This window comes from Streptomyces radicis (genome assembly GCF_003626575.1).
Classification (GTDB): Bacteria; Actinomycetota; Actinomycetes; order Streptomycetales; family Streptomycetaceae; genus Streptomyces; species Streptomyces radicis.
On the sequence record NZ_RBDY01000003.1, the window covers coordinates 169,144 to 225,775 of the forward strand.

The following is a 56,632-nucleotide window of genomic DNA, read 5'->3' on the forward strand; positions in this document are numbered from 1 at the left end:
TCAGCAGCAACGCGTCGCCATCGGCTCGGTCCTCACCCCGCACCCGCGCGTCCTGGTGCTCGACGAGCCGACGTCCGCGCTCGACCCGGCCGCCGCCGAGGAGGTCCTGGCCGTGCTCCAGCGGCTGGTGCACGACCTGGGCACCACCGTGCTGATGGCCGAGCACCGCCTGGAGCGGGTCGTGCACCACGCCGATCGCATCCTGCTGCTGCCCGGCGGGGGCGCGCCGCCGGTCCTGGGCGCGCCGGCCGCGGTCATGGCGCGCTCCCCCGTGCACCCGCCCGTGGTGGGGCTCGGGCGACTGGCGGGCTGGGACCCGTTGCCGCTCTCCGTGCGGGACGCCAGGCGCAGGGCCGCGCCCCTGCGCGACCGGCTCGGCGCCCGCCCGCCGGCGGATGCGCCCGGGGTGGACGCCCCCGTGCGCGCCCCCCTGCTGACCGTGCGCGGGCTCACGGTCCACCGGGGCAGGGTCGAGGTGCTGCGGAACGTCTCGCTCGCCGTGGCGCCGGGCGAGACGGTGGCGCTGATGGGCCGCAACGGCGCGGGCAAGTCGACGTTGCTGCGCACCCTGGTCGGCATGCACGCGCCGGCGCGCGGCTCGGTCGAACTCGCGCCCCCCGCGGGGGAGGTGGGCGGCGCGCCCGCCGCTCCGCACCGGACCGAGCCCAAGGAGCTGCTGCGCCGGGTGGGGCTCGTGCCGCAGGACCCGCGTGACCTGCTGTTCGCGGAGACGGTCGCACAGGAGTGCGCGGCGGCGGACGGCGATGCGGGGGCGGCGCGAGGGACATGCCGCGCGCTGGTCGCGCGCCTGCTGCCGGGGATCAGCCCCGAGGCGCACCCGAGGGACCTGTCGGAGGGCCAGCGGCTCGCCCTCGCGCTGGCGGTGATCCTGGCCGCGGCGCCGCCCGTGCTGCTGCTCGACGAGCCGACCCGCGGCCTCGACTACGCGGCCAAGGCGCGGCTCGCCGAGGTGCTCGCCGGGCTTGCGGCGGCGGGCCACTGCGCGGTGCTCGCCACGCACGACGTCGAGTTGGCGGCCGAGGTGGCGGACCGGACGGTCGTGCTCGCGGACGGCGAGGTGGTGGCCGACGGCCCGACGGGCGAGGTGGTCACGGCGTCCCCTTCGTTCGCGCCACAGGTGGCCAAGGTGCTCGCGCCGGGGCGGTGGCTGACGGTGCGGCAGGTGGCGGGGGCGCTGCGGCCCGCGACGGGCGGCGCGAGGTGAGCGCGCCGGAGCGGCGGGCGCGGCCGATCCGCCTCGGGAAGCGCTCGGCCGCGGCCCTGGCGCTGGTCTCCGCGGTCGGGGTGGTGGCGTTCGGCTGGCCGCTGCTCGCGAGCTCGACCTCGGGCCTCGCGCACTCGTCCGACGCGCCCTGGCTGTTCGCGCTGCTGCTGCCGCTGCTGCTCGCGGTGGTGGTGGCGACCATCGCCGACTCGGGCCTCGACGCCAAGGCGGTGGCGATGCTCGGCGTGCTCGCGGCCGCGGGCGCGGCGCTGCGGCCGCTGGGGGCGGGAACGGCGGGGTTGCAGCCGATGTTCTTCCTGATGGTCCTCGCGGGGCGGGTGCTCGGCCCCGGGTTCGGGTTCGTGCTCGGCGGGGTGACGATGTTCGCGTCGGCGCTGCTGACCGGGGGCGTGGGGCCCTGGATGCCGTTCCAGATGCTGGCGCTCGGCTGGGTCACGATGGGCGCGGGCCTGCTGCCGGGGGCGCACGCGCTGCGCGGGCGCGGGGAGTTGGCGCTGCTCGCGGGGTACGGGGTGGTGTCGTCCCTCGGCTACGGCCTGGTGATGAACCTCCAGGGCTGGCCGTACATCGCGGGGATGAGCAGCGGCATCTCGTTCGTGCCGGGGGATCCGCCCGGCGAGAACCTGACCCGTTACCTCGCCTATGTGCTGACGACCTCGCTGGGCTGGGACATCCCCAGGGCGCTGCTGACGGCGGGGCTCATCCTGGGGTGCGGGGGGAGCGTGCTGCGCGCCCTGCGCCGGGCCACGCGCCGGGCCGCGTTCGCCGCGCCGGCGCGCTTCGAGTGAACGGGCGCGTGCGTCAGGGCTCGGTGGTGCGTTCTTCCAGCGCGCGCCGGGTGTTGGCGCCGTAGACGCCCACGGGGTCGCCCGCCACGCCCACGGCGGACTGGAAGCGCCGCACGGCCTCGACGGTGCGGTCGTCGTAGACGCCGGTCACCTCGCCGGTGTAGGCCCAGCCGAGCTGGAGCAGCCGCTCCTGGAGCTCGGCCACCTCGGGGCCGCTGTCGCCCGCGGACAGCACCGGCGTCTCCTCCTCGGGCGGCGGGTCCGAGGGGTCGGGATCGGGATCGGACGGCTCGGGCGTCTCCGGGGGGTCCGGCGGGTCGCTCGGCTCGGCGGGCGGGTCCGAGGGGGAGGGCGGCGGGGGCGTGGGCTGCCACTCGGACGGGTCGGGCTCCGGCTCCTCCGCCGCGGGCGGGGGCGGCGGGGGGTCGGGCGTGGGCGAGGGCGTCGGGGCGGTCGGCCCCCTGGGGCGCTCGGGCTCGTCCGTCGCGCCCCCCGCGTCGCGGCCCTCGCGCGGCTCGTCGCCGTGACGCTCCATGTCGCCGTCCCGGTCGGGGCTCGTGCTGCCGCCGTCGGGGAGCGCGAGGCTCGGCCCGTTCTCGTTGCGTTCGAGCGCCTCGTCGGTGCGGGGGCCGCCGCCGAGCAGCGAGGCGGCCAGGGCGGTGCAGCCCATGACGGCGGCGACGGCGCCGCTCGCCGCGGCGGCGATCCGGGTGCGCGAACGGGGCTTGCGATGCGCTCCCGGGGCGCGGAACGTCCCGTACACGCCGGCGTCCGACGGCTCGACCAGCATCGGCTGGAACTGCGGCGCGGAGCCCGGCACGGGCCAGGAGGGCGGGACGCCGGGACGTGCGGCCCTGGGGGGCGGCGGCTCGAGCGGGAAGAGCGCCACATCGGCGGGGTCGGGGCCGTGCTGCGGGGGATTGACGGGGCGGGACAGCGAGTGCGTGAGGCAGTCGCAGTCCGGATCGCCGTTCGGCAACGCCGCGCGCCCGCAGACCAGACAGTCGGGCTGGCCGGTCATCGCGCCTCCCTCCCCGTCGACTGGTCGTGATTATGCACCACCCGAACGGGTGACGGAGGGCACTCACCCAACAAGCCGGTCAGGGCGCATAACGCCAAAATTGCGTCAGGAAAGCACTAAATAACAACGAGGAGGGTGCGGATGACGGCAGAGTCCGCAACGGCCGCGCCTTCCAGGGGCGCCCTGTGGCTGTCGTTGAGCGCGTTGCTCCTCGGGATGTTCCTCGCGGCACTTGACCAGACGATCGTCGCCACCGCGCTGCCCACCATCGTCAGCGACCTGGGCGGCCTCGACCATCTCTCGTGGGTGGTCACGGCCTATCTGCTGGCCTCGACGGCGGGCACTCCGCTGTGGGGCAAGCTCGGCGATCAGTACGGCCGAAAAAAGCTCTTCCAGACGGCCATTGTGATCTTTCTGATCGGTTCCGCGCTCTGCGGAGTCGCCCAGAACATGCCCGAACTGATCGGTTTCCGCTTCCTCCAGGGCCTGGGCGGCGGCGGGCTGATCGTGCTGTCGATGGCGATCGTCGGCGACCTGGTGCCCCCGCGCGAACGCGGCCGCTACCAGGGCCTCTTCGGCGCGGTCTTCGGCGCCACCAGCGTGCTCGGCCCGCTGCTCGGCGGCCTGTTCGTGGACCACCTCAGCTGGCGCTGGGTCTTCTACGTCAACCTGCCGGTCGGCGCGGTCGCCCTGGCCGTGATCGCCGCCGTCCTGCACCTTCCAGGGCGCCCCCGCCGCCACCGGATCGACTACGCGGGAACGCTCCTGGTGGCCGCCGTCGCCGGGGCCCTCGTGGTGATCGCCTCGCTCGGCGGCACGACGTGGGCCTGGGACTCCTGGCAGGTCATCGGCCTGGCCGTGCTCGCGGCCTGCGGCCTCGTGGCCTTCGTGCGGGTCGAGCGGCGGGCCGCCGAGCCGGTGCTGCCGCTCGCCCTCTTCCGGATCCGCACGTTCACGCTGTGCTGCGCGATCGCCTTCGTCGTCGGCTTCGCGATGTTCGGCGGGATGACCTATCTGCCGACGTTCCTCCAGGTCGTGCACGGCATCTCGCCCACCCTCTCCGGCGTCCACCTGCTGCCGATGGTGTTCGGGCTGCTGCTGGCCTCCACCGGCTCGGGCCAGCTGATCAGCCGCACCGGGCGGTGGAAGGTCTTTCCCGTCCTTGGCACGGCCGTGACCGCGATCGGTCTGTTCCTGCTGCACAACCTGGACGAGAACAGTGGCGATCTGGACATGGGCCTGTCGTTCGCGGTCTTCGGCCTGGGCATCGGCATGGTCCTCCAGGTGCTGGTCCTGGCCGTGCAGAACGCCGTGGACTACGGGGACCTCGGCGTGGCCACCTCGGGCGTGACGTTCTTCCGCTCGATCGGCGCGGCCTTCGGCGTGGCCGTGCTCGGCACGGTCTTCACCACGCGCCTCGAGCACCGGCTGACGACCGAACTGCGCGGGGTGCCGCTGCCGCGCGGGGTGAGCGTCGACTCGCTGCTGAGCGACCCTCGCGGCATCGGCGCCCTTCCCGACCGGATCAGACATCGCGTGATCACCTCCTACTCGGACGGGATCACCGATGTCTTCCTCTATGCCATCCCGGTGGTGGTTCTCGCCCACGCACTGGCCTGGCCGCTGCGCGAGGACCCCCTGCGCGGCAGCGTCCAGGCGCCCGACGTCAGCGAGACCGTGCCGCCCAACCCCGTCCAGCGCTCGTCGCGCGACGAGTGCGCCCGCGCGCTGTCCGTCCTCGCCACCAGGTCGGGGCGGCGCGACCTCTACGCCGGGATCGCGAGGGCCGCCGACCAGGACCTCTCCCCCGCCGCCTGCTGGCTGCTGCTGCGCATCGAGCGCGACGACGCCACCGGCGAGCGCACCGAGGCACCACGCGACGTCGTCGACGCCGCCACCGGGGAGCTGCGCGAGCGCTCCCTCGCCACGTGCGTGAGCGGCGTCCTGACCGCCACGGACGAGGGCCACCGGGTCGCCGACCGCCTCGCCGAGGCGCGCGAAGAGGCCCTGGCGCGGCTGCTCGGCGACTGGTGGGGCCCCGACCGCCCCCGCGACCTCACCCGCCTCGTGCACGTCCTCGGCGCGGAGCTCGGCGGCTCCGAGGCCGACCGCCCCCACGCGTGAACGCGCGCCGAACGCCGCGCGACCGTTGGACGAAGGGGGTGGCGGAGCAAGGGCCTCGTTTTGTATCGTGAGCGAACAAAGTGGTTCCGCCCGTTTCCCCGACCGGCCGGGCGGGACCACTGGCTCGCCCACGGACCTCACCCCGCCCGCCGCGCACCCCCAGGGAGCACCGCCCCATGCCGAACCTCACCCTGAAGGCCCGCGCCCTGCTCCTCGACATGGACGGCACCTTGGTGAACTCCGACGCCGTGGTCGAACGCGTCTGGCGCGCCTGGGCGGAGAGCCACGGCATCGACCCCGCCCGGGTCTTCGCGATCATGCACGGGCGGCAGGGGCACGCCACGATGGCCGCGCTGCTGCCCGACCGCCCTGGCCATGTCAACCACGAGGAGAACGCCGGGCTGCTGGCCCAGGAGACCGCCGACGTGGCGGGCGTGGTGGCCATCCCCGGCGCCCCCGCGTTCCTCGAAGCCGCCCGGCGCGTGCCGCACGCCCTGGTCACCTCGGCCGATCTCGCGCTCGCCACCGCGCGCATGGGCGCCGCGGGACTGGCGATGCCCGACGTCCTCATCACCGCCGAGTCGGTCAGCGCGAGCAAGCCCGATCCCGAGGGATTCCTCAAGGGCGCCGCCGAGTTGGGCGCCGATCCGGCCGACTGCGTGGTCTTCGAGGACTCGGCCGCCGGGATCGCCGCCGCCCGCGCCGCCGGGATGCGGGTCGTGGGCATCGGGGCGCGCGCCGCCGGGCTCGAGCCCACCGCGCACGCCGCAACGCTGGAACAGGTGACCCTCACGCCGGAGCCCGACGGCACCGCGCGCCTGACCATCACCCCCTGAGGACCAGGGGCCACCACGTGAGGACCGGGGCGGGCGCCCCCGCGCTCAGCCCCGGATCGCGCGGACGAGGCTGATCGCGGCGAGCACCAGCATCACGACCGCCGCCACCCTGCTGATCAGCCGCAGCGGCACCCGTTGGACCAACGCCCTGCCGCCCAGCACCGCCACGCCCGCGACCGTCCACAGCGCGAGCACCGCGCCGACCCCGACGGCCAGCGGATCGTGGTACCTGGCGGCCAGGTTGGCGGTGAGGATCTGCGACAGATCGCCGAACTCCGCCACCAGGACCAGCGTGAACCCCCCGCCCGCGCCCCGGCGGAACGACCGGCTCCCCGGCTCGCGCTCCGGCGCGGACTCCCCCTCCGCGCGCCCCTCCGCACCCCGCGACTGCCGCAGCAACAGCAGCGCCCCCACGACGAACAGCACCGCCACCACCGCCTCGAGCGGCCGCCGCGGCAGCAGCCGCAGCAGGCTGCCCGCCGCGACCGCCACGCAGACGTGCACCAGGAACGCGGCCGCGACGCCGGCGAAGACGTAGGCCGCCCGGTACCTGGTCGCCAGGACCAGGCTCGCGAGCGCCGTCTTGTCGGGCAGCTCGGACAGGGCGATGACGCCGAACGAGACGGCGGCGACGGTCAGGCTGGACACCGGCGGGGTCAGGCCGTCGCCGATGCCCCCTGGAACGGCACCGAGAAGCAGGCCACCCGCCCGCCCGCGTCACCCGGCGCGTGCCCGTCGTGCCCGTGCGACGTGCCCCGTTCGTGCAGCACCACCGAGGCCGCCTCGCCCGCCCTGAACACCCACTCCTGCTCGGCCCGCGCCCGGCCCGTGCCCGATGAGTCGGCGGTCAGGTCGAGCCACACCTCGTTCTCCGGCGTCACCACGTCGGGGACGTTCCGGTAGTGCCCGAGGGCCGCGGCCGGGTCGGCGCCGCACGGCGCGAGGTGCACATGCGTGCCGTAGGTGCGCCCGGGGACCAGCCCGTCGACCGTCACCTGGACCGACATCGCGCCGCCGATGACCCGCTGGTGCACCATGATCTCCGCGCCCTCGGGCACCAGCTGCGGGTCGTACGTCAGCGCCGGCGCCTGCCGCTCGGCCGCCGGGTCCACCGGCACGAACCGCCCCGTCTCGAACACCCCCGTGATCATCGGGGCGTTCGCCTCCGCGGTCCCGACCGTCGCCCCCGCGAGAGAGATCGCGGCGGCCATCGCCGCCGCACCCGTCACCAGCGTCCTCATCCCAGCTCCTTGCCTTGTCCCCGAGGTTCGTCCTCGAGGTTCCTGCTGTGCTGAATCACCCTGCCGGGGGCCGACGGTGAGACCGCCACCACACGCACCCATGTGCACCCGGCCGGGGCGCCAGGCGTACGCTGTACGGAGGAACCGTCGGGACGCAACAGCACGTCGTAGAACACGTCACCTTCGGACAAGGCCGGACAGAGGCCGGACGCGTGGCGCGGCCACGCGGTGCGAGTGACCGTGACGGGCGACAGCGCAGGGGAATCGGGGAGACCGTGCAGGAGACCTTGGGGATACTGCTGTACGCCCCGTGGATCTACGTCATCGTGGCGGCGTCCATCCTGCTCGACGTCTTCGTCCCCCTGCTGCCCAGCGGCGCCCTCGTGGTGACCGCCGCGACCGTGGCCGCGGGCACCGCCGCCGACGTGGCGGGGCTGCCGACGCCCGACGCCGACCCGCCGCTCCCCCAGCTGTTCCTGCTCGTCGTGTGCGCCACCACGGCCTCGGTCGTCGGCGACCTCCTCGCCTACCGGCTCGCCCTGCGCGGCGGCCGGAGGTTCGGCAGCGCCATCTCGCGCTCGCGCCGCCTCACCGCCGCCCACCAGCGGCTCGAGGTCGCCCTCACGCGCGGCGGCGGCCCGTTGGTCGTGCTGGCCCGCTTCGCCCCCGCGGGGCGCGCGGTCGTCAGCCTGGGCGCTGGCGTGTCACGGCGCAGGGCGCGGGAGTTCCTGCCGTGGTCGGCGCTCGCCGCGGTCGTCTGGACCGGGTACAGCGTCGGGCTCGGCTATCTCGGCGGCCAGCTCCTGGGCGCCAGCTGGATCGCCACGGGGCTTTCCCTGCTCGCCCTGCTCGCGGCGGGTTTCATCGCCGTCCGCCTGCTGCGCCCCGCGCAGGACGGCGGCCCCGCGCCCCAGGCGCCCGCCGCGAACTGACCCGGCGAACCGGCCCGACGAACCAGCCCCGAAGAACTGGCCTGAAGCGAACGGCGCGTTCTCACACCCCCGCGCCCCCCGGCGCCACCACGCGCCCGACGCCCCCGAACCAGCAGACGTCCTCGCGCGGGGGGCGTTCGTCCGCGGGGGCGGTGGGGCGCCACTCGGAGACCATGTCGATGCCGGGCTCGACCAGCTCGAGCCCCTCGAAGAACCGCTCGAAGCACGCCCGGTCACGGATCGTCAGCGGAACGCCGTGCGCGCGGTACGCGGCCTGGAGCGAGCGCGCCGTCTCGGGCAGCAGGTCGGACGCCGCGTGCGACAGGACGACGTGGCTGCCGGGGGCGGCGACGTCGCGGAAGGTCCGCACGACGCCCTCGGGGTCGTGCTCGTCGTCGATGAAGTGCAGCACCGCGACCGCGAGGACGCCGATCGGCCGGGTCAGGTCGAGCAACGCCGCCGTCCTCGGGTGCTCGATGATGTCCCGCGGCCTGCGGATGTCGCAGCGGATCACGGCCGTCCGCTCGTCCTGCGCGAGCATGGCGCCGCCGAAGGCCAGCACGATGGGGTCGTTGTCCACGTAGAGGACGCGCGAGCGGGGCTCGATGCCCTGGGCGATCTGATGGACGTTCAACGCCGTGGGCATCCCCGAGCCCAGGTCGATGAACTGGCGGATCCCCGCCTCCCGCACCAGATACCGGACCGCGCGCCCCAGGAAGGCTCGGTTCTCCTCGGCCGCGGTGCGCAGCTTGGGGAAGATCGCGAGGGCCTTCTCGGCCGCCTCGCCGTCGGCCGCGTAGTGATCGCGGCCGCCGAGTAAGTAGTCGTACATTCGGGCCGCGTGCGGTCGATCCGTCCGCGGGCCCACTCGTGTGTCGCCGTCCAAGGCGCTTCACCCCCGCAGCTACGCGACAGTCGAAGGACAGTGCGACCGCTCCCCCGAGGCGGCCACGCCCTGCCGGGGCGGAAGCGCGGGCCGCGAGGGACGGAGAGGTGGGTGCAGACGGGGTCGAACCGCCGACATCCGCCTTGTAAGGGCGGCGCTCTACCGCTGAGCTATGCACCCCCGGAGCCGCCGCACAGCCTACACGTCGGGGCCCCGCCGCCCCAGGCCGCACGGTCCCCCCGCGCAGCGCTGTGGCCGGTGGGACAATGGTCAGCGACTCACATGGCCCATCCACGGCGGGGAGAAGGACACGTGACAGCGAGCGGCGGGACCCGCTGGTGGGGTCGGGGGCGCGTGGAGGACCTGCGGGCCAGGGCACAGGAGGCGAAGGACGCCGCGGCGGCGGCGTTCTACGAGCTCGACACCGCCCAGCGCGACCTGCGGATCACCGTCGAGACGATCACCGCGGCCGACGAGGGCGCCGAGGCGACGCGGGCCGCCGCCGACTTCGCGGCGTTCGGCGAGCGCATCGACCGGGTCAGCCAGGACTACATCACCGCGATGGACGCCCACGACCTGGACAGCCAGGCCCTGGACTCCGGCGGCGCCTCGCGCGCCCAGCAGGGGCTGCTCGCGGCGCGCGACGAGCTGGAGCGCGTGCGCGGGGACCTCGAGCGCTTCGGCCAGCGCCTGGCTCCCCTGCTGGAGCGGGCCGAGTCCCAGCTGGCCCAGGTGGCGCCCGCCGTCGAACGCGCCCGGCACGCGCTCCGGAGCGCGACGGAGGCGCTCGATCGGGCGCGCGGCGCGGGCCTGCGCGCCGACGACCTGGCGGCGTCGCTCGCGGGGCTCGGGCCCGAGCTGCGCAAGCTCAACGAGGGCGCGGGCCAGCACGGCATCAAGGCGACGATCCGCAGGGCCGAGGACGTGCGGCGGCAGGCCGAGGCGATCGCGGCGGACGCGGACCGGCTGCCGCGGCGGGCGGCGGAGATCGACCGGCGGCTGCGCAGCCTGCGCACGCGCGCGGAGGCGATCACCACGCGGGCCGGGCAGGTGGAGCCGGTGCTGAGCGAGCTGCGCCGCCGGTTCAGCGTGGCGTGCTGGCAGGACCTCCAGCGGGTGCCCGAGCAGGCGGCCGATTCGGTGCGGCGGGCCGAGGCGACGCTCGCGGAGGCGCGGCGGGCGCGCGAGGAGCAGCGCTTCGCCGCCGCCACGGCCCGGCTGACCTCGGTGCACGAGCTGCTCGGGCGCACCGACGAGGCCGTCTCCGAGGCCGGGGAGCGGCTGCGGCGGCTCAACGCCGTGTCGTTCGACCCGCGCAAGGAGATCGACCGGACGCGCTTCGTCATCAGGGACGCGCAGCGGCTGGCGATGGCGGGCCGGTCCATCCCCGAGGCGCGGCACGCGCGCCCGCTCGACGCGGCCGTCGCGCGCCTGGAGCGTGCGGTGGCCGACCTGGAGAGCGGCGGGCGGAACCCCGACTACTGGCTGTTCCTCAACGAGACCGAGGCGGTGCGGACCATGGTCGCCGCGGTGGTGGAGGAGATCCGCGCCGGGCGCTGACGGCGCGCGCCCCGCTCGCGCCCCGCTCGCGCCCGGCGCGCACCACGGGCGTTATGCACCGCTTCGCGCGGGTACGCGGGGGGCATGGCTGCGATTCATGGCACGGATCCGGAGGGCGAGCCCCGCCTTCCCCACACCGGCCCCCGGTCGCTGCTGCGGCGCGTGCGGCTGGACGACCACCTGCCGGTGGACAAGCGGCTGGCCCGGTTCTACCGGATCACCGCGGGCCTGATGGGGGCGGCGCTCTTCGTCTTCGGGGTCCTCGGGCTGACCGTGGGCGGCGCGGGCGACGCCACGGTGGCGGGTTTGTCCACCAACGCCCCGCTCGACTGGCTGTCGATCGGCGTCGGCGCGCTGCTGTTCGCGGGGATGTTCCTCGACGGGAACACCGCGTCCACGCTCAACCTCACGCTCGGCGTGCTCTTCGTGCTCAGCGGCTTCGTCAACCTGGTGGTGCTCGAGCGGACGGCCAACATCCTCAACTTCCAGCTCCAGAACGTCATCTTCAGCTTCGTCGTCGGCGTGCTGCTCATGACGTTCGGCATGTACGGGCGGGTGAGCGGGCGGCTGCCGCACGACAATCCCTACTGGCGCGCCAGGAATCCCCAGGGGGTCGCCCGCGAGCGGGCGGGCCTCACCGCGCGGCCCGAGGACGAGGCGCGGACCCAGCCGCCCCAGCGGGATCCCCGGCGGAGCCCCGAGCGGCACCCTGAGCGCCGCCAGGAGCGCCAACCCGAGCACCGTTCCGACCAGCGCCCCGAGCACCGTCCTGAGCACCGTCCTGAGCGGCGCCGTCGACGGCTTCGAGGAACGCGCCGAGGATCCGCTCCCCGGCCCTGACGCCCCGGTCGCTCAACGCGGTGACATGCGGCGCGCCCCACCCGGCCGCCGCCAACTCGCCATGCCCGGGCCGCCAGCCACGGTCGGCGGCCAGCAGCAGGTCGGTGTCGAGGAGCGAGTCCCCGGCCGACAGCACGGTCCCCGCGCCGACGCGGCGCGCGATCTCGGCGACGGCGGCGCTCTTGGTGAGCGGGCGCGGCACGGCGTAGAGCTTGCGCCCCTGGAGCGAGACGGTCCAGCCCAGGGGCGCGGCCCAGTCGGCCAGCTCCTCGGGCCAGGACTCCGGCATCAGGGCGCGTTCGACCACGAGGTAGGCGAACAGGCCCTCGGCGTCCCGCTCCTTGAGCAGCCAGGCCGCGTCGGCGGAACGCGCCAGGTGCGCCTTCACCTCGGCGAGCGGCGCGCAGTCGGCGGCCAGGCGCCGGCGCACGCCCGCGTGCCACTCCTCGTCCGTGGCCCCTTCCACCAGCAGGTGGCCGCCGTTGGCGCAGATCGCGTAGCGCGGCGCGGGTCCGGGGAGCCGGATCCTGAGGTACTGCTCGCGCGTGCGCGTGGTGGTCGGGACGAACAACGCGCCGGGGTGCGCGGCCAGTCGGGCGATGAGCCCGGCGGCGGTCTCGGTGACATAGGACTGCGGGCGCGCCTGGTACGCCTCCACGGTCAGCAGCCTGGGGGCGCGCGCGTCCGGCACGTCGTCGAGGGCGAGCGCGGCGGCGGAGTAGATGAGGGTGCGGTCCAGGTCGGAGGCGACGAGCGTGCGGGGCGTCCCCCCGGACGAAACCTGGTTGGGGGTCCCCCCGGACGGAGCCTGGCTGGGGGCCCCCCCGGACGAAGCCTGGCTGGGCGTCCCCCCGGACGGAGCCTGGTTGGGGGTCCCCCCGGACGAAGTCTGGGGGAGGGTCCCCCCGGACGGAGTCTGGGGGAGGGGCGGCAGGGTCACTGGGCGGCCTTTCCGTCGGCGCCCGTGGCGCCCCGGGTGTAGCGGGGGTGGATGAGCCCGACGCAACTGTAGGGCAGGTCGTCGGTCTCCTCGACGGGCACTCCGCGCTGCTCGGCGAGCAGCCTGATGTGGTCGAGGTCGGCGCCCGCGCCCCGGCGCGCGAGCACGCGCCAGGGCACGCGGCGCAGCAGCACGCGCGTGGTCTCGCCGACGCCGGGCTTGACGAGGTTGACGTTGTCGATGCCGTACTCCGCGCTGATGCGCTCGACGGCGCGCCAGCCCGCCCACGTGGGGGCGCGTTCGGCCGGGTCGGCGGCCAGCAGCGCGGCGGTGTCGGCGGCGACCCCGGCGGCGATGGCGGGGTCGGCGAAGTGGGCGCCGACGGCGTCGAGGAAGGCCGCCGAGACGTCGGCGCCCGCGAGGTCGCGGTAGTGCTTGGCGCCGTGGAAGTCGTCGGGCCCGACGAGGTCCGCGCGCAGCACGGTGCGCGATATCAGCCCGGAGACGGTGGAGTTGAGGCACGCGGAGGGGATGAGGAAGTCCTCGCGGGTGCCATAGGTGGTGACACAGCCGCCGGGGTCGGCCAGCACGGCGAGCGACGGGTCGAAGCGCGGGAACGGCGCGAGCGCGTCGGCCAGCTCGCGGGTGATCGCGCCCTTGCCCGTCCAGCCGTCAAGGAACACCACGTCCTCGGGCTCGTGGTGGGCCGCGAGCCAGCGCATCGCCGTGGTGTCGATGCCCTGGCCCCGCACGATCGAGACGGCGTAGTGCGGCAGGTCGACGCCGTGGGCGTGCCGGGCCCAGCGGCGCATCAGGATGCCGATGGGCGTCCCGGCGCGGGCCAGCGAGACCAGCACGGGCACGTGGCCTGGCCCGGCGCGTTCGGCGAGCACCGCCTCGGTGACCGTGCCGACCGCGCGGGCCACCCTGGCGGACGAGGCGGCCAGCGCGTTGTGGAAGAGGCGCTGGTACTCCTCGCTCGGCTGGTACTCCACGGGCAGCGACTCGGCGTAGTGCGCGCCGCCCGACTGGATGGCCTCCTCGCGCTCCTCCGCGGGCGCCTCCAGGGTGACGTCCGAGAGGTCCTGGAGCAGCCAGCCCACCTCGTCGGGGGCGTAGGAGGAGAACGCGGGGCCGCGCAGCGGGTGCGGCAGCCGCGGGACCACCGCGAGCAGCACATGCGCGGCGTGCGCGCCCAGGGTGGCCAACAGCCCGTCGGGGGCGTGGAGTCGGGGGGTGTCACCGGCGGCGTCGGTGACCAGGACGACGGCGTCCCAGTCCCGGCCCGCGACGTTGTAGACATAGCGCGGGCCCGGTCCGTCGGCCGGGTCGTCGTGCGCGGGGAACGTCAGGCGCGTGCGGATCGCGTAGCCGGGGTCGTCCACGGGGAGCACGGGGGAGCGCGTGGTGGTGGAGAACAGCACCTCGGCGCCGCCAGGGGCCAGCGCCGCCTCGAGGGCGACGGCGAGCCGCAGCGGGACGTGGATCAACTCCTCGGTGCCGAGCACCAGGACGCGCCGGGCGCCCGCCGGGAGCGCGGCGGCGATGGCACCCGCGGGCGCGGCGACGGAGGCCTCGAGCCGGGCGTGGTGCGCCGGCGTGAAGCCATGGCGCCCGCCGTCGGGCAGCCCGTCGGGCCAGCCGAGGTCGACGCGGGTGACGGGCGCGGGGGCGTGGGCGGGCGCGGGGGGCGGCGGCGCGTCGTCGGCAACGCGCGCCGCGTGCGCGGCGACGAGCGCCGCGCCGCGCTCCAGGACATCGGGCGGCAGGGTGACCAGGCCCTCGGCCAGGGCCGTGACCTCGACCGCGGCGCCGAGCTCCGCCGCGAACTTGGCCAGCGCGGCCCGGTCCGTCTCCGCCCTGGTGTCCACGAGCACCGCGACGACGTAGCGGTCGCGCGGGCTGTGCCGGTGCAGCGCGGCGATGGTGTTGCGCACGGTCCTGCCGGTGGACAGCTCGTCGTCCACCAGCACCAACGGGCCGCTGCCCGCGAGCAGTCGGGCGTCGGTCGGCAGCAGCAGGTGGGACGTGTGGTGGCTGTGCTCCTCCTCGAAGCCACCGGCGGGCGCCACCCCGGGGACGGGGCGGCGCGTGGAGTGCAGATACGTCACATGGCCGAGGCCCTCGGCGACGCAGTGCCCCAGGCCCGTGGCCGTCTCGGCGTAGCCGAGCACCACGGCGTGCTCGGCCGCGTCGCCGAGCAGCGCCCGCACGCGGCGGCCGAGCTCGACGCCGGTGCCGTGGACGGTGGCGGGGCGCTGCGGGACGTGCTTGCCCAGGACCCCGGACACCAACAGGTGGGCGCGGCGGGGGTTGTGGCGCAGCGCGAGGCCGAGCATCGCGCGCGCCCCCTCGCCGTGCAGCCGGACGCCGAGGCGGCGCGTGACCCACTCCCCCGGCCAGGGGGCGGCCTGCCCGCTCACGCGACACCCGCGGCGAGGAAGTCGACGAAGTCCACGCCGTCCCGCGCGACGCCGAAGACCTCGGCGCGCAGCAGGGTCCGCTGCGCCCAGGCGCGGTGCGGCTTCACCTCGTTCATCTTGTTGGTGTAGGCGGAGCGCAGCACGCCGCCGCCCTCGCGGCCAGGGCCGAGGATGTCGGCGGCGTCGCTGAACTCCTCCTGGCTGACCACCGAAAGGGCGTGCACGGGCGCCACGTGCGAGGGGTGGATGCAGGTCTTGCCGAGCAGTCCGTTGGCGTGGTCGAGCACGATCTCGTGCAGCAGCCCGTCCATGTCGTGCTCGATCAGGCGCGCGCGCAGCTCCTCGTGGCGGCCGCTGAACGGGCTGTTGCGCAGCCGCGGCTTGAACATCCGCTCCTGGCCCCTGAAGTACTCCCAGACGGGCCCGGTGACCGTGTAGCCGGATCCGTCGGAGCGGCCGAAGACGTTGACGACGTCGGCGATCACGGAGGCGACCAGGTGGACGTCGTAGGCGGTCATGTCGCGGCTGCGGCGCAGCCCGTAGGCGGCGCAGAAGTCGGTGACGCCGAGCCGGACGGCGGGGACGCGCTCGCGGTACTTGTCGACGAGCCTGGCCGTCGCGGTCAGCCCGGTGGCGCGGGTCTCCAGGTGCAGCAGCTCGGGGGACTCGAGCACGGGCATGGCGAGCAGGCGGCTGCCCGAGACGACCTCGGCGGCGGTGAGCGCCTCGAGGAACGCCGGTCCCGTGGCGGCCGTGAACTTGGGCAGCACATAGCCGGTGAGCAGCGCGGCGGTCGCGCCGAGGCGGGCGGTGAGATCGGCGATCTGGGCCGCCGTGCGGACGCGCACGAACAGCAGCGGCAGGTCACCGGGGGCCGCGGCCCCGGCCAGCTCGGCGAACTGGCGCACGAGGTTCTCCTCGGCGCCGGGGACCTCCTCGTCACTGATGGAGTCCTCCAGGCACAGGACCATCGACACGACGCCCGAGGCCGCCTGCTTGCGTATGTCGGCGGCGAGGTGGGGGCGGGTGGCCGGGCTGTAGAGGGTGGCGCCGAGCGCGATGCCGATCGTGTCGACGGGGGAAGCGGGCCCGAATTCCGCGGGCTCCTGGTGGAACAACGCGCGTCGGCGCGCAGGCGTGAGGTGCCCGTAATGCCGCATGGATCTCCCCGGGGTGCAAACGACGGCTCCGGTCGCCCCGCTGGCTGGACCGGATCCCTCGGCAATCGTAAACGCGGCATTGTTTCCTCAGTATGGCCACAGGCAGGATTACTTATATGACGCACGGGTTGGAGGAGGGGGCGGCAATTCACCTGCCCGTCGCCGGGTTACGCGCCGTGTTGCACTGGCTGCCGACAGGAACCGATCCACGGCGCGGAGTTCCGGATCTCGATCTTTCCGTGGTGCTTCTGGGGGCGGGCGGCCGGGTGCGTTCCGAAGGGGATTTTGTTTTCTACAACCAGCCGCGCCATCCCACGGGCCTGGTCAGGCGCCTGTCGAAACGCCGCGACCGGCACGGGCTGCGCGACACGGTGGAGGCGGACCTCGGGCGGCTCGACGCGTCGGTGACGCGCGTGGTGCTCGCCGCGTCCACGGACGGCGCAGGGGGGTTCGCGGCGGAGCGCAGCATGCCGAGGCTGCTGCTCCACGACGCGGCGGGGGGCGCCCCGTTGGCCGCCCTGCCGCTGCGGCCCGCGCCCGGCGAGACGGCGGTGGTGTGCGGGGAGCTGCGGCGCTCGGACGGCGGGGGCTGGGAGTTCCACGCGTCGGGCCCCGGCTACGCGGGGGGCCTGGTGGCGCTCGCGGCCGCGTACGGCATCGCGGCGGCCAACGCGCCGGAGCCCGCGCCGCGGCCGCGCGTCCACACCCCGACGCCGCCCACGGGCACGGCGTACGGCTACCCCGAGCCCGACCCGGCGTTCACCCTGCCCCCCCAGGGCCCGCAGTTCCTCCCATCCGACTGAGGCCCGTCCTGCGGATCGGGTCGGCGGCGCCTGAGCGGCGCCTGAGCGGCGCGTGATCCGCCCGGACAGGCGGGCCCCTAGGCCCGCATCGGCTTGGTGCCGCGGCCCCAGGACATGCCCCAGCCGTAGAGGCGGTCGATCTCCGACTGGAAGCCGTAGACGTACTTCACCTCGCGCCGCGCGACCAGCTGCCCCTTCTTGTGCTCGATCAACGCGACCGCGCACGAACGGGCGCCAGGCACCGGGTCGTCCAGCCCCACCTCGACGTTCTTGCCGTCGGCCGACACCAGCGTCACCACCACGTCGGCCCGGTCGAACGCCGGGACGCCGCTGTAGATGTAGACGAAGACCAGCAGCCGCTTGAACTCGTCGGCGTGGTCCAGGTTCACGTACAGGCTCTCGCCCGACGCCGTGCCGCCGAACCGGTCGTCGCCGCTCAGGTGGATGTACGGAGGGTCGTTGAAGTCACCGAGCAGGCCGCCGAGGGACTGGACGACGCCCCGCGAGCCGTCGTTCAGCTCGTACAGGCAGGCCAGATCCAGGTCGATCGTGGCCACGCCCTGCGAATGGCCCTGGATCTCGGCGGGCTTGAAGAGGTCGAGCGGCCGCCGCAGCACCTGGGCGATGCCGCTCGACCGGTTGGCGAAGTCGTTGTTGGGGCGCATCCGCCAGGACAGATCCACGCGCAGCGTCCCGGTGTCCGCGCCCTCGGCGGTCAACGGGGCGGTCGGGGACCGTTTCGTCAGCTCGGTGGCGTAGCTCGAGATGCCGCCCGCCATGTCGAACCTCTGCTTCCGCATGCCGCCTTGCCGCCAGTAGGACCACAGGGACGTCATGGACGCCGCCCACCCCTCGACTCGTCTCCGTCACACCGGTAGCGGGGCGGTCGGTGACCACCCCGCTACCGGAAGGCTTCCTCGGATGTCAGCCGCTCACACCCGGCTGCTCTCCTTCTCCGCCCCCGACTCCTCCGCCGCCGCGTCGAGCCGGTTGGCGCGCACCGACGACCAGAACGACAGGCCGATCAGGCACACGCCGAGCAGGCCCGTGATCACCTCGTTGAGGTGCCAGCGGATGCTGATCAGCAGCAGCAGGGCCAGCGCGCCGATCGCGTAGTGGGCGCCGTGCTCCAGGTACCGGTAGTCGTCGAGGGTGCCCTGGCGGACCAGGTAGATGGTCAGCGACCGCACATACATCGCGCCGATGCCGAGGCCGAGCGCCATCAGGAAGATCTCGTTGGTGATGGCGAACGCGCCGATCACGCCGTCGAACGAGAACGACGCGTCGAGCACCTCGAGGTAGAGGAACAGGAAGAACGCCGCGCGCCCCGCGACCCCGACCGCGGAGACCTCCTTGCCCTCGGCCGCGGCCTTCTTCTTGGCCTCGGCCTCTTCCTCCTCAAGGCGTTCCTCGTCCTCCTCCAGGCGGTTCTCGAAGAAGTCCGAGAGCCCGCCGACCAGGAGATAGACGAGCACGCCCGCGACACCCGAGAGCAGCACCGTGTCCGACTTGTCCGCGTGCAGCCCGCCGTGCTGGTAGGCGCTGGTGGCGATCTGGGTGGCGGCCACCAGCAGCGCGGCCAGCGCGACGCCGACGGAGAACCCGTTGATCCGGCCCAGGTGGGACAGCGGCTTCTCGATCCACCGCAGCCACATGACCTCCCGCTTCTCGAAGATGAAGTTGAGGAAGATCATCAGCAGGAACATGCCACCGAAGGCCGCGATCGACGGGTGGGCGTCGGTGACCAGCTCCTCGTAGTGGTCGGGGTCGTCGAGGGCAAGCTCGACGGCCTCGATCGGGCCGAGCCCCGCCGTGACGGAGACGATCACCACCGGGAAGATCAGCCGCATGCCGAAGACGGCGATGAGAATGCCGATCGTCAGGAAGATCTTCTGCCAGAAGGCGTTCATCCTCTTCAGGACACCGGCGTTGACCACCGCGTTGTCGAAGGAGAGGGAGATCTCCAGGATGGAGAGGATCAGCACGATCGCGAAGGCTTCCCAGCCCCAGAAGAGGGCGGCGGCGACCAGACCCACGATCGTCACGCCGAACGACCAGCCGAAAGTTTTCAGAATCACAAGAAGTCCAGTCTCCGCGCCGGGTGGCGGATGTGCGGGCTGACAAGTCAGATGGCTCGGAATTTCCCCTTGCCACGGTGCCGGTGCGGCGCGGTGCCGTCGGCGTGGTTGATGATGGAGGAACGGCCGACGCGGGTCACAGCGTCCGCAACGCCGTGACGTAATCGTTCAGGTCGCGCGCGTCGGGCAGACCGTTGACCACTGTCCAGCGGACCACGCCTTCCTTGTCGATGATGAACGTTCCGCGCAGAGCGCAACCCCTCTCCTCGTCGAACACCCCGTAGGCCCGCGCGATCTCGCCGTGCGGCCAGAAGTCGGAGAGCAGGGGGTAGTCGAGCCCCTCGCGCTCGCCGAACACGCGGAGCGTGAACGGGCTGTCACAGGAGACGGCGAGCAGCTGGACGTCGTCGTTGACGAACGTCGGCAGCGCGTCCCGCAGGGCGCACAACTCGCCCGTGCACACTCCGGTGAAGGCGTAGGGGTAGAAGAGCAGGACGACGCTCCGGCCACCGCGGTAGTCACCGAGCGTGACGGACTGACCGTGCTGATCCCTGAGCTGGAAGTCTGGGGCCTTGGTGCCGGGCTCGATCGCCATGGACGGGTGATCCGATTTCCTGTCGTAGGTGAAGTGACGCGGCCCAGCCTACGACGAGGCCCCTGGCGGCTGATGTGCCCCCAGGGACCTGTGCGCATCCACACGCGGCGGCGATGCGGCGGTCGTTACTTCTTGCCCGCCGCCTTGGGCGTCACCAGGCGGCTGCCTGACCAGTCCTTGCCCGCGCTGACGCTGCTCGTCTGGGCCAGGCCCGCGGTCTGCGCCGCCTCACCGATCTCGCTCGGCTCGACATAGCCGTCGCGCCCGGTCTTCGGGGTCAGCAGCCAGACCGGCGCCCCCGGATCGATCATCGTGGTGGCATCCACCAGCGCGTCGGTGAGGTCGCCGTCGTCCTCGCGGAACCACAGCACCACCGCGTCGGCCACGTCGTCGTAGCCCTCGTCGACGAGATCCTGGCCCGTGATGGCCTCGATGCCCTCGCGGAGTTCCTGCTCGGCGTCGTCGTCGTAGCCGAGCTCCTGGACCACCTGTCCGGGCTGGAAACCCAGCCGAGCGGCGGGATTGGTCCGCTCCTCCGCGTGGTCCGCGGTCGCGCTCACGGATTGCTCCTGTCCTGTGTCGGAAAGCATTCGGTAGGTACGAAGAGACCCGCGCGTGCGCGGGGCTTGGCCGTAGTCCACACGGGCGGGGCGGATCGCGCAAGTACCCGACGGCCGAGCCCGCCCAAACGTTGACGTCTTGGCCCACGGCGAAACGCGTCGACGACCCCCCGCGCGAGCGAACGGGCGTTCGTCGGGCGTCCACCGTGGGCGTAGGCTGGCAGGTCGGCCAGGACGTGAGGAGCCCCCCGCCGGAGCCGCCGGGGAGGGGGCGGCGATGATTACCGCACAGTAGAGATGACGTTTCGCCGTCAGCGGTAGACGATGGAGGCGGCGCGACACAAGCAGAGCAGACAACTCACAGTGAAGGAACAGCGTGGCTTCCGGATCAGATCGCAACCCGATCATCATTGGCGGCCTTCCCAGCCAGGTCCCGGATTTCGATCCTGAGGAGACCCAGGAGTGGCTTGACTCGCTCGACGCCGCCGTCGACGAGCGAGGCCGGGAACGGGCCCGCTATCTCATGCTCCGCCTGATCGAGCGCGCCCGAGAGAAGCGGGTGGCCGTGCCCGAGATGCGCAGCACGGACTACGTCAACACCATCGCGACCAAGGACGAGCCGTTCTTCCCCGGCGACGAGGAGGTCGAGCGAAGGATCCTCAACGCGACCCGCTGGAACGCGGCGGTCATGGTCTCCCGCGCCCAGCGCCCCGGCATCGGGGTCGGCGGGCACATCGCGACCTTCGGCTCGTCGGCGTCGCTCTACGACGTCGGGTTCAACCACTTCTTCCGCGGCAAGGACGGCGGCGACGGCGGCGACCAGGTGTACTTCCAGGGGCACGCCTCCCCGGGGATCTACGCCCGCGCCTTCCTGCTCGACCGGTTCTCCGAGGAGCACCTCGACGCGTTCCGCCAGGAGCGCTCGAAGGAGCCGCACGGCCTCTCCAGCTATCCGCACCCGCGGATGATGCCGAGCTTCTGGGAGTTCCCGACCGTCTCGATGGGCCTCGGCCCCATCAGCGCCATCTACCAGGCCAGGATGAACCGCTACATGCAGGCGCGGGGCATCGCGGACACCTCGAAGTCGCACGTGTGGGCGTTCCTCGGCGACGGCGAGATGGACGAGCCCGAGTCGCTCGGCCAGCTGTCCCTGGCCGCGCGCGAGGGCCTGGACAACCTCACGTTCGTCGTCAACTGCAACCTCCAGCGGCTCGACGGCCCGGTGCGCGGCAACGGCAAGATCATCCAGGAGCTGGAGTCGGTCTTCCGCGGCGCCGGGTGGAACGTGATCAAGCTGATCTGGGACCGCACCTGGGACCCGCTGCTCGCGCAGGACCGCGACGGCGTGCTGGTCAACAAGCTCAACACCACGCCGGACGGCCAGTTCCAGACGTACGCCACCGAGACTGGCGCGTACATCCGCGACCACTTCTTCGGCGGCGACCAGCGGCTGCGCGCCATGGTCGAGCCGATGTCGGACGAGCAGATCCTGCACCTGGGCCGCGGCGGCCACGACCACCGCAAGGTGTACGCGGCGTACAAGGCGGCCGTCGAGCACCAGGGCCAGCCGACGGTGATCCTGGCGCAGACGATCAAGGGCTGGATGCTGGGCCCGAGCTTCGAGGGCCGCAACGCGACCCACCAGATGAAGAAGCTCACCGTGGCCGACCTCAAGGGCTTCCGCGACCGGCTGCACCTGCCGATCCCGGACAGCGAGCTGGAGTCGGGCCTGCCGCCGTACTACCACCCGGGGCGGGACTCCGAGGAGATCCAGTACATGCACGACCGCAGGCGCGAGCTCGACGGCTACGTGCCCACGCGCGTCAACCGTTCCAAGCCGCTGGTGCTGCCGGGCGACAAGGCGTACGCGGCGGTGCGCAAGGGCTCGGGGCAGCAGCAGGTCGCCACGACGATGGCGTTCGTGCGGCTGCTCAAGGACCTCATGCGGGACAAGGAGATCGGCAAGCGGTTCGTGCCGATCGCGCCCGACGAGTACCGCACGTTCGGCATGGACTCGCTGTTCCCCTCGGCGAAGATCTACAACCCCCTGGGGCAGACCTACGAGTCGGTGGACCGCGAGCTGCTGCTCTCCTACAAGGAGTCGCCCTCGGGCCAGATGCTGCACGACGGCATCACCGAGGCGGGCTGTACGGCCTCGCTGATCGCGGCGGGCTCGGCGTACGCGACGCACGGCGAGCCGCTCATCCCGGTGTACGTCTTCTACTCGATGTTCGGTTTCCAGCGGACCGGCGACCAGTTCTGGCAGATGGGCGACCAGCTCGCCCGCGGTTTCGTCCTGGGCGCGACCGCGGGGCGCACGACCCTGACCGGTGAGGGCACGCAGCACGCCGACGGGCACTCCCAGCTGCTGGCCTCGACCAACCCCGCCTGTGTCGCGTACGACCCGGCGTTCGGCTTCGAGATCGCGCACATCGTCAGGGACGGCCTGCGCCGGATGTACGGCGAGAACGCCGAGGACGTCTTCTACTACCTCACCGTCTACAACGAGCCGATCACGCAGCCCGCCGAGCCGGACGGCGTGGACGTCGACGGCATCCTCAAGGGCCTCCACCGGTACCGGGAGGGGACGGCGGGCAGCGTTCCCGCGCAGATCCTCGCCTCGGGTGTGGCCGTGCCATGGGCGCTCGAGGCCCAGCGGATCCTGGCGGAGGAGTGGAACGTCAGGGCCGACGTCTGGTCCGCCACGTCGTGGAACGAGCTGCGGCGCGAGGCCGTGGACGTCGAGCGGCACAACCTCCTGCACCCGGAGGAGGAGCAGCGCGTCCCGTATGTGACGCGTGCGCTCACCGGCGCCCAGGGACCGTTCGTGGCCGTTTCCGACTGGATGCGTTCGGTGCCCGACCAGATCGCTCGCTGGGTGCCCGGCACGTACCAGTCGCTCGGCGGCGACGGGTTCGGCTTCGCCGACACCCGCGGCGCGGCGCGGCGCTTCTTCCACATCGACGCGCCCTCGATCGTGCTGGCCGTGCTGACCGAGCTGGCCAGGGACGGCAAGATCGACCGCTCGGTGCTCAAGCAGGCGATCGACCGCTACCAGCTGCTCGACGTGGCGGCGGCCGACCCGGGCCCCGCGGGCGGCGACGCGTAACACGCCCCGCCGGGGGCACGATCCCGCGGCCCGCGCCTCCCCTTCGACCGGGGGGCGCGGGCCGTTCGCCGTGCGCGGAGGGGCGCGCGTGCGGCGCGCGTCCTGGACCCGCTTGTCGGCTCGCGCGCGCGACCTCCTAAGATGCGGCAACAGTGTCGAAAGTCCGTATCGCCCCGTCCACCGCCCATCGCGTCCCGTTGCCGCTCGCGGTGGTGCTCGTCGTGCTGGCGACCGCGGGCTGGATCGCGCGGGGCGCGGAGGCCGCCCCCGACGCGTACGAGATCCAACTCGACGCCTGGGCGCGGGGGTCGATCGCGGGCGAGCCGCTGCCCGACGCGGACGACGCGCCGCCCACGCGGGTCGCGGCGTTCTTCGACGGGCTCACCGAGCGGCAGCGCCACCGCCTCGCCCACCGCTACCCCCTGGTCGTCGGCAACCTGCCGGGCGCCCCGCCGCCCCTGCGCTACGAGGCCAACCGCACGTCGCTCGCGAGGGCGCGGGACAGCGAGCGCCGCCGCTCGTTCGACGAGCGCCTCTCCCCCGCCGGGCAGCGCACGGCCGGGCGGCGCGCGAACCGTTTCGCCTCGATGCTGGACGAGGGGCGGCAGTTCCTGTCGTTCGACCCGACGGGGCGGGGGCGGGCGGCCGAGGTCCTCGGCGATCTCGAGACCGCGGAGCGGATCTCGGTGGTGGTGCCGGGCGCGGACACCCAGCTGCTGACGTTCGAGAGGACCCGGCAGAAGTACCACGCGCCCTCGGGCATGGCCGAGGCGCTGCACGCGCGCGAGCGCGAACTCGCGCCCGGCGTGCGGACGGCCGTGATCGCCTGGGCCGACTACGACACCCCCTCCGCGCACTCCATGTCCGCCGCCACGACCGAGTTGGCGGCCGACGGCGCCGAACGGCTCGTGACCACCGTGGACGCGCTCCCCGGGCGCGCGCCCGTGGCGCTTTTCTGCCACTCCTACGGCTCGGTGGTGTGCGGCCTGGCCGCCGAGGAACTGCCGCGGCGCGTCAGCGACATCGCCGTGGCGGGCAGCCCCGGCATGCGCGCGGGGAGCGCGTCGGGGCTCGGCACCGACGCGCGCGTGTGGGCGATGCGCTCGCCCGACGACTGGATCGGACGCGTCCCCCACCTGGCCATCGGCCCGCTGGGGCACGGCAGCGACCCGGCGAGCCCGTCGTTCGGCGCCCGGCTGCTGGCGACCGGCAACGCCCGTGGCCACAGCGGGTACTTCGAGCCAGGGACCATGAGCCTGGGGAACCTGGCGAGGATCGGCGCGGGCGCGGTCGGCGCCGTCACCTGCGCCCCCGAGGCCCCCTCGTGCCGGGCGGAACGGGACGGCGCGGAGATCAGATGACAGGAACACACCCATCCGGGGGAAGCCTCTTCGTCAGTCCCGGCGCTTACGATGACCCGCATGGGTGATGTGCTGGCCGGAATCCACTCCAGGTGGGAGTTCGACACCGACTCCGTGCTCATCCGCTTCGAACGGGGGATACGCACGCCGAAGCTTTTCCAGATCCTGGGGGAGCGCCGTATTCCCTACGAGGCGCTGAGCTCGATCGACCTCGTCCCGGGGACGCGCAAGGGCACCGTCGTGCTGCACGCCGTGCCGCGCCCCGGCGCCGACCCCCTGCTCGACGCCGCCGCGGGCCAGCTGCGCCAGGCGGCCGACCCGTACCGGCTCGTCCTCCCCGCCGAGCGCGAGACGCTCGCCGACTACTACGCCACCGAGCTGCGCATGGCGCTCGGGCCGCAGGCCGACCGGGACGCGGACGAGTACCTGGTGGCGGCCCCGACGGCGCCGCTCCAGTTCAAGGCGTTCGACGGGAAGGTGTCGTTCGACGGCAAGGTGGTGACGTTCCGCTGGTTCTGGACGGGCGCCTCGTCCGCCAAGTGGAAGGCGGGCGACCAGTCCTTCCCCGTGAGCGAGCTCGCGGACGTGGAGTGGCGCTCGCCCGAGATATCGGGCGGCCATCTGCGCCTGCGGCGCCGGGGCCCCGACGGCAACCCCGAGGAGCACGAGGGCCCGGCGGACCAGGACCCGGCGTCGGTGGTGTTCGGGCTCGGGTACGGCCTGGTGCACGAGTCGCTGCCGCTCGCGGCCGCGGTGCTCGAGGCGGTGCGCGCGGCGGAGCCCGCGACCGGCTCCCGCATCGGCCACCGGGCGAACCCCGCGGACATCGCCAACCGCATCCGCCACCTCGGCGAGCTGCACGACGCGGGGCTGCTGACGGACGAGGAGTTCACGGCGAAGAAGTCGGAGCTGCTCGCGGAGTTGTGAGCGCGGGCAACACGCGTAGCGTGATGGCCTGCGGCCCGCTCAGCAGCGAAACCCGCACGTGGGCCCGCGGGCTTGCCCGCGCGGCGAGTGGGGCGGCCCCCTGCGCCCCACACAGCAACGAAACCCGCACGTGGATACGGCGCCACGCGCCTGCGGCCCGCGGCCCGCTCAGCAGCGCAACCCGCACGTGGACCCTGACTGCTCTGCCCACGCGGCGGATGGTGGGGCCGAACGACCCGGCCCCCCCGCCCACGCGGCATGGCCCACGGCCTACCCGGCAGCACCAGCCGCCCGCCCGGCGGCGGGGGACGCCGGGCCCGCGGCCCGCTCGGCAGCAGCTTCGCGCTGGCGGGTGTCCTCGCGGCGCAGTCGCACCCCTGAGGCGGGATCCAGCGAACGTCCGCTGTGCCCCGTGCACTCCATGGCCTGCGCTGCCCGGACGCCGAAGCGCGGAGCGCGGCCCCGATGAGCTGATGGAGCGGGCCGTCTGCGCACACTGTGTGTTGAACAGAACGTGCCCCGTTTCAGAAGAGACCCCGACCCCGCGTAAGCGGGGCATAAGCCCCAGCGGGGCCCGCTGAACGAGGCGCAACCCCGGCCCCGCACCGGCCCGCCACCTCAGCTCAACGTGCGCGCGGTGAACGACGAGAGCGGCGGCCAGGGCAGGCCCGAAGGGTGCGCGCCACCGCAACCGACCACCGGCACAACGGCCGCCAACGAGGGACGCGGCCGCGCCCGTTCGGCGAACGGCCCCAGCCCACAACGAGACCGACCGGTGACCGAGACGGCCGCACACCCGACACCCCTCCCCCGTAGGTGCCAGCTTTGACCCGCACCCACCGCGCAAGCAGTGGTCGGCCGACGGCGAACGGGAGGACGTCCAGCCCGTAGCCGCCCCACAAAAGCACCGCACCCCGTCGCGGACCACCCCCTTCGCCCGGCCGGGGACTACTCCCGTGTCGCCGCCGTGAACGACATGTCCGGGTAGCGGTCGCCCGCGACCCTGGGGGCGATCTCGTCCAGGGTCGCCAGGTCCTTCGCGGTCAGGGTGATCCGCGTCGCGGCGGCGTTCTCCTCGAGGCGCGTGCGGCGGCGGGTGCCGGGGATCGGGATGACCGTCATGTCCCGGGTGAGCGCCTGCTGGTGGACCCAGGCCAGGGCGATCTGGCCGAGCGTGGCCCCGTGGGCCTCGGCCAGCGCGCGGATGGGGGCGAGGAGCGCGGCGTTGGCCTCCGCGTTGGCGCCGTTGAAACGTGGCTGGTGGCGGCGGAAGTCGTCGGCCGCCAGCTCGCCGCCCGCGTCCTTGAACGCGCCGGTCAGGAAGCCGCGCCCCAGCGGGGAGTACGGCACCATGGCCACGCCGAGGTCGCGCGCCGCTGGCACCGCGGAGCGCTCCACGTCGCGCGAGAACAGCGACCACTCCGACTGGAGCGCCGCGATCGGGTGCACCGCGTGCGCCGCCCGCAGCTCGGCGCCCGTGACCTCGCTCAGCCCGAGGTGGCGCACCTTGCCCTCGGCGACCAGCTCGGCCATCGCGCCGACCGTCTCCTCGATCGGCACGGCCGGGTCGCGCCGGTGCATGTAGTACAGGTCGATCGTCTCGACGCCGAGGCGCCGCAGGCTCGCCTCCACGCACGCGCGCAGATACGGGCGGTCGTTGCGGATCGCCCGCTTCGTGGGGTCCCCCGGGTCGAGCGAGATGGCGAACTTGGTGGCGATCACCACCTCCTCTCGGTGCGCGGCCAAGAACGGCGCGAGGAAGCGCTCGTTCTCCCCGCTGCCGTACATGTCCGCCGTGTCGAACAGCGTGACGCCGAGCTCCAGGGCGCGTTCCAGCGTCGCGCGCGCCTCGTCCCCGTCCGTCGGGCCGTAGGCGTGGCTCATGCCCATGCAGCCAAGACCCTGTACCCCGACCACCGGGCCACCGGCGCCGAGCGCCGCCGTGACGATACGTTCCACCACCGTGTCCATCCCCTCAGCTGTAGATGTCGATCTTGAAGTCCAGGACGCCCAGCGTCGATTGCAGCTCGGCGATCCGGCGCAGCACGTTCTCCCTGGTCGCCACGAGCAGCGCGCGGCGCTCGGGGTAGGTGTGGTCGCCCTGCCGCACGAGGTCGGCGTAGGTGACCATGTCGGCGACGGCCATGCCGGTCAGGCGCAGCTTGTTGACGAACGCGAGCCAGTCCAGGTCGGCGTTGCCGTAGCGCCGCTGCCCGGTGTGCGAGCGGTTGACCTGCGACATGAGCCCGATGCGCTCGTACCAGCGTAGGGTGTGGACGCTCAGCCCGGTGTGCGCGGCCACCTCGCTGATGGTGTAGCGGTCGTGCCCGTCAGGCCGCGGGTGCGGGCGTTCGACGGACACGCACAGGTCGACGGACTCCTCCAGAACCGCTGGGGTCTGCTGTGTCACGGTCATACCCGCACGCTAAAACGTTGGAGTGCGCTCCAGGCAACCCCGGGCCCGGGGAATCTCGCCGCGGGGGCGCGAAGGCCACGCGCTACGCTCGGGGCATGCGCGCCCTGGAGCTGATCGACAGCTGGCCCGTGCCCACCGCCGCGGCGACCGTGGTGACGGCGGACGGCCGCCGTTTCTCCCGCGGACCGGCCGACCGCGTCTTCGAACTAGCCTCGGTGACCAAGCCGCTGGCCGCCTACGCCGTGCTGATCGCCGTCGAGGAGGGGGCGACGGAGCTCGACGAGCCCGCGGGGCCGCCCGGTTCGACGGTACGGCACCTGCTGGCCCACGCGTCGGGTCTCGCGTTCGACGAGCCGCGGGTGATGGCAGGGCCCGGCGACCGGCGGCTGTACTCGAACGCGGGCTTCGACGCCCTGGCCGACCACATCGCCAAGGCCACGGGGATGCCGTTCGCGGAGTATCTGCGGCTCGCGGTGCTGGTGCCGCTCGGCATGGAGCGCACCGAGCTGAACGGCTCGGCCGCGAGGGACGGCGCGTCGACGGCCGACGACCTGGCCGCGTTCGCCGCCGAGCTGCTCGCCCCTCGCCTGCTGGCCCGCGAGACGCTCGACGCGGCGACGTCGGTGGTCTTCCCCGGACTCGACGGCGTGCTCCCCGGCTTCGGCCACCAGCGGCCCAACGACTGGGGCCTCGGCTTCTCGATCCGCGACCACAAGTCGCCGCACTGGACGGGCGCGACGTCATCGCCGCGCACGTTCGGGCACTTCGGGCAGACCGGAACGTTCCTCTGGGTGGACCCCGACGCCGCCGCGGCCTGTGTGGCGCTGACCGACCGGGCCTTCGGGAGCTGGGCCGCGGAGGCGTGGCCGCCGTTCACGGACGCGGTGCTCGCGGAGCTGAGCGGCCGAGGAGCGCGGTGAGCGGCACCTCCTCGCGGTAGGGCCCGGGGCCTGGCAGGGCGCGCCGCACGCGGTCCTCGAACGCGGCGCGCTCCGCTGGGGCGGGCAGCGTCCCCGGGGACATCGCCGAGCAGACCTCGCCGATCAGCCACGCGGCGTCCAGCTCCGCCCGCCGGACCACGGCGACCTCGCGGACGCCGGTGTACCCGGCGCGGACCAGCGCCGCCGCGTAACGCGCCCTGTCCTCGGCCGATGTGCCGCACGTCGCGGTCAGCGGGCCGCCGTGGCGCTCCTCGATGACCCCGCGCAACGCCCGTGACCAGGCGGTGTCCTGGAGCCACAGGGGCGTTCCCCCGTCCAGGACCGCGACCCCGCGGCACAGCGGGCGCAGGGTGGCGAAGAGCGCGTCCGCGTCCATCCAGTGCAGCGCGCGCCCCACGACCGCCGCGCCGAACGCCCCCGGGCCGGTCACCCCGGCCAGCGCCGGGATGTCGCGGTCCGCGCCGAGCACCCATGTGACGTTTCCCATACCGGCGCGCTCCCCGCCGCCCTGGCCCGGCGCAGCATGTCGGGCTCGGGGTCGAGGCCCACCACCGCCCGCACGCGCGGCGCCAGGGCCAGCGCCAACTGCCCTGTGCCGCAGCCGATGTCGAGCACCCCGTCGTCACGGCCGAGCGCGAACTCCTCGGCCACCGCGTCGAGCAGCTCTTCCGGGTGGCCCCGCCGATACGCCTCGTAGTACGCGGCCACCTCGCCGCCGAATCCGTCGCTCATGGGGGAAGCCTGCACCGGCGTGGGGGTGTTCGGGATGCCGTTCTGCCCGGGGCAGAGCCGGGAACCGGCCGCGCGGCCAGGTCATGGCGGGGCCGCCGCGCCGAGGCGCCTCAGACCGCGGCCAGCTCCCACACCAGCAGCTCGGCGGGGCCGCCGCCCGCCGTGACCGCCAGCTCGCCCGCGTCCGTCAGCCGCGCGGAGTCGCCAGGACGCAGCGCCGCGTGGCCGCCGCCCAGCGACACCGTTCCGCGCACCACGTGCACATACGCGAGCGGCGCCGCGGGCACCGCCGTGCGCCCGCCCTCGGCGAGCCGCCGCACATGCAGCACCGCGTCGGCGCGCGGCAGGGCGTAGGGGGTGCCGTCCGCGATCCCGCGCACCACCTCGTACTCGGGCGCGCCACCCGGCGTGGCGGGAACCAGCCACATCTGCACGAAACACAGCGGCGCCGCACCGGCGTTGCGCTCGGCGTGGACCGTGCCCGCGCCCGCGCTCAGCCGCTGCACGTCGCCGGGCCCGAGGACCGTGGCGGCGCCCGAGGCATCCTCGTGGGTCAGCTCGCCCTCGACGACCCAGCTGACGATCTCCAGGTCACGGTGCCGATGCGCGGGGAACCCGGCGCCCGGCGCGAGCCGTTCCTCGTTGCAGGCGGTCAACGGGCCGAAGCGGACGTTGTCCGGATCGTAGAAGCGACCGAAGGAGAACGCGTGCCTGGTGTCGATCCCGGCGCCCTGATCGCCGCCCCGGTAGCGGTCTTCCGCACGCACGACGCGAAGCATGCGCCCACGGTAGCCGCCGCGCCCCGGGGTGAGGGGCCCCTACGGGGACCCCGCCGGGTATGGCCCGGGGCGAAATGAGGCAGGCTGGTCCTCGTGCCCGATGAACCCACACCCGATGCGAACGAGAAGCTGGCGCACGCCGCCACCGTGCGCCGCCTCGAGCAGTCCTCGGGGAAGCTCGCCGCCGCCGCCATCATGCGGATGGACGAGCAGTTGCCGTGGTACCGCGCCATGCCCCCGGAGAACCGCTCCTGGATCGGCCTGGTGGCGCAGGCCGGTATCGCGGCGTTCACCGAGTGGTTCCGGCATCCGGACACCCCGCAGGCCATCAGCACCGACGTCTTCGGCACCGCGCCGCGCGAGCTGACGCGGGCCATCACGCTGCGGCAGACCGTGGAGATGGTGCGCACCACGATCGAGGTCGTCGAGTCCGCGGTCGACGAGCTGGCCGTGCCGGGCGGCGAGGTCGCGCTGCGCAACGCCCTGTTGATCTACGCGCGCGAGATCGCGTTCGCGACCGCGCAGGTCTACGCCCAGGCCGCGGAGGCGCGCGGCGCGTGGGACGCGCGCCTTGAGTCGCTGGTGGTCAACGCCGTGGTCTCGGGCGAGGCCGACGAGAGCGACGTCTCGCGGGCCGCCGCGCTCGGCTGGAAGGCGCCCGAGCAGGTCACGGTCGTCCTCGGGAACGCGCCGAACGGCGACAGCGAGCTGACGGTCGAGGCGATCCGCCGCGCCGCGCGCTATGCCAAGCTCCAGGTGCTGACGGGCGTGCTGGGCAAGCGACTTGTGGTGATCGCGGGCGGCAGCGACGACCCGGTGCAGGCGGCGAAGGCGCTGATCGGTCCCTTCGCCTCGGGGCCCGTGGTGGCGGGGCCGCTGGTCGGGGACCTGCTGGGCGCCACGCGGTCGGCGCAGGCCGCCGCGGCCGGGCTCCGGGCGTGCGCCGCCTGGCCCGACGCGCCCCGTCCCGTCCTCGCGGACGACCTGCTGCCGGAGCGCGCGATGGCGGGCGACCCGGCGGCGCGCACCCTGCTGGTGGAGGAGATCTACAGACCGCTCCAGGAGGCCGGTTCGGCCCTGCTGGAAACGCTGAGTGTCTATCTGGAGCAGGCGAGCAGTCTGGAGGGTGCCGCCAGAATGCTCTTTGTGCATCCCAACACCGTTCGCTACCGCCTCCGTCGTGTGACTGATGTCACCGGATGGCCGCCGTCCGATGTCCGATCGGCCTTCACCCTGCGCATCGCCCTGATGCTCGGGCGGCTCGCCGACGAAGAGGCGTCCGCCTAGCTTTTGTTCAAGGGCTACAAATCCCTCCCGTGTTCTTCGTTCTCGCCCCCACCGGCGGTGACGGGGCGTGCCGGGAGAGAGTGAGAGAGTGCTCGTACTCGTCGCTCCCGGCCAGGGCTCCCAGGCGCCCGGCTTCCTGAATCCCTGGCTCGACCTCCCCGGTGTCGCCGACCGCCTCGAGGCGTGGTCGGACCTCGTGGGGGCCGATCTGCTCCGCCTCGGCACCAAGGCGGACGCGGACGAGATCCGCGACACCGCCGTGGCCCAGCCGCTGCTCGTGGCCGCCGCGCTGCTGTCCGCCGCCGCGCTGTTCGACGGCGAGGGCGGCGCGGCCGTTGAGGGCGGCGAGGGCAAGGTCGCGCGGGACGCGGTGGGCGCCGTCGCGGGGCACAGCGTGGGCGAGTTGGCCGCCGCCACGATCGCAGGGGTGCTCACCGAGGACGCGGCGATGGCGCTCGTGCGCAGCCGCGCGACCGCCATGGCCGAGGCCGCGGCGGCCGCGGAGACAGGCATGTCCGCGGTGCTCGGCGGCGACCCTGACGAGGTCGCGGCGCGCCTCGCGGAGCTCGAGCTGGTCGCGGCCAACGACAACGGCGGCGGCCAGATCGTCGCCGCTGGCACCCTGGAGCAGCTGGCCGAACTCTCCGCGAACCGCCCGGAGAAGGCCAGGGTCGTCCCGCTGAAGGTCGCGGGGGCCTTCCACACCGCGCACATGGCGCCCGCCGTGGCGGCCATGGAGCGCGCCACATCCGGTATCGAGCCCGGGGATCCGGGCATACGCTACGTGTCGAACGCCGACGGCTCGGTGGTGACCGAGGGCCGGGAAGTGGTGCGGCGCCTGGTGACCCAGGTGTCGAGCCCGGTCCGCTGGGACCTGTGCACGGAGACCTTCCGGCGGCTGGGTGTCACCGCGTTCGTCGAGCTGTGCCCCGCGGGCACGCTCACGGCCCTGGCCAAGCGGAACCTCCCCGGGGTCGACCGGGTGGCCGTCAAGGGCCCCGAGCATCTCGCCGCGGCCCGCGAGCTGTTCACCACGCACGCCGCCGAGTCCGCCGAGGCCGCGCCGGCCGCCGAACAGGAGCACTGAGGACCATGCCCGCCGCGATCAACGCCCGCCCCGGCAGCCCGTACGCCCGCATCATGGGCGTCGGCGGCTACCGCCCCTCCCGGGTCGTGACCAACGAGGAGATCCTGGAGCGCATCGACTCCTCCGACGAGTGGATCCGCTCCCGTTCGGGCATCGTGACCCGGCACTGGGCGGGCGAGGACGAGACGGTCGCCGAGATGTCGGTGGCCGCGGCCGGGAAGGCCATCGCGGACGCGGGGATCGGCGCCGAGCAGGTGGACGCCGTGATCGTCTCCACCGTCTCGCACTTCGCGCAGACGCCGAGCATCGCCACCGAGATCGCGCACCGACTCGGCGCGGGCAAGCCCGCCGCGTTCGACATCTCCGCCGCGTGCGCCGGGTTCGGGTACGGCGTGACCATCGGCACCGGGCTCATCGTCGCGGGCAGCGCCCGCCATGTGCTGGTCATCGGCGTCGAGCGGCTCTCCGACCTGACCGACCACGAGGACCGTTCGACGGCCTTCCTGTTCGGCGACGGCGCGGGCGCGGTCGTGCTCGGCCCGTCCCCCGAGCCCGCGATAGGCCCGACGGTCTGGGGCTCCGAGGGCGACAAGGCCGATGTGATCACCCAGACCGTCCCCTGGGACGAGTACCGGCCGGGGGACGCGTTCCCCGCGCTGCGCCAGGAGGGCCAGACGGTCTTCCGCTGGGCCGTGTACGAGATGGCGAAGGTGGCCCAGGAGGCGTTGGACGCCGCCGGGGTCGCCCCAGAACAGCTCGATGTCTTCATCCCGCACCAGGCGAACATGCGGATCATCGACTCGATGGTGAAGACGCTCAAGCTCCCCGAAAGCGTCGCGGTCGCCCGCGACATCGAGACCACGGGTAACACGTCGGCCGCCTCCATCCCGCTCGCCATGGAGCGGATGCTGGCGACCGGCCAGGCGAGGAGCGGCGACACCGCGCTCGTCATCGGCTTCGGGGCGGGTCTGGTCTACGCCGCCACGGTCGTTACCCTGCCCTGAGCAAGATCCGATCAGCACCCCCGCGGTACCCCACCGCAGCACACGAAGGAGCGCCGCAATGGCTGCCACCAGGAAAGAGATCATCGCTGGTCTCGCCGACATCGTGAACGAGATCGCCGGCATCCCGCAGGACGAGGTGACCGAGGAGAAGTCGTTCACCGACGACCTGGACGTGGACTCGCTGTCCATGGTCGAGGTCGTCGTCGCCGCCGAGGAGCGCTTCGGTGTCAAGATCCCGGACGACGACGTCAAGGGTCTGAAGACCGTCGGCGACGCGGTCGGGTACATCGAGTCGCACCAGAGCTGACCGGCTCACCCGTAAGGACACGCGCGTGTCGCCACCCGCCGAGGGTGGCCCCGCACCATCCCCGACAAGCGGAGAACTGATTCTGTGAACGCGACCAATCGAACGGTGGTAGTCACCGGTGTCGGCGCAACCACACCGCTGGGTGGCGACAGCGCATCGACATGGGAGGGCCTTCTCGCCGGCCGGTCCGGCGTCAAGCCCCTCACCACGGAGTGGGCGGCCGACATGCCCGTCCGCTTCGCCGCCACCGCCGCCGTCGATCCGGCCGGGCAGTTCCCCAGGCCGCAGGCCCGCAAGCTGGACCGCACGGCCCAGTTCGCGCTGCTCGCGGCCAGGGAGGCATGGTCGGACGCGGGGTTCACCGCCAGGGCGGGCGAGGACGACAGCGTGCGCCCCGAGCGCGTGGGCTCGGTCATCGCGTCCGGCATCGGGGGTGTCACGACGCTGCTCGACCAGTACGACATCCTCAAGGCGAGCGGCGCCCGCCGCGTCTCCCCGCACACCGTGCCGATGCTGATGCCCAACAGCCCGTCGGCGAACGTGAGCCTGGAGTTCGGCGCGCGCGCCGGCTCGCACACGCCGGTGAGCGCCTGCGCCTCGGGCGCCGAAGCCGTGGGCTACGCCGCCGAGATGATCCGCACCGGGCGGGCCGACGTGGTCCTGGCGGGCGGCACGGAGGCGTGCGTCCACCCGCTCCCGATAGCCGCGTTCGCGAACATGATGGCGCTCTCGAAGAACAACGACGACATCGAACGGGCCTCCCGCCCCTATGACTCGGGCCGGAACGGCTTCGTGCTCGGCGAGGGCGCGGGCGTGGTGATCCTGGAGTCCGCCGAGCACGCGGCCAGGCGCGGCGCGCGCGTCTACTGCGAGCTGCTCGGCCAGGGCCTGTCCGCCGACGCGCACCACATCGCGCAGCCCGAGCCGCACGGCGAGGGCATCGCGGCGGCCATCCAGAACCTCCTGGACGCCACGGACCTCAAGCCCGAGCAGGTCGTCCACCTCAACGCGCACGCCACGTCGACGCCGCAGGGCGACATCGCGGAGATCAAGTCGCTGCGCCGCGTGCTCGGCGACGACGTCGACCACATCGCCATCTCGGCCACCAAGTCGATGACCGGCCACCTGCTCGGCGGCGCGGGCGGCATCGAGACGGTCGCCACGGTGCTGGCCCTCCACCACAGGAAGGCCCCACCGACGATCAACATCGAGGAGCTCGACCCCCAGGTCGACGCGGACATCGTCAGGGACACCCCGCGCGACCTGCCATCGGGCACGATCGCCGCCATCAACAACAGCTTCGGCTTCGGCGGCCACAACGTCACGCTGGCGCTGCGCACGCTCTGAGGCACCCGGCGGAACGGCCCGCCTCCCCTCGCTCGACGGGGGGAGGCGGGCCGTTCGCCGTCGTCAGGGGCAGTGCACGACCTGCCCGGCCCAGGCCAGGCCCCCGCCGAACGCGAACAGCAGCACCGGCGCGCCCACCGGGACCTCACGGCGTTCGACCAGCTTGGCCAGGGCGAGCGGCACGGAGGCGGCCGAGGTGTTGCCCGAGACCGTGACGTCGCGCGCGACCACGGCGTTCGGGGCGTCGATCGCCCGGGCCAGGGCCTCGATGATCCGCAGGTTCGCCTGGTGGGTGACGATCCCGGCCAGCTCGCCCGGCGCGACCCCGGCCCGCGCGCACGCCTCGCGGGCGAACGGCGCCAGCTCGGTGGTCGCCCAGCGGAAGACGCTCTGCCCCTCCTGCGCGAACCGGGGCCGCCACTCGTCCCTCATCCGCACCATGTCCCGCCGCGTCGGGTCCGAGCCCCACACGACGGGCCCGATCCCGTCCTCGTCCGACGCGCTCACCACGGCCGCGCCCGCCCCGTCGGCGAGGAGCACACACGTGGTGCGGTCGGTCCAGTCGGTGACGGCGGACATCTTCTCGGCGCCGATGACGAGCGCGTGCCGCACCACACCGGCCCGCACGCCGTGCTCGGCGGTGGCGAGCGCGGTGGTGAAGCCCGCGCAGCCGTTGTTGAGGTCGAACGCGACGGCTGAGGGGATCCCGAGGCGCCCGGCGACCTGGGCGGCGACGGACGGCACACGGTCGACGGCGCTGCACGTGGCCACGATGACCTGCCCGATCTCGTCGGGGGCGAGCCCGGCCGCGGCCATGGCCTTGCCCGCGGCGGTCACGGCCATGTCCTGGACGGACTCGTCCCTGGCGATGCGGCGCGAGGTGATCCCGGTCCGCTGCCTGATCCATGCGTCGCTGGTGTCCACCATCCCGGCCAGGTCGTCGTTGGTCATCACATGCTCGGGCTGGTGGTACCCGACGGCGGAGATACGCGTCATGACCACAGGATAGCGACCGACCGGTCGGACTCTATAATGGAACGCATGAGCCCCCGTCACTCCGCTGCCGAGGCCCGTCGCACGCGCGAGCGCATCATCGAGCGCGGTGTTGACGTCGCCTCCGTCGAGGGGTTGGAGGGGCTGACGATCGGCCGCCTGGCCGCGGACCTGGGCATCAGCAAGTCGGGCCTGCTCGGCCACTTCGGCACCAAGCAGGCGCTCCAGCTGGCCGCGCTCGAACGGGCGGCGGTCATCTTCGACCGCGAGGTCTGGCGCCCCGCCTCGGGCGCCACCCCCGGCCTGCCCAGGCTGCGGGCGGTGTGCGACGCGTGGATCTCCTACCTGGTGCGCGGCGTGTTCCCCGGCGGCTGCCTGTTCGTGAGCTCCACGTTCGAACAGGACGGCCGCACGGGCCCGGTCCGCGCGCTCCTCCGCCGTCAGTTCCGCGCGTGGCAGCGCCGCCTGACGGCGGAGATCCGCACCGCGGTCCGCACGGGCGACCTCCCGGCGGACACCGACCCCGACCAGCTGGTGTTCGAGCTGTACGGCGTGATGATGAGCCTGAACCACACCACCCAACTGGCCCCCACCCCCGAGGCCCCGACCCAGGCGACGAGAGCGATCACCCGCCTCCTGTCCCCCCCGTGAGTTGTTGCCCGCGGCGCCACGGGAGTCGAGAGAGTTCGCCTGCGGCGAGCCAGTCGCGTTACCGAAGGACGCGGGCCGGAAACGTCACCGCCCGCGGCAGGACCGCAGCGTTGTCGGCGAACGCCACCGCCCACGGCGAGCCCATCACGGGCGGGCCGCAGCGAGGCAGTCACGTGACCGGACGGCATCACCCCTGCGGCAACGTGAACGTACCCCTGGGCCCGCCGCAGACAACAACGCGCCTCGGCCCACCACAAGCGACAACGCGCGCTCGCCCGCAGCCCACCGTTCCCACCAACGCCCCACCCCGCCACAGGCAACACCACACGCCGCCCCCGGCGACCTCACCACCCCCACCGGGCCGCAGGCGACAACACACCCACCCGCAGCTCACCGCAGCCAACACCACACGCCCCGCCGCAGACGACAACACACCCTCGCCCGCAGCCCACCCATCCCACCAACGCCCCACCCCGCCACAGGCAACACCACACGCCCACCCCCAACCCCGCCGCAGGCAACAACGCGCCCCGGCCCGCGACCGCCCCTCACCACAAACCCCCCAAGCCCGCCGCAGGCGCCAACGCACCCCCACCCCCCACCCCGCCGCAGGCGGCCGCTCAGCCCGCGGCAGGCGGAAAGCTCGCGAAGTACGACGCCGCCGTGTCCTCGCGGCCGTGGCCGTGGTCCGAGGCGCGCCGCAGGCGATCCGCGCCCGCCATGGCCAGGTCGAGGCGGACGTCGGCCCGTTCCGCCGCCGCGAGGATCAGGCGCGCGTCCTTCTCCGCCGTGTCCACGGCGAACGTCGGCGTGTAGTCGTCGGACCTGATCACCTCGGCCTTGATCCGCAGATAGGGCATGTCGAGCGTGCCGCCCTCGAGCGCGTCGAGGAGCCGCTGCGGATCCACGTCGAGCGCCCGGGCGAGGGCCATCGCCTCGGCCGCGCCATGGGTGACGGCCAGCGCCCAGCTGTTGCAGACGAGCTTGAGCCGCGAGCCCGCGCCCGCCTCGTCGCCGAGCCACAGCGTGCGGCGGCCGATGGCGGCCAGCACGGGCTCGGCGCGTTCCCTGGCCGTCGCGGGCCCCGAGGCCATCACCACCAACTGCCCGGTCTCCGCGGGCTGCTGGGTGCCGAGCACGGGCGCGTCCACGAACGACAGGCCGCGTTCCCTGGCGAAGTCCACCAGCGGGGGCAGCCCGTCCAGGCCCGTGGTGCCGCTCTGGATCCAGACGGTCCCCGAGCGCAGCGACGGCTCGGCGGCGCGCATCGCGGAGAGCGTGGCCGCGCCGTCGTGGAGCATGGTCAGCACGACCGCCGCGCCGTCCACCGCCTCGGCGGCGGTGTCGGTGACCCGGGCGCCGTCGGCGGCCAGCGGCTCCGCCTTGGCCCGGGTGCGGTTCCACACCCGCACGTCGAACCCGGCGCGGCACAGGTTGCGGGCCATGGCGAAGCCCATGATGCCGGTGCCGAGCACGCTGACGGGGATGATGCGGTCCTGTTGATCAGTGTGATCAGTCATGACCGCACGCTAAACGGTCAGACCACCTGGTGCAGCCACCGGACGGGCGCGCCATCGCCCGCGTGCCTGAACGGTTCCAGCTCGTCGTCCCACGGCTTGCCGAGCAGTCCGGCGATCTCCGCCTGAAGGTCGCTCTCGCCCCGCGCGGAGCGGTCCGCGGCGGCGCGCAGCCGGTCCTCGGGGATCATGATGTCGCCGTGGATGCCGGTCACCGCGTGGTAGATGCCGAGCTCGGGGGTGCAGCTGTAGCGCTCGCCCTCCGCCGCGGGGGACGGCTCGGACGTCACCTCGAAACGCAGCAGGTGCCAGCCGCGCAGGGCCGAGGCGAGCTTGGACGCGGTGGCGGGCTCGCCCTGCCAGGACAGCTCGGCACGCCAGGTGCCGGGCGAGGCGGGCTGTTTGGTCCAGTCCAGGCTGACGCGGGCGCCGAGGACCCCGGCCACGGCCCATTCGATGTGGGGACACAGGGCCCGGGGGGCGGAGTGCACATACAGAACACCGCGTGTCGTCATCGGACCTCCACTCTCACCGGCCTGCGCCCGCCGTGAGCTTCAAGGCGCCCCCTGGAAGCCCCCGGAATCACGCACGACTAGTAAACAGTATTCATGCCTTTTCTTGGCAAATGGGACAGCGGTTGACGTCAGGTCATCTTTTAGCCTTGTCACGGGGCGCGTGTCAGGCGTCGCCCGCCGCCAGACGCATCTGCCGGAAAACGCAGGACCAAGCTACCGCCCGCCCAGCCGCCCCATGGACACCCCCGGAACCTCGAAGGAGGCCGAATGCCGGTCAGCCGCCGCGCCCTCGCCCTGCCCGTCGCCGCCGTCGCCCTGCTCGCCGCGGGCACGATCTCCTGCACGTCCTCCTCCTCCGACGACGAGGACTCGGCCCCCGGGGCGCGCGACGGACAGGCCGAGGAGTCGGCCGAGCCCGCGCCCCGCTGGAACACCAGCCCGGCCTCGCTCGCGGCGATCGGCGACTCGATCACCCGGGCGTTCGACGCCTGCGCCCTGCTCTCCGACTGCCCCGAGGCGTCCTGGGCCACCGGGACCGAGCCCGAGGTGGCGAGCCTGGCCACGCAGTTAATGGGGGACGGCGCGGACGTCTCGGACCGCGCGTGGAACCTCGCGGAGTCCGGCGCGACCGCGAGCGACCTGCCCGACCAGGCCCGGCGGATCGTGGGGTACGAGCCGGAGCTGGTGACGGTGATGATCGGCGGGAACGACGCGTGCGCCGCCGATCTGGACTCGATGACCTCCGTCGACGACTTCCGCGCGCACGTCACCGAGACGATGGACATCATCAGGGGCCGACTGCCGGACACCCAGGTCTATGTGTCGAGCGTGCCCGACCTGATGCGGCTGTGGTCCGAGGGCAGCGAGTCGTTCGTGGCGCGCACGGTGTGGCAGGTCGCGAACATCTGCCCGTCGATGCTCGACGACGCGGGCGACGACTCGGCCGAGGCGGTCGAGCGCCGCGAGGCGGTGCGGGAGCGGGTGCGGGAGTACAACGCGACGCTCGGCGAGGTCTGCGCCGAGGACGCGCTGTGCCGTTACGACGGGGGCGCCGTCTTCGACTACGCGTTCACGACGCACCACCTCAGCGACTTCGACTGGTTCCACCCGAGCCGTGAGGGCCAGGCCACCCTGGCCGAGCTGGCCTACGAGCAGATCACCGCGGGGCCCACCGGCTAGGCAACCGGCCCGAGGTGCTCGCGCGCCCACTCGTCGAAGGTGGTGAGGGGGATGCCCAGGTCCCTCGCGAACCGGGGGCGCGCGGGCTGGGGGGCCACGTTCAGCCACGCGTGATTGGCGCCCACGACGGGCATTCCGGCGGCGAACGCCTCCTCCTCGGTCATGTCGGGCGCGGACAGCGGCGTGCCGAGGGCGCGGGAGAGCACCTCGGCGATCTCCGCCATCGACCGGTGGTCGCTCGCCAGCTCCAGCTCGACCCGGTCGAAGCGCTCGGGGCCGGCGACGGCCGCCGCGGCCGTGGCGCCGATGTCGTCGGTCGCGACCAGGGACAGCCGGGTGGCGGGCTTCAGGACGCTCACCAGGCCGCCCTCGACGCCGCGCGGGAAGAGGAACGCCATGGACGGCAGGAAGTTGTCCATGAAGAAGCCCGGCTTGATGAGCGTCCAGCGCGGGAAGCCCGCCTCGCGGAGCCGGTCCTGTATCGCGCTCTTGGCGTCGAGCGAGGGCTCCAACGCGGCCCAGCGGCCCTCGGCCCACCCCGGGGTCCCGGCGTGCGCTCCCGCGCCGCTGGCGGACGTGTGCACGAACTGCGGCACCCCTGCGGCCCGCGCGCCCTCGATGAGGTTGACGCCCTGGGCGACCTCCCCCGCGAAGTCGAAGCCCTCCCCGGTCCAGGCGGGCATCTGCACCGAGAACACGGCGCGGGCGCCCTCGGCGGCCCTGGCCACCGAGTCGCGGTCGAGGAGGTCGCCGGTGACCAGCTCGGCGCCGAGCGCCTCGACGGCCCTGGCCCGGTCGGTGGCCTGGTCGCGCACCAGGGCGCGGACGGGGACGCCGGCGGCACGCAGGGCGCGGGCCGTGGCGCCGCCCTGCTTGCCGGTGGCGCCGGTCACCAGGACAGGTGCGGAATCGATGGACATGCTGCTCCTCGGGACGTTAAACGGCGGGGCCCGCCGTTTTACCCGAGGTACGATACGGCGGGGCCCGCCACTTAGCAATCCTGGAGATGAACGCCATGGCCGACAGCCGACGGGCGGACGCCCGGCGCAACCACACGCGGATCCTCGCCGTGGCCGAGGCCGAGGTGGCCACGCGGGGCGCCGCCGCGTCCCTGGAGCAGATCGCCCGCACCGCGGGGGTCGGCTCGGCGACCGTGCGCCGCCACTTCCCCACCCGCCGCGCGCTGTTGGAGGCGGTCTCCCGGCGGCGGATCGAGGCCCTGTGCGCCCGCGCGCGCGACCTGGCGGAGCGGGGCGACAGCCGGGAGGCGCTGCTCGAGTGGCTGGGCGAGGTCGTGGGTTACTGCGTCACCGCCGCGGGGCTCGCGACCGCGCTGAGCTACGACGCCGCCGGGGCCGACCCGGCGCACGGGAACGCCTGCTCGGCGGCGCTCGAGGAGGCGGCCGAGCCCCTGCTCGAACGCGCCGCGCGGGACGGGGCGGTGACGGAGGGCGTCACCGTCGAGGACCTGATCACGCTGAGCGTCGGCATCGCCCTGGCCACGGAGCACCACCGCGACCCGGCCGCCAGGGCCGACGAGCTCTTCAGGCTGACCGTGGCGGGGTTGAGCCCCGAGCGCGCGAGGCGGGGTTCCCAAGGCCCGCTGAAGGCGTAACCATTGACAGGAAATGCCCCCGCTCCTAACGTTCTCGCCAGCATTTCGAACAGCTGACGAAATTTCGAACATGGCGGAGGGCTGGCACCCGTGCGCATCACCGGAATCAGCACGCATGTCGTCGGGACCCCCTGGCGGAACCTCACCTATGTGCGGGTTCACACCGACGAGGGACTGACCGGCGTCGGCGAGACGCGCATGCTGGGGCACACCGACGCGCTGCTCGGCTATCTGCGGGAGGCCGAGGCCAACCACATCGCGGGATCCGACCCGTTCGCGGTCGAGGACCTGGTGCGCCGGATGAAGTACGGCGACTACGGGCGGGCCGGGGAGATCGTGATGTCCGGCATCGCGTGCGTGGAGATGGCCTGCTGGGACATCAAGGGCAAGGCGCTCGGGGTGCCGGTGTGGCAGCTGCTCGGCGGCAGGGCCGACGCGTCCGACGACCGGGTCAAGGCGTACGCCAACGGCTGGTACACCGTCGAGCGCACGCCCGACGCGTTCCACAAGGCCGCGCGCGCGGTGGTGGAGCGGGGGTATCGCGCCCTCAAGCTCGACCCGTTCGGCACGGGAAGCTTCGAGCTCGACCACGCCGAGACCGTTCGTTCACTCTCCCTGGTCGAGGCGGTCCGTGACGCGATCGGTCCCGAGGCGGAGCTGCTGCTGGAGATGCACGGCCGCTTCTCGCCCGCGACCGCGATCCGGCTGGCGCGCGAGCTGGAGCCGTTCGCGCCCTCGTGGCTCGAGGAGCCCGTGCCGCCGGAGAACCTCAAGGCGCTGGCCAAGGTCGCCGAGCGGACGACGCTGCCCATCGCCACGGGCGAGCGCATCCACGACAGGATCGAGTTCAGGGAGCTCTTCGAGTCGCAGGCGGCCGACATCATCCAGCCCGACGTGGGCCACCTCGGCGGCATCGGCGAGGCCCGCAAGCTGGCCGCCACCGCCGAGGCGCACTACGTGCTCATCGCCCCGCACAACGTCGGCGGCTCGGTGCTCACCGCGGCCAGCCTCCAACTGGCGGGCTGCACCCCCAACTTCAAGATCCTCGAGCACTTCAACGACTTCGCCGACGCCGAGATCAAGAAGGTCGTCAAGGGCGCGCCCCAGGTGGTCGACGGATACTTCACGCTCTCCCAGGAGCCGGGCCTCGGCGTCGAGCTGGACACGGACGCGGCGGCCGAGTTCCCGCAGCAGCGCGCCCGCTTCGACCTGTGGGCCGAGGACTGGCACAAGCGGGACGGCGGGGCAGGGCGGTGACCGCGGCGCGCAGCGTCCTCGTCGAACGCCCGGGCGCCCACCGGCTGGTGACCGCGGACGCGCCGCCGGTGCCGGGCCCTGGCGAGGTGCGGGTGGCCGTCCACGCGGCGGGGATCTGCGCGAGCGACCGCGAGGTCTACGACGGCACGCGCGCCGACGGCTATGTGCGCTATCCCGTGGTGCCGGGCCACGAGTGGTCGGGCACGGTGGCCGAGGCGGGCCCGGGCGTGGACGCGTCGCTCGTCGGACGCCCGTGCGTGGGCGAGGGGTTTCGGGCGTGCGGGGTGTGCGAGCGGTGCCGCTCGGGCGAGACCAGCCTGTGCACGGCCGGGTACGAGGAGACCGGGTTCACCAGGCCGGGCGCGTTCGCCGACCATCTGGTGCTGCCCGCACGGCTGTTGCACATGCTGGACGACGGGGCCGACCTGACCGCCGCCGCCCTGCTCGAGCCCGCCGCCGTCGTCGCGGCGGCCGTGCTGCGCGCCGCCCCGCGCGCCGGGGAGCGCGTGGCGGTGCTGGGCGCCGGAACGCTGGGGCTGCTGGCCGTTCAGCTGCTCGCCGCCTCGTCCCCGGCCGACCTCGTCGCCGTGGACCCCCGCGACCGGCCGCGGACCCGGGCCGCCGCGATGGGCGCGAGCCGCGCCGCGTCACCCGAGGAAGCGGCCGAGCTGCACGGCCGGTTCGACCTGGTCGTCGAGACCGCGGGCGCCCCTGGCACCGCGCGGGACGCGTGCCTGCTGGCGCGGCGCGGCGGGCGCGTCGTGCTCACCGGGCTGCCCGCGCCCGGCGCGGCGGGCATCGACCCGGTGCTCGTCGCGGTCGGCCAGCTGACCGTCGCGGGCGTCTTCGGCGCCCCGCCCGCCGCCTGGGCGTACGCCACCCGCGCGTTCCGCCTCGGGCTGCTGCGCCCCCGGGCGCTCGTCACGCACCGGCTGCCGCTCGCATCGTTCGGAGAAGCGATCGAGCTGGTCGGTAGCGGCGACCCCGAGGTGGGCAAGGTTCTCCTGGAGCCACGGGGGGACCGTTGACGCCTACCCGGCCGAACGAACGACGGCATACCGAACGGCCGCGTGCCGAACAGAGACCCACCGCACGACGAAACACCGAACCACCGCGAACACTGGAGCATCGTGTCTGAGTCCGTCCCCGCACCGTCCCGTCGCCCGGGAGAGGCCGCGCTGGCCTCGCTGGGTCACGCCCTCCCGGCGGACGACCCCGCCGACGCCTCCCCGCACTCCTTCCCCGACGGCGGCACCTGGCGCACGGAGATCCCGTCCGTCGAGGGCCCCGAGGCCCTGGCCACCGTCCTGAAGGAGGCCACCCGCCTCGACGTCCCCGTGCACCGCGTCAGCCAGGGCAGCGGCGTGTGGATGCTGACCGACGGCGAGATAGTCGACATGGTCGGCGCGTGCGCCGACGCGGGCGCCGAGCTGTGCCTGTTCACCGGGCCCCGCGGCACGTGGGACATCGGGGCGTCGACCCGCAGCTCCTCGGGCGGCGCGGGGCTGCGCGCCCGCGGCCAGGGGGCGCTCGCCGGGTGCGTCGAGGACGCCCTGCGCGCCGCCGAGTTGGGCGTGCGCTGCCTGCTGGTCGCCGACGAGGGCGTGCTGTGGCTGCTGCACCGGCTGCGCGAGCGGGGCACGCTGCCCGCCGACACGACGTTCAAGGTCTCCGCGCTCGTCGGCCCGGTCAACCCCGCGTCGGTCGAGGTGCACGAGCGCCTGGGCGCGGATTCGGTCAACATCCCCTCGGACCTGACCCTGGAGCACCTCACCGAGATCCGGCGGAGCAGCGGCGTCCCGCTCGACTTCTACCTGGAGGCGCCCGACGACCTCGGCGGCTATGTCCGGATGTACGACATCGCCGAGCTGATCAGACGCGGCGCGCCGATCTATCTGAAGTTCGGGCTCAGCAAGGCGCCCGGCATCTACCCCTACGGCGGCCAGCTGCGCGATCTCACCCTCCAGACCGCGCGGGAGCGGGTCAGGCGCGGGCGGCTCGCGTTGGACCTGCTGGCCAGGCTCGGCGCCGACCGGGGCATGTCGCCGCCGGGGTCCAGGCTCCCCGGGCCGCTGCGCCGCTTCCCCGCCGACGACTGATCGTGGCTGATCCTTCGTCAGATTTATCGGGCGGGCGCTGTCCGGACCATTGACACGCCCCTCAACCGTCGCTAGCGTCACGCCAGTTCAAACATGGTTCGACATTTTCCAACGGAACGCCCCGCAAGACCAGCACGGTTGGCACCACCGGCACCACCCGGCACCACCAGTACTGAAGACGTTCGATCTCTCCGAGAGGACGTGACCCTCATGTCTCGTGCACGAGCCGCTACCGTCCGGGCCGCCGCCGCGGCCACCGTTCTCGCTCTCGCTCTCGCGGGGTGCGGCCAAGACAGCGAGGGGGGGTCGGAGGACGAGCGAGATCCGGGTGAGGAGGGCGGCACGATCGGCATCGCGATGCCGACGCGGTCGTCGGAGCGGTGGATAGCCGACGGCGAGAACATGGTGGCGCAGTTCGAGGAGGCGGGGTTCGACACCGATCTCCAGTACGGCGAGGATCAGATCGAGACACAGATCAGCCAGGTCGAGAACATGATCGCGCAGGGCGTGGACCTGCTGGTGATCGCGGCGATCGACGGCGCCTCGCTGGGCAACGTCCTCTCGCAGGCGGCGGACGCGGAGATCCCGGTGGTCTCCTACGACCGGCTGCTGATGGACAGCGAACACGTCGACTGCTACGCGACGTTCGACAACGAGCGGGTCGGGGAGCTCCAGGCGCAGTACATCGTGGACTCCCTGGGCCTGGCGGACGGTGAGGAGGGCCCGTTCAACGTCGAGCTGTTCGCGGGGTCACCCGACGACAACAACACCCGGTACTTCTTCGACGGGGCGATCGGCGTGCTCCAGCCGTATCTGGACGGCGGGCAGCTGGTGGCGCGCAGCGGGCAGACGGAGCTGAACGCCGTGACGACCGAGCGCTGGTCGGGCTCGGAGGCGCAGGACCGGATGGACGACCTGCTGACGGCGGACTACCGCGGCGAGCGGATCGACGCGGTGCTCTCGCCGTACGACGGGATCTCGCTCGGCGTGATCGCGGCGCTCAAGAGCGTCGGCTACGGCACCGAGGCGCAGCCGCTCCCGGTGGTGACGGGGCAGGACGCGGAGCTGGCGTCGGTGCAGTCGATCATCGCGGGCGAGCAGACGCAGACCGTCTACAAGGACACCCGCGAGCTGGCCCGCCAGGCCGTCGCGATGGGCCAGGCGCTGCTGAACGGCGAGGAGTGCGAGGCGAACGACACCGAGACGTACGACAACGGCGTCAAGGTCGTCCCCTCCTATCTGCTCGAGCCGGTGAGCATCGACGCCGAGAACCACCAACTGCTCGTCGACGAGGGCTACTACACCGAGGCCGACCTCGCATCATGACCACCGAATCGACCGGCCCCGTGCTCCACATGCGGGGCATCACCAAGGCGTTCCCCGGGGTGCGTGCCCTGGACGGGGTGGACCTCGAGGTCGCCCCCGGGGAGATCCACGCGATCTGCGGCGAGAACGGCGCGGGCAAGTCCACGCTGGTCAAGATCCTCTCCGGGGTGCATCCGCACGGCAGCTACCGCGGCGAGATCCTGTTCGAGGGCGAGCCCTGCCGCTTCAGGGACATCCGCGCCAGCGAGGCGCGCGGGATCGTGATCATCCACCAGGAGCTGGCGCTGATCCCGCAGCTGTCCATCGCCGAGAACATCTTCCTCGGCAACGAACGCGCCGGGCGCGGCGGGATCATCTCCTGGTCCGAGACGCTGCGCGAGACCGAGGCGCTCATGCGCCGGGTCGGCCTTGCCGGGGAGCACCCCCAGACCCCGGTGGCCGCTCTCGGCGTGGGCAAGCAGCAACTGGTGGAGATCGCCAAGGCGTTGGCCAAGCGCGTCAAGCTGCTGATCCTGGACGAGCCGACCGCCGCGCTCAACGACGAGGACTCCCGCGAGCTGCTGCGGCTGATCACCGGGCTGCGGGAGCAGGGCATCGCGTGCGTCCTGATCTCGCACAAGCTGAACGAGGTGCGCCAGGTCGCCGACACCGTCACCATCCTGCGCGACGGGCGCACGGTGGAGACGCTGCCGATGGCCACCACGTCGGAGGACCGGATCATCCGCGGGATGGTGGGGCGCGAGCTCGAGCAGTTCTACCCGGAGCGCACCCCGTACACCGGGGAGCGCGCCGGGCAGGTGGCGCTCGCCGTCTCCGACTGGACCGTGCGGCACCCGCTCGACCAGCAGCGTCGGGTGGTCGACTCGGTCTCCCTCGAGGTGCGGTACGGCGAGATCCTGGGCCTGGCCGGGCTGATGGGCGCGGGCCGCACCGAGCTCGCCATGAGCGTCTTCGGCCGCTCGTGGGGGCGTTACGAGCGCGGCACCGTCGCCGTGCATGGCCACGAGGTCTCCACGCGGACCGTCTCGGACGCGATCGGGGCCGGGATCGCGTATGTCACCGAGGACCGCAAGACCTACGGCCTCAACCTGCTCGACACCATCGCGCGGAACATCTCGCTGGCCGCCCTGCCCAGGGTGGCCCGCCGCGGCTTCGTCGACGAGCACGCCGAGACGCGCGTGGCGGAGGGGTTCCGGGCCTCGATGAACATCAAGACGCCCACGGTCTTCGAGCCGGTCGGCCGCCTCTCCGGCGGCAACCAGCAGAAGGTCGTGCTGTCCAACTGGATCAACACCGGGCCCGAGGTGCTGATCCTGGACGAGCCCACGCGCGGCATCGACGTCGGCGCCAAGTCCGAGATCTACACCGTCATCGACCAGCTCGCCGCCCAGGGCAAGGCCGTGATCGTCATCTCCTCGGAGCTGTCCGAACTCCTCGGCGTCTGCGACCGCGTGGCCACCATGACCGCGGGCCGCCTCACCGGGATCCTCGACCGCGCCGAAGCCACCCAGGAGGCGCTCATGCGACTGATGACCGGCACCGACGAGCAGACGGGAGCGGGCGCATGAGCCCTGTCATAGGCAGGTTGGCCACGGTCGTGGCCCGGTCGCTGCGCACCAACATGCGCCAGTACGGCATGCTGATCGCGCTGGTGGCGCTGCTTGCCGTCTTCCAGATCTGGACCGGCGGCGATGTCCTGCTCCCCCGCAACGTCTCCAACATCATCAACCAGAACGGCTACATCCTGATCCTCGCGATCGGGATGATGATCGTGATCATCAACGGCCACATCGACCTCTCCGTCGGCTCCATCGCCGGATTCGCCGGGGCCGCCGCGGCCGTGATGATGCTCGAACACGACATCCCCTGGCAGCTCGCCCTCGTCCTCTCCCTGCTGATCGGCGCCGCGATCGGCGCGTGGCAGGGCTTCTGGATCGCCTACGTCGGGCTGCCGTCGTTCATCGTGACCCTCGCGGGCATGCTCCTCTTCCGCGGCGCCACCCGCATCCTCCTGGAAGGCCGCACCTGGTCGGGCCTGCCGCAGGGGTTCCAGGACATCAACCAGGGCTTCCTGCCCGAGGTCGGCCCCGACACCAACTACCACAACCTCACCCTTCTGCTGGGCCTGGCCGTCTGCGGCGTGGTCGTCATCCAGGAGTGGCGGACCAGGCAGCAGCAGAAGGACTACGACCTCAACGTGCTGCCCCGCGAGCTGTTCGTGCTCAAGTGCGCGGCGATCGTGGCGGCCGTCATGGCGTTCTCCCTCACCCTGGCCAGCTACCGCGGCGCCCCCGTGGTGCTGCTGATCCTGGGCGGGCTGCTCGTGCTGCTCGGCTTCGTGATGCGCAACTCCGTCATCGGCCGCCACGTCTACGCCCTGGGCGGCAACCGCGCCGCGGCCCAGCTGTCCGGGGTGAAGTACCGCCGTGTCACCATGGCGGTGTTCATCAACATGGGCGTTCTCTCGGCGCTCGCGGGCTGTGTGTTCACCGCCCGCACCGGCACCGCCACCACCGGGGCCGGGAACCTCTTCGAACTGGAGGCGATCGCGGCGGCGTTCATCGGCGGCGCCTCCATGAGCGGCGGCGTGGGCACCGTCCTCGGCGCCGTCATCGGCGGCCTCGTGCTCGGCGTCCTCGACAACGGCATGCAGCTGCTCAAGATCGGCGAGGACTGGCAGCAGGTCATCAAGGGCCTGGTGCTGCTCGTCGCCGTGGCCTTCGACGTATGGAACAAACGCAGGGGGCTCACCGGCCGGGCGTGACACGGCGGCGTGACACCGGCGTGACACCGCCGCGCGGCTCCCCGTTCAGCCCATCCACTCCCAGGAGCCCGTTTCCCATGTCCCCTTCACCGACGCCGTCCCCGAGCACAGCCCACGCCATGGCTCCCGCCGACACGCCCCCGCGGCGGGAGCCGTTCGGCGCGCTGCCCGACGGCACGCCCGTCAGCCGCTGGACCCTCGCCAGGGGCGGCACGCGCCTGGGCGTGCTCGACCTCGGCGGCATCGTGCAGACCCTCGAGGTGCCGGACCGCGAGGGGCGCGTGGCCAACGTGTCGCTCGGCTTCGACAGGGCCGAGCCCTACGCGACCGACTCGCCCTACTTCGGCGCGCTGATAGGCCGGTTCGGCAACCGCATCGCGCACGGCCGCTTCACCCTCGACGGCACCACGCACCAGGTGCCGGTCAACGAGGGCCCCCACAGCCTGCACGGCGGCGGGACCGGCTTCGACAAGCGCCGGTGGGACGTCGCCCCGAACGGTCCCGCGGGGCTGACCCTGCGCCTGACCAGCCCGGCGGGCGAGATGGGCTTCCCAGGAACGCTCTCGGTCACCGTCGACTACACGCTGGAGGAGAACGGCGCCTTCCGCATCGACTACACGGCCACCACCGACGCCCCCACCGTGCTCAACCTCACCAACCACACCTATGTCAACCTCGCGGGCGAGGGCGCGGGTCCGGTCGCCGGGCACCGCCTGGCGCTGGCCGCGAGCCGCTATCTGCCCGTGGACGCCACGCTGATCCCCACCGGGGAGGCGGCCGAGGTCGCGGGCACGCCGTTCGACTTCAGGGCGGCCAAGCCCATCGGCCAGGACCTCCGCGCGGGCCACCCGCAGCTGCTCGCCGCCCAGGGCTACGACCACTGTCTGGTGCTCGACAAGGGCGCGACCCCGGAGCCGGGGCACGCGGCGACGCTGCACGACCCGGGCTCGGGGCGGGTGATGACGGTCTCCACGACCGAGCCCGGCGTACAGCTCTACAGCGGGAACTTCCTCACCGGCTCGCTCGCCGGGCCATCGGGCCGCGCCTACCGGCAGGGCGACGCCGTGTGCCTGGAGACCCAGCACTTCCCCGACTCGCCCAACCGCCCGGCGTTCCCCTCGACCGTGCTGCGGCCCGGCGAGACGTTCCGTTCGACCACCGTGCACGGCTTCACGACACGGTAGGCGCGCCCGGCAGCTCCTCGATCACGATCGTGGGGTAGAGCGCGCGCTCCGCCCACTTCCTGTGCTCGTCGCCCGGCGCGGGCCCTTGGGGCACCGGGTGAACGCCGGGTGAGGAACGGGGAGCGGACGCCGGAACGCCCGGCGCGCGCCCCCCGCCCGCTCAGGCCAGCCGGATCACGTTCCAGGACAGCGGCTCGAGACGGGCCGTCAACAGCCCGTCGGCCAGGGCCGTTCCCGCGCCCTCGTGCGGGGTGACGCGGTCCGGGTCGGCCGCGGTGTTGCGCGCGTCGGGGTCGGCGTCGGCCAGCACGCTGTGCTCGACGACCTCGCTCAGGCCGAGGCCGTGCAGCGTGACGTCCAGCGGCAGCACACGGGTCAGGTCGCGGTTGACGGCGAAGATCGTGACCGCGCCCGTCTCCTCGTCGCGCACGGCCGTGGCGTGCAGCAGGTCGACCTCGCCGTAGCGCTCGGTGGTGTGGCGCGGGCTCGCGGGCCGCACGTCGAGGACGGTGCCGCGGCCGTACCTGGACGCCTGGGCGAAGGGGTGGAACGTGGTCTGGCGCCAGGCCGCGCCGCCGGGCTCGGTGGCGATCGGGGCGATGACGTTGACCAGTTGGGCCAGGCAGGCCACCTTGACGCGGTCGGCGTGGCGCAGCAGGGCGATCAGGAGCGAGCCGAAGACGACGGCGTCGGTGACGCTGTAGTTGTCCTCAAGCAGCCGGGGCGCCTCGGCCCAGTCCTCGCCGCGGCCCTCGCCCGAGAGGGTGGGGGCGCTGCCGTCCTGGTACCAGACGTTCCACTCGTCGAAGGAGAGGTTGATGCGCTTGTCCGACTTGAGGCGCGCGCCGATGTGGTCGGCGGTGGCGACGACGTTCTCGATGAACGACTCGGTGTCCACGGCCGAGGCCAGGAACGAGTCGCGGTCGCCGTTCTGCTCGTAGTAGTAGGCGTGCAGGGAGACATGGTCGACCAGGTCGTAGCAGTGGGACAGGACGGTCGCCTCCCACGCGGCGAACGTCTCCATCTTCTGCGCCGAGCTGCCGCACGCGACCAGCTCGAGGTCGGGCTCGATCTGCCGCATCGCGCGGGCGGTCTCGGCGGCCAGGCGGCCGTACTCGTCGGCGGTCTTGTGGCCGGTCTGCCAGGGGCCGTCCAGCTCGTTGCCGAGGCACCAGAGCCTGATGCCGAACGGGTCCTTGTCACCGTGGGCGACGCGGCGCTCGGACAGCTCGGTGCCGCCGGGGTGGTTGGCGTACTCCTGGAGCTCGATGGCCTCGGCGACGCCGCGCGTGCCGAGGTTGAGCGCCATCATCGGCTCGCCCCCGACCTTGCGCACGAAGTCGATGAACTCGCTGAGCCCGAACTGGTTGGTCTCCGTGGACCGCCACGCCAGGTCGAGGCGGCGCGGGCGCTCCTCCTTCGGGCCGACGCCGTCCTCCCACCTGTAGCCCGAGACGAAGTTCCCGCCGGGGTAGCGCAGCGCGGTCACCCCCAGCTCGCGGACCAGGTCCAGGACGTCACCGCGCAGGCCCTCGGCGTCGGCGGTGGGGTGGCCCGGCTCGTGGATGCCCGTGTAGACGCAGCGGCCCAGGTGCTCCACGAAGGAGCCGAACAGGCGCGGGTCGACGGGTGAGATGGTGAAGTCGGGGTCGAGGGTGAAGCGGGCGGAGTGCGGTGCGTCGCTCATGCGAATCCCTGGTCGATATTTCGTACAACGATCGGAGGTGCGAACAAACGGTAGAAGCGGGGCCGTTCACCCGTCAACAGGGCGAACGACCCCGCACCCCGCGTCACTCCGCTGTCGCCCTCTGTCGCCTTCTGTCGCCCCCCGTGTCACTGCCCCGCGAGCCCGGTGTGGGCGACGCCGCGCACGATCTGCCGCTGGAAGAAGACGAACACGATCAGCAGCGGCAGCCCGCCGATGATCACGGACGCCATGACCTGGGCGTAGCGGACGCCGTACGTGGACTGGACGTTGACCAGGCCGACGGGCAGCGTCATGGCGTTGGGGTCGGTGGTCACCAGGAACGGCCAGAGGAAGTTGTTCCAGGTCTGGATGAACGTGAAGATCGCCACCGCCGCCAGCACGGGCCTGGACAGCGGCATCACGATCCGCCAGAACACCCGCCAGCGCCCCGCGCCGTCCACATAGGCCGCCTCCTCCAGCTCGCGCGGCAGCCCGTCGAAGAACTTCACCAGGATGAACACCATGGCGGGCGTGGCCACCTGCGGCAGGATCACGCCCCAGTAGGTGTCCACCAGGCCGAACGCCACCATCTCGGCGAACAGCGGCGCGATCAGCACCTGGGGCGGCACCATGATCCCGGCCATCACCAGCCCGTAGAGCAGCTTGCGCCCACGGAACTCGGTCCTGCTGAAGCCATAGGCCGCCATGGCCGTGAGCACGACCGTCAGCAGGGTCGTCATCGAGGCGATGTAGGCGGTGTTGAACATCCAGCGCGTCAGGTCGCCCGAGGCCCACACCTGTTCGTAGGCGTTGAAGGTGATCTCCGAGCCGATCCAGTGCAGGCCGGTGTCCGTCGTCTCGTCCTCGGGCTTGAGCGATGTCGCGAGCGCCCAGGCCAGCGGCAGCACCCACAGCACGGCCAGCACCAGGGCGCACGCCAGCAGGGCCACGCGCCCGCGCGTCCAGCGGGCTCCGCGCCCCCCGGAGTCCTCGTCGCCCCGTGGCCTGATGGCGTTCCGCACGGCGGTCAGTGCGCTCATGAGGCGTTCTCCTCGCGCGAACGGCGGGTGAGCCGCAGATGGATGAGGGAGACGATCACGATCAGCGCGAAGAAGATGTACGAGATCGCCGAGGCGTAGCCGATCCGGTAGCCGGTGAACCCGGTCTGGTAGACGTACTGGAGGATCGGCCGGGTCGAGTCGTCGGGGCCGCCGCCGGTCATGATGTAGACCTGATCGAAGATCTTGAGCGAGGCCAGGAGCTGGAGCACCAGCACGACGCCCGTGGTCCGGCTGAGCAGCGGCAGCGTGATGCTCCGCAGCCGCTGCCAGCCGCCCGCCCCGTCGATCTCCGCGGCCTCGTAGAGGTGGCGCGGGATGGCCTGGAGCGCGGCCAGGTAGAGCAGGAAGTTGAAGCCCACGGTCCACCACACGGTGGTGAGGACGATCGAGAGCATCGCGTACCGGCTGTCGGTGAGCCACCCGATGCCGGGTTCGAGCCCGAACGCGGCGAGCAGCTGGTCGGCGAAGCCGAAGTCCGACGGGTAGATCACCCACAGCCACAGCAGGCACACCACGCCGGACGGCAGCAGGAACGGCGCGAACCAGCTCAGCCGCCACAGCCAGCTGACGAACCGCAGATGGTGCGCCATCAACGCCATGACGAGCGCGATCACCACGAGCGGCGCGGTGGAGAGCATCGTGAACCACACCGTGTTCCCCAGCGACGACCACACGTCGGGGTCGCGCAGCGCCTCCGCGTAGTTGTCGAGGCCGACGAACTCGGACTGCGTGCCCGCGATGTTGTCGTTGCCCAGGCTCATCCGAACGCCCCATATCAGCGGGACGATCAGGAAGAGGGCATAGACGATCAGGAACGGACCGGTGAACGCGAGCCCGTGCTCGCTCCAGTGGCGGCGTATCCCGCGCGGCGGCGCGGGGGGACCCACGGGGGGCGCGGTCGCCTCCCGCGGCTGCCTTGTGGTCGTCGTCATGCGCTCTCTCCGAACGGGTTCGGGGTCTGAAGCAGGTCCTCGAGCCGCGAGCGCGCCTCGTCGACGGCGTCCCGCGGCGTGCGCGTGCCGATGAGCACGCCCGAGAAGACGGCGCCGAGCTCGAGCCACATCGACGACGCCGACCCCGCGAACCACGCGGGCGGGTCGAGCGCCACCTCGTCGATCACCCCGCGGTACTCGGACTGCGGCCGCATCGCCAGATAGTCGGGCTCGTCCAACGTCGGCAGATACGCGGGGACATGGCCCCCCGAGGCCCAGTCGACGGAGTTGCGCAGCATCCAGGCCACGAACGCGTGCGCCGCCTCGTTGGTCGCCCCGCCGCGCCCGTCCTGGTTGGGCAGCACGAACGAGTGGCAGTCGGCCTGCGCCGCGCCGCTGCCGAAGACGTTCGGCACCCGGGCCATCGAGAACGGCAGCCCGGTGTTGGTGAACGTCGAGACCTCCCACTCGCCGTTCAGGAAGAGGCCGGTCTCCCCCGCCGAGAAGACGCCGACCGTGCCCTGGTAGTCCACGCGCGGCACGATCAGGCCCTCGTCGGCCAGCATCCGCAGGTAGGTGAGGACGTCGAGCATCTTGGGCTCGTCGATGGTGATCTCCGAGCCGTCGGCGCTCAGCAGCGTCCCGCCGGCCTGGGCGTAGAACGTCGAGAAGACGCGCCACGGGCCCACGGTGTCCGCGCCGAGCGTCTCGATCACGAGGCCCGGCTGCCCGGTGACCTCACCGGCCGCGCGGATCGCCTCGGTGAACGCCTCCCGCCCCTCGATGGGGCGGATCCGCCCTTCGCCGTCGAGCAGCCCGGCCCGTTCGCAGATGTCGGTGTTGTAGTAGAGGACGATCGGGTGCGTGTCGAGCGGCACCGCGTACTGCCGCCCCTCGACGGCGCCGCGGGTCCACAGGTTCTCGGGGAAGTCGGCGGGAGTGACGCCGTGTTCGGCCAGCAGGTCGAGGTCGAAGGGGTTCAGCAGGCGGCCGGGCGCGAACCCGGTCAGCCGCGCCATGTGCAGCACGGCGACCTCGGGCGCCCGGCCGCCCGCCCCCGCCATGCCCAGCTTGGTGTAGTAGGGGGCGCCCCACTCCAGGGTGGCGTCCTCCAGGTGGATGTCGGGGTGCTCGGCGCGGAAGGCGTCCAGCATGGCGGCCATGTTGACGCCGTCGCCGCCGCCGAAGAGGTGCCAGTAGCGCAGCCGGGTCCGCCCCGCGCCACCCGTGCTCGGCGCGGCACACCCGGCCGCGCCCACGGCGGCCAGCGCCCCGGCCCCGGCGAACGCCCCGAGCAGCGCCCGGCGGCTCGGCCCTGGCGGTGACAGAGATGAAGGATTCATAACGCGGCCCGCCCTCGTATTCGTCATCCCGAACGGGGATCGGAGATACGAACGAGAACGTAGGTGCGCCCGCGCCCCGGGTCAACGGGTTGGACACGGAAAACATCGGACCACCTCGCCGCCGCCCGCCCGGCGACGCGCCCTCCGTTCAGCGGGGATTCAGCTTCCGATTGAGAGAATTCCGCTCGGGAGAATTCCGCTCGGGAGAAGGCGGCCGAGGAGGCGCGGCGTGCGGGTGTTGGTGATCGAGGACGAGGAGAGCCTCGCGGCCGGGCTGCGGGACGGCCTCGAGGCCGAGGGATTCGCCGTCGACGTGGCGTTCGACGGCACCGATGGCCTCTGGATGGCCAGGGAGCACCCCTACGACGCCATCGTCCTCGACATCATGCTGCCCGGGCTCAACGGCTACCAGGTCTGCTCGACCCTCCGCGCCGAGGGCATCTGGGCCCCCGTGCTGCTCCTGACCGCGATGGAGAGCGAGTGGGACGAGGCCGAGGGCCTCGACGTCGGCGCCGACGACTACATGACCAAGCCGTTCTCCTACCTCGTCCTCACCGCGCGCCTCCGCGCGCTGCTGCGGCGGGGCGGCCACCGCCGCCCGGCCGTCCTCGAGGCCGACTCGGTCCGGCTCGACCCGGCGACCAGGCGGGCGTGGCGGGACGGCACCGAGGTGCCGTGCACCGCACGCGAGCTGGCGCTGCTCGAGTTCCTGCTGCGCCACCCGGGGGAGGTGGTGTCGAAGCGGCGGATCCTCGAGCACGTGTGGGACGTCGACTTCCAGGGCGACCCGAACATCATCGAGGTCTACATCCGGCGCCTGCGCGCCAAGTTCGGTCGCGACCGGATCGAAACGGTCAGAGGCGCCGGATACCGGCTGACGACCGATGGCGGCTGACACCTCGCGGCGGCGGCGCCTGGCCGCCGGGGCCCGCACCGTCCGCGTCCGTTCCACCGCCGTGACCGTCCTGGTGGTGGCGCTGGCCCTGACCGTGGGCTCGCTGGTCCTGATCGGCGCGCTCCGGGCGAACCTGACCGACGACGTCCGCGACGACGCCGGGGAACGGGCCAGGGCCGTGGCCGCCGCGGTGGAGGAGGGCCGGACCCCGTCGGCGCTTGCCCTCGGGATGTCCGACGAGGAGCTGGTGCAGATCCTCGACGAGCACGGCCGGGTGGTGGCCT

Annotated in this window: 52 protein-coding genes, 1 tRNA gene and 1 pseudogene (2 of these 54 running past the window's edge); 29 read left to right on the top strand and 25 right to left on the bottom strand. The window is 73.0% G+C overall.

Translation table 11 applies throughout. The annotated features are described in order from the left end of the window. Positions 1 to 1,225, top strand: partial view of an ABC transporter ATP-binding protein gene (locus tag D7318_RS06350; protein WP_120695876.1) — the 3' portion only. Its footprint begins 434 nt before the window's first position; 1,225 of the gene's 1,659 nt are visible here — the last part of the coding sequence; the start codon falls outside the window, past its left edge; the stop codon is at positions 1,223 to 1,225. Beyond that, a complete protein-coding gene (locus tag D7318_RS06355; protein WP_120695877.1) occupies positions 1,222 to 2,034 on the top strand; it encodes an ECF transporter S component in 813 nt (270 codons plus the stop codon). The genes D7318_RS06350 and D7318_RS06355 overlap by 4 nt, the downstream gene beginning before the upstream one ends. A 13-nt stretch (positions 2,035 to 2,047) precedes the next feature. Here the strand turns inward: D7318_RS06355 and D7318_RS34550 are convergent, their stop codons facing one another. Continuing rightward, entirely contained in the window at positions 2,048 to 3,055 is a 1,008-nt protein-coding gene (locus D7318_RS34550) for a peptidoglycan-binding domain-containing protein (protein ID WP_120695878.1), read from the bottom strand. Between the two features lie 141 nt (positions 3,056 to 3,196). Between D7318_RS34550 and D7318_RS06365 the strand changes: the two genes are divergently transcribed. After that, complete coding sequence (locus D7318_RS06365) at positions 3,197 to 5,179, top strand: MDR family MFS transporter (protein ID WP_120695879.1); 1,983 nt, start codon at positions 3,197 to 3,199, stop codon at positions 5,177 to 5,179. A 176-nt stretch (positions 5,180 to 5,355) separates the two neighbouring features. Further along, the gene (locus D7318_RS06370) at positions 5,356 to 6,015 is read left to right on the top strand and encodes an HAD-IA family hydrolase (RefSeq protein WP_120695880.1); all 660 of its coding nucleotides are present in this window, start codon (positions 5,356 to 5,358) and stop codon (positions 6,013 to 6,015) included. A 45-nt stretch (positions 6,016 to 6,060) separates the two neighbouring features. On the opposite strand, the gene D7318_RS06375 is transcribed toward D7318_RS06370, so the two are convergent. Continuing rightward, positions 6,061 to 6,663 (bottom strand): TMEM165/GDT1 family protein, encoded by a 603-nt coding sequence (locus D7318_RS06375; RefSeq protein WP_120695881.1) that lies wholly within the window; start codon positions 6,661 to 6,663, stop codon positions 6,061 to 6,063. Positions 6,664 to 6,671: 8 nt separating this feature from the next. After that, positions 6,672 to 7,256 (bottom strand): superoxide dismutase family protein, encoded by a 585-nt coding sequence (locus tag D7318_RS06380; RefSeq protein ID WP_230423436.1) that lies wholly within the window; start codon positions 7,254 to 7,256, stop codon positions 6,672 to 6,674. Positions 7,257 to 7,531: 275 nt separating this feature from the next. Here D7318_RS06380 and D7318_RS06385 point away from each other — a divergent pair, with 275 nt between their 5' ends. Next, positions 7,532 to 8,188: a DedA family protein gene (locus D7318_RS06385; protein ID WP_120695882.1), complete on the top strand. Its 657-nt coding sequence runs from the start codon at positions 7,532 to 7,534 to the stop codon at positions 8,186 to 8,188. Between the two features lie 61 nt (positions 8,189 to 8,249). Here the strand turns inward: D7318_RS06385 and D7318_RS06390 are convergent, their stop codons facing one another. Then, the gene (locus tag D7318_RS06390) at positions 8,250 to 9,056 is read right to left on the bottom strand and encodes an SAM-dependent methyltransferase (RefSeq protein WP_268987331.1); all 807 of its coding nucleotides are present in this window, start codon (positions 9,054 to 9,056) and stop codon (positions 8,250 to 8,252) included. 126 nt (positions 9,057 to 9,182) lie between these two features. Then, positions 9,183 to 9,254, bottom strand: a tRNA-Val gene (locus tag D7318_RS06395). A gap of 132 nt (positions 9,255 to 9,386) precedes the next feature. Here D7318_RS06395 and D7318_RS06400 point away from each other — a divergent pair. Together D7318_RS06400 and D7318_RS33710 are read left to right on the top strand one after the other, a co-directional pair. After that, entirely contained in the window at positions 9,387 to 10,634 is a 1,248-nt protein-coding gene (locus D7318_RS06400; protein ID WP_147437631.1) for a hypothetical protein, read from the top strand. Positions 10,635 to 10,865: 231 nt separating this feature from the next. After that, positions 10,866 to 11,120: pseudogene (locus D7318_RS33710) on the top strand (DUF4383 domain-containing protein); the annotation flags it as partial. Between the two features lie 148 nt (positions 11,121 to 11,268). Here the strand turns inward: D7318_RS33710 and D7318_RS06410 are convergent. The 3 genes from D7318_RS06410 to D7318_RS06420 form a co-directional block, all read right to left on the bottom strand. Then, positions 11,269 to 12,213: an HAD family hydrolase gene (locus D7318_RS06410; protein ID WP_230423487.1), complete on the bottom strand. Its 945-nt coding sequence runs from the start codon at positions 12,211 to 12,213 to the stop codon at positions 11,269 to 11,271. 197 nt (positions 12,214 to 12,410) lie between these two features. After that, complete coding sequence (locus D7318_RS06415; protein ID WP_230423438.1) at positions 12,411 to 14,837, bottom strand: phosphoribosyltransferase; 2,427 nt, start codon at positions 14,835 to 14,837, stop codon at positions 12,411 to 12,413. Beyond that, positions 14,834 to 15,997, bottom strand: coding sequence for an HpcH/HpaI aldolase/citrate lyase family protein (locus D7318_RS06420; RefSeq protein ID WP_120695886.1), 1,164 nt, complete (start codon positions 15,995 to 15,997; stop codon positions 14,834 to 14,836). The genes D7318_RS06415 and D7318_RS06420 overlap by 4 nt, the downstream gene beginning before the upstream one ends. 116 nt (positions 15,998 to 16,113) lie before the next feature. On the opposite strand from D7318_RS06420, the gene D7318_RS06425 reads away from it, so the two are divergent. After that, a complete protein-coding gene (locus D7318_RS06425; RefSeq protein ID WP_120695887.1) occupies positions 16,114 to 16,800 on the top strand; it encodes a TerD family protein in 687 nt (228 codons plus the stop codon). A 77-nt stretch (positions 16,801 to 16,877) separates the two neighbouring features. Here the strand turns inward: D7318_RS06425 and D7318_RS06430 are convergent, their stop codons facing one another. The 4 genes from D7318_RS06430 to D7318_RS06445 all read right to left on the bottom strand — a co-directional run bounded on the left by D7318_RS06430 (position 16,878) and on the right by D7318_RS06445 (position 20,033). Then, a complete protein-coding gene (locus tag D7318_RS06430) occupies positions 16,878 to 17,636 on the bottom strand; it encodes a Tellurium resistance (protein ID WP_120695888.1) in 759 nt (252 codons plus the stop codon). A gap of 96 nt (positions 17,637 to 17,732) precedes the next feature. Continuing rightward, positions 17,733 to 18,878 carry a DUF475 domain-containing protein gene (locus D7318_RS06435; protein WP_120695889.1) on the bottom strand — a complete coding sequence of 382 codons (1,146 nt, stop codon included), beginning with the start codon at positions 18,876 to 18,878 and terminating at the stop codon, positions 17,733 to 17,735. 136 nt (positions 18,879 to 19,014) lie between these two features. After that, the gene (locus D7318_RS06440; protein ID WP_120695890.1) at positions 19,015 to 19,473 is read right to left on the bottom strand and encodes a peroxiredoxin; all 459 of its coding nucleotides are present in this window, start codon (positions 19,471 to 19,473) and stop codon (positions 19,015 to 19,017) included. Between the two features lie 125 nt (positions 19,474 to 19,598). Beyond that, complete coding sequence (locus tag D7318_RS06445; protein WP_113686792.1) at positions 19,599 to 20,033, bottom strand: DUF3052 domain-containing protein; 435 nt, start codon at positions 20,031 to 20,033, stop codon at positions 19,599 to 19,601. 376 nt (positions 20,034 to 20,409) lie between these two features. Between D7318_RS06445 and aceE the strand changes: the two genes are divergently transcribed. The 3 genes from aceE (at position 20,410) to D7318_RS06460 (ending at position 25,430) form a co-directional block, all read left to right on the top strand. Further along, a complete protein-coding gene (gene aceE / locus D7318_RS06450; protein WP_120695891.1) occupies positions 20,410 to 23,142 on the top strand; it encodes a pyruvate dehydrogenase (acetyl-transferring), homodimeric type in 2,733 nt (910 codons plus the stop codon). 152 nt (positions 23,143 to 23,294) lie between these two features. After that, positions 23,295 to 24,503 carry an alpha/beta hydrolase gene (locus D7318_RS06455; protein ID WP_120695892.1) on the top strand — a complete coding sequence of 403 codons (1,209 nt, stop codon included), beginning with the start codon at positions 23,295 to 23,297 and terminating at the stop codon, positions 24,501 to 24,503. 60 nt (positions 24,504 to 24,563) lie between these two features. Continuing rightward, positions 24,564 to 25,430, top strand: coding sequence for a DUF4429 domain-containing protein (locus tag D7318_RS06460; protein WP_120695893.1), 867 nt, complete (start codon positions 24,564 to 24,566; stop codon positions 25,428 to 25,430). Positions 25,431 to 26,378: 948 nt separating this feature from the next. On the opposite strand, the gene D7318_RS06465 is transcribed toward D7318_RS06460, so the two are convergent. Together D7318_RS06465 and D7318_RS06470 are read right to left on the bottom strand one after the other, a co-directional pair. Then, the gene (locus tag D7318_RS06465; protein WP_408055450.1) at positions 26,379 to 27,389 is read right to left on the bottom strand and encodes an aldo/keto reductase; all 1,011 of its coding nucleotides are present in this window, start codon (positions 27,387 to 27,389) and stop codon (positions 26,379 to 26,381) included. A 16-nt stretch (positions 27,390 to 27,405) separates the two neighbouring features. Beyond that, entirely contained in the window at positions 27,406 to 27,846 is a 441-nt protein-coding gene (locus D7318_RS06470) for a MerR family transcriptional regulator (RefSeq protein ID WP_120695895.1), read from the bottom strand. Positions 27,847 to 27,941: 95 nt separating this feature from the next. On the opposite strand from D7318_RS06470, the gene D7318_RS06475 reads away from it, so the two are divergent. Continuing rightward, positions 27,942 to 28,766 carry a serine hydrolase domain-containing protein gene (locus D7318_RS06475; RefSeq protein WP_120695896.1) on the top strand — a complete coding sequence of 275 codons (825 nt, stop codon included), beginning with the start codon at positions 27,942 to 27,944 and terminating at the stop codon, positions 28,764 to 28,766. Here D7318_RS06475 and D7318_RS06480 read toward each other — a convergent pair. The 3 genes from D7318_RS06480 to D7318_RS06485 all read right to left on the bottom strand — a co-directional run bounded on the left by D7318_RS06480 (position 28,720) and on the right by D7318_RS06485 (position 30,298). Beyond that, complete coding sequence (locus tag D7318_RS06480; protein ID WP_230423440.1) at positions 28,720 to 29,274, bottom strand: hypothetical protein; 555 nt, start codon at positions 29,272 to 29,274, stop codon at positions 28,720 to 28,722. The genes D7318_RS06475 and D7318_RS06480 overlap by 47 nt on opposite strands. Beyond that, positions 29,214 to 29,519 (bottom strand): methyltransferase domain-containing protein, encoded by a 306-nt coding sequence (locus D7318_RS33715; RefSeq protein WP_230423442.1) that lies wholly within the window; start codon positions 29,517 to 29,519, stop codon positions 29,214 to 29,216. Before D7318_RS33715 ends, D7318_RS06480 begins: the two co-directional genes overlap by 61 nt. 110 nt (positions 29,520 to 29,629) lie before the next feature. After that, positions 29,630 to 30,298 carry a pirin family protein gene (locus D7318_RS06485; protein ID WP_120695897.1) on the bottom strand — a complete coding sequence of 223 codons (669 nt, stop codon included), beginning with the start codon at positions 30,296 to 30,298 and terminating at the stop codon, positions 29,630 to 29,632. A gap of 93 nt (positions 30,299 to 30,391) precedes the next feature. On the opposite strand from D7318_RS06485, the gene D7318_RS06490 reads away from it, so the two are divergent. The 5 genes from D7318_RS06490 (at position 30,392) to fabF (ending at position 35,330) form a co-directional block, all read left to right on the top strand. Continuing rightward, a complete protein-coding gene (locus D7318_RS06490; RefSeq protein ID WP_183091275.1) occupies positions 30,392 to 31,585 on the top strand; it encodes a PucR family transcriptional regulator in 1,194 nt (397 codons plus the stop codon). Positions 31,586 to 31,673: 88 nt separating this feature from the next. After that, positions 31,674 to 32,672 carry an ACP S-malonyltransferase gene (locus D7318_RS06495; protein WP_120695899.1) on the top strand — a complete coding sequence of 333 codons (999 nt, stop codon included), beginning with the start codon at positions 31,674 to 31,676 and terminating at the stop codon, positions 32,670 to 32,672. A 5-nt stretch (positions 32,673 to 32,677) separates the two neighbouring features. Beyond that, the gene (locus tag D7318_RS06500; RefSeq protein ID WP_120695900.1) at positions 32,678 to 33,676 is read left to right on the top strand and encodes a ketoacyl-ACP synthase III; all 999 of its coding nucleotides are present in this window, start codon (positions 32,678 to 32,680) and stop codon (positions 33,674 to 33,676) included. Positions 33,677 to 33,734: 58 nt separating this feature from the next. Continuing rightward, entirely contained in the window at positions 33,735 to 33,983 is a 249-nt protein-coding gene (locus tag D7318_RS06505) for an acyl carrier protein (protein WP_113686803.1), read from the top strand. A gap of 84 nt (positions 33,984 to 34,067) precedes the next feature. Then, positions 34,068 to 35,330 carry a beta-ketoacyl-ACP synthase II gene (gene fabF, locus D7318_RS06510; protein WP_120695901.1) on the top strand — a complete coding sequence of 421 codons (1,263 nt, stop codon included), beginning with the start codon at positions 34,068 to 34,070 and terminating at the stop codon, positions 35,328 to 35,330. A gap of 63 nt (positions 35,331 to 35,393) precedes the next feature. Here the strand turns inward: fabF and D7318_RS06515 are convergent, their stop codons facing one another. Beyond that, positions 35,394 to 36,326 carry a beta-ketoacyl-ACP synthase III gene (locus tag D7318_RS06515; protein ID WP_408055451.1) on the bottom strand — a complete coding sequence of 311 codons (933 nt, stop codon included), beginning with the start codon at positions 36,324 to 36,326 and terminating at the stop codon, positions 35,394 to 35,396. 45 nt (positions 36,327 to 36,371) lie between these two features. Here D7318_RS06515 and D7318_RS06520 point away from each other — a divergent pair, with 45 nt between their 5' ends. Then, positions 36,372 to 36,974, top strand: coding sequence for a TetR/AcrR family transcriptional regulator (locus D7318_RS06520; RefSeq protein WP_120696094.1), 603 nt, complete (start codon positions 36,372 to 36,374; stop codon positions 36,972 to 36,974). A gap of 620 nt (positions 36,975 to 37,594) precedes the next feature. On the opposite strand, the gene D7318_RS06525 is transcribed toward D7318_RS06520, so the two are convergent. Both D7318_RS06525 and D7318_RS06530 read right to left on the bottom strand, forming a co-directional pair. Continuing rightward, positions 37,595 to 38,494 (bottom strand): NAD(P)-dependent oxidoreductase, encoded by a 900-nt coding sequence (locus tag D7318_RS06525; protein ID WP_120695903.1) that lies wholly within the window; start codon positions 38,492 to 38,494, stop codon positions 37,595 to 37,597. Between the two features lie 17 nt (positions 38,495 to 38,511). Continuing rightward, the gene (locus D7318_RS06530) at positions 38,512 to 39,006 is read right to left on the bottom strand and encodes a DUF3145 domain-containing protein (protein ID WP_120695904.1); all 495 of its coding nucleotides are present in this window, start codon (positions 39,004 to 39,006) and stop codon (positions 38,512 to 38,514) included. Between the two features lie 267 nt (positions 39,007 to 39,273). Between D7318_RS06530 and D7318_RS06535 the strand changes: the two genes are divergently transcribed. After that, positions 39,274 to 40,185: an SGNH/GDSL hydrolase family protein gene (locus D7318_RS06535; protein WP_120695905.1), complete on the top strand. Its 912-nt coding sequence runs from the start codon at positions 39,274 to 39,276 to the stop codon at positions 40,183 to 40,185. On the opposite strand, the gene D7318_RS06540 is transcribed toward D7318_RS06535, so the two are convergent. Beyond that, on the bottom strand, positions 40,182 to 41,105 hold the full coding sequence (locus D7318_RS06540; RefSeq protein WP_120695906.1) for an NmrA family NAD(P)-binding protein: 924 nt from the start codon (positions 41,103 to 41,105) through the stop codon (positions 40,182 to 40,184). The two genes, D7318_RS06535 and D7318_RS06540, sit on opposite strands and share 4 nt — an antisense overlap. A 95-nt stretch (positions 41,106 to 41,200) precedes the next feature. On the opposite strand from D7318_RS06540, the gene D7318_RS06545 reads away from it, so the two are divergent. The 8 genes from D7318_RS06545 to D7318_RS06580 all read left to right on the top strand — a co-directional run bounded on the left by D7318_RS06545 (position 41,201) and on the right by D7318_RS06580 (position 50,430). After that, positions 41,201 to 41,800, top strand: coding sequence for a TetR/AcrR family transcriptional regulator (locus D7318_RS06545; protein WP_120695907.1), 600 nt, complete (start codon positions 41,201 to 41,203; stop codon positions 41,798 to 41,800). A 90-nt stretch (positions 41,801 to 41,890) separates the two neighbouring features. Continuing rightward, a complete protein-coding gene (locus tag D7318_RS06550) occupies positions 41,891 to 43,057 on the top strand; it encodes a mandelate racemase/muconate lactonizing enzyme family protein (RefSeq protein WP_120695908.1) in 1,167 nt (388 codons plus the stop codon). Beyond that, positions 43,054 to 44,085 (top strand): zinc-dependent alcohol dehydrogenase, encoded by a 1,032-nt coding sequence (locus tag D7318_RS06555; protein ID WP_120695909.1) that lies wholly within the window; start codon positions 43,054 to 43,056, stop codon positions 44,083 to 44,085. Before D7318_RS06550 ends, D7318_RS06555 begins: the two co-directional genes overlap by 4 nt. A 102-nt stretch (positions 44,086 to 44,187) precedes the next feature. After that, positions 44,188 to 45,156 carry a hypothetical protein gene (locus tag D7318_RS06560; RefSeq protein ID WP_120695910.1) on the top strand — a complete coding sequence of 323 codons (969 nt, stop codon included), beginning with the start codon at positions 44,188 to 44,190 and terminating at the stop codon, positions 45,154 to 45,156. A 210-nt stretch (positions 45,157 to 45,366) separates the two neighbouring features. Beyond that, positions 45,367 to 46,482, top strand: coding sequence for a multiple monosaccharide ABC transporter substrate-binding protein (gene chvE / locus D7318_RS06565; RefSeq protein ID WP_120695911.1), 1,116 nt, complete (start codon positions 45,367 to 45,369; stop codon positions 46,480 to 46,482). Continuing rightward, the gene (locus D7318_RS06570; protein ID WP_120695912.1) at positions 46,479 to 48,050 is read left to right on the top strand and encodes a sugar ABC transporter ATP-binding protein; all 1,572 of its coding nucleotides are present in this window, start codon (positions 46,479 to 46,481) and stop codon (positions 48,048 to 48,050) included. Before chvE ends, D7318_RS06570 begins: the two co-directional genes overlap by 4 nt. Then, a complete protein-coding gene (gene mmsB / locus D7318_RS06575; protein WP_230423444.1) occupies positions 48,047 to 49,246 on the top strand; it encodes a multiple monosaccharide ABC transporter permease in 1,200 nt (399 codons plus the stop codon). Before D7318_RS06570 ends, mmsB begins: the two co-directional genes overlap by 4 nt. Positions 49,247 to 49,323: 77 nt before the next feature. Continuing rightward, on the top strand, positions 49,324 to 50,430 hold the full coding sequence (locus tag D7318_RS06580; RefSeq protein WP_120695913.1) for an aldose epimerase family protein: 1,107 nt from the start codon (positions 49,324 to 49,326) through the stop codon (positions 50,428 to 50,430). Positions 50,431 to 50,590: 160 nt separating this feature from the next. Here the strand turns inward: D7318_RS06580 and arfA are convergent, their stop codons facing one another. The 4 genes from arfA to D7318_RS06600 form a co-directional block, all read right to left on the bottom strand. Then, a complete protein-coding gene (gene arfA / locus D7318_RS06585) occupies positions 50,591 to 52,117 on the bottom strand; it encodes an arabinosylfuranosidase ArfA (RefSeq protein ID WP_120695914.1) in 1,527 nt (508 codons plus the stop codon). Positions 52,118 to 52,263: 146 nt separating this feature from the next. After that, the gene (locus D7318_RS06590; RefSeq protein WP_120695915.1) at positions 52,264 to 53,157 is read right to left on the bottom strand and encodes a carbohydrate ABC transporter permease; all 894 of its coding nucleotides are present in this window, start codon (positions 53,155 to 53,157) and stop codon (positions 52,264 to 52,266) included. Continuing rightward, a complete protein-coding gene (locus D7318_RS06595) occupies positions 53,154 to 54,110 on the bottom strand; it encodes a carbohydrate ABC transporter permease (RefSeq protein WP_120695916.1) in 957 nt (318 codons plus the stop codon). Before D7318_RS06595 ends, D7318_RS06590 begins: the two co-directional genes overlap by 4 nt. After that, positions 54,107 to 55,453, bottom strand: coding sequence for an extracellular solute-binding protein (locus D7318_RS06600; protein ID WP_120695917.1), 1,347 nt, complete (start codon positions 55,451 to 55,453; stop codon positions 54,107 to 54,109). Before D7318_RS06600 ends, D7318_RS06595 begins: the two co-directional genes overlap by 4 nt. 229 nt (positions 55,454 to 55,682) lie before the next feature. Here D7318_RS06600 and D7318_RS06605 point away from each other — a divergent pair, with 229 nt between their 5' ends. Next, positions 55,683 to 56,348, top strand: a complete 666-nt coding sequence (locus D7318_RS06605; protein ID WP_120695918.1) for a response regulator transcription factor — start codon at positions 55,683 to 55,685, stop codon at positions 56,346 to 56,348. Beyond that, positions 56,338 to 56,632, top strand: the 5' end (the start) of a protein-coding gene (locus tag D7318_RS06610; RefSeq protein WP_183091274.1) for a sensor histidine kinase. Its footprint extends 1,097 nt past the window's final position; the window shows 295 of its 1,392 coding nt (coding positions 1-295); the start codon lies at positions 56,338 to 56,340; the stop codon falls past the right edge of the window. Before D7318_RS06605 ends, D7318_RS06610 begins: the two co-directional genes overlap by 11 nt.

Coding starts and splice junctions, on each gene's coding strand:
- D7318_RS34550 (WP_120695878.1), bottom strand. CDS start 3,055: ATGACCGGCCAGCCCGACTGTCTGGTCTGCGGGCGCGCGGCGTTGCCG.
- D7318_RS06365 (WP_120695879.1), top strand. CDS start 3,197: ATGACGGCAGAGTCCGCAACGGCCGCGCCTTCCAGGGGCGCCCTGTGG.
- D7318_RS06370 (WP_120695880.1), top strand. CDS start 5,356: ATGCCGAACCTCACCCTGAAGGCCCGCGCCCTGCTCCTCGACATGGAC.
- D7318_RS06380 (WP_230423436.1), bottom strand. CDS start 7,256: ATGAGGACGCTGGTGACGGGTGCGGCGGCGATGGCCGCCGCGATCTCT.
- D7318_RS06420 (WP_120695886.1), bottom strand. CDS start 15,997: ATGCGGCATTACGGGCACCTCACGCCTGCGCGCCGACGCGCGTTGTTC.
- D7318_RS06425 (WP_120695887.1), top strand. CDS start 16,114: ATGACGCACGGGTTGGAGGAGGGGGCGGCAATTCACCTGCCCGTCGCC.
- D7318_RS06430 (WP_120695888.1), bottom strand. CDS start 17,636: ATGACGTCCCTGTGGTCCTACTGGCGGCAAGGCGGCATGCGGAAGCAG.
- D7318_RS06440 (WP_120695890.1), bottom strand. CDS start 19,473: ATGGCGATCGAGCCCGGCACCAAGGCCCCAGACTTCCAGCTCAGGGAT.
- D7318_RS06460 (WP_120695893.1), top strand. CDS start 24,564: ATGGGTGATGTGCTGGCCGGAATCCACTCCAGGTGGGAGTTCGACACC.
- D7318_RS06470 (WP_120695895.1), bottom strand. CDS start 27,846: ATGACCGTGACACAGCAGACCCCAGCGGTTCTGGAGGAGTCCGTCGAC.
- D7318_RS06475 (WP_120695896.1), top strand. CDS start 27,942: ATGCGCGCCCTGGAGCTGATCGACAGCTGGCCCGTGCCCACCGCCGCG.
- D7318_RS06480 (WP_230423440.1), bottom strand. CDS start 29,274: ATGGGAAACGTCACATGGGTGCTCGGCGCGGACCGCGACATCCCGGCG.
- D7318_RS33715 (WP_230423442.1), bottom strand. CDS start 29,519: ATGAGCGACGGATTCGGCGGCGAGGTGGCCGCGTACTACGAGGCGTAT.
- D7318_RS06485 (WP_120695897.1), bottom strand. CDS start 30,298: ATGCTTCGCGTCGTGCGTGCGGAAGACCGCTACCGGGGCGGCGATCAG.
- D7318_RS06500 (WP_120695900.1), top strand. CDS start 32,678: ATGCCCGCCGCGATCAACGCCCGCCCCGGCAGCCCGTACGCCCGCATC.
- D7318_RS06505 (WP_113686803.1), top strand. CDS start 33,735: ATGGCTGCCACCAGGAAAGAGATCATCGCTGGTCTCGCCGACATCGTG.
- D7318_RS06515 (WP_408055451.1), bottom strand. CDS start 36,326: ATGACGCGTATCTCCGCCGTCGGGTACCACCAGCCCGAGCATGTGATG.
- D7318_RS06520 (WP_120696094.1), top strand. CDS start 36,372: ATGAGCCCCCGTCACTCCGCTGCCGAGGCCCGTCGCACGCGCGAGCGC.
- D7318_RS06525 (WP_120695903.1), bottom strand. CDS start 38,494: ATGACTGATCACACTGATCAACAGGACCGCATCATCCCCGTCAGCGTG.
- D7318_RS06530 (WP_120695904.1), bottom strand. CDS start 39,006: ATGACGACACGCGGTGTTCTGTATGTGCACTCCGCCCCCCGGGCCCTG.
- D7318_RS06535 (WP_120695905.1), top strand. CDS start 39,274: ATGCCGGTCAGCCGCCGCGCCCTCGCCCTGCCCGTCGCCGCCGTCGCC.
- D7318_RS06540 (WP_120695906.1), bottom strand. CDS start 41,105: ATGTCCATCGATTCCGCACCTGTCCTGGTGACCGGCGCCACCGGCAAG.
- D7318_RS06545 (WP_120695907.1), top strand. CDS start 41,201: ATGGCCGACAGCCGACGGGCGGACGCCCGGCGCAACCACACGCGGATC.
- chvE (WP_120695911.1), top strand. CDS start 45,367: ATGTCTCGTGCACGAGCCGCTACCGTCCGGGCCGCCGCCGCGGCCACC.
- D7318_RS06570 (WP_120695912.1), top strand. CDS start 46,479: ATGACCACCGAATCGACCGGCCCCGTGCTCCACATGCGGGGCATCACC.
- mmsB (WP_230423444.1), top strand. CDS start 48,047: ATGAGCCCTGTCATAGGCAGGTTGGCCACGGTCGTGGCCCGGTCGCTG.
- D7318_RS06580 (WP_120695913.1), top strand. CDS start 49,324: ATGTCCCCTTCACCGACGCCGTCCCCGAGCACAGCCCACGCCATGGCT.
- arfA (WP_120695914.1), bottom strand. CDS start 52,117: ATGAGCGACGCACCGCACTCCGCCCGCTTCACCCTCGACCCCGACTTC.
- D7318_RS06590 (WP_120695915.1), bottom strand. CDS start 53,157: ATGAGCGCACTGACCGCCGTGCGGAACGCCATCAGGCCACGGGGCGAC.
- D7318_RS06595 (WP_120695916.1), bottom strand. CDS start 54,110: ATGACGACGACCACAAGGCAGCCGCGGGAGGCGACCGCGCCCCCCGTG.
- D7318_RS06600 (WP_120695917.1), bottom strand. CDS start 55,453: ATGAATCCTTCATCTCTGTCACCGCCAGGGCCGAGCCGCCGGGCGCTG.